The sequence below is a fragment of the Pseudomonas syringae pv. tomato str. DC3000 genome, assembly GCF_000007805.1.
Lineage (GTDB): Bacteria > Pseudomonadota > Gammaproteobacteria > Pseudomonadales > Pseudomonadaceae > Aquipseudomonas > Aquipseudomonas avellanae.
The window spans coordinates 1-55,346 of the sequence record NC_004632.1; the positions used below are offsets into that span (position 1 = coordinate 1).

The following is a 55,346-nucleotide window of genomic DNA, read 5'->3' on the forward strand; positions in this document are numbered from 1 at the left end:
TACTATCCGGCACAGTTTTATTTGCAGGAAAGCGACGATGTAGATTCACGAATTGCAGAAACCAAAAAGCCCCGCTTGCCGGCGGGGCTTTTTGGAAAATCTTGAACAGGCCGTTTGATACGCGGGTTACCTGTTCAACACACATAACGTGAGCTGATTATGGCGTTCACTGCGGCTTTGTGCAAGCCGTCAAAAGTGAAGCCTTCAGTTCACCGCTGAACGGTGGACTTATGGAAAAGATTCTTCAGCGGCTGTGCGTCCTCGATGACAGCACCCTGCCCCCCCACTTGACGCCTTGCGTCACACCCTCTCACGCCGTTGGCCAACCAGTTGGCCAAGGCGGTGAGGCATGAGCCACGACCACGCGATCAGTCTTGCCCGCGCGACCTCACCCACGGCCAACGCCGATCCGCTGGCCAGCAGCACCCACCTGCCGCCTGCCCGTTTCTTCGAAGACGGCACTGCGCTCAACCGGTTATTGCTGGAAGCGCCGTACATGGCGCGGTGCAGTGACGACAAAACCGCGACTCGCGTCCGTCCTCGTGAATACGCGCTGCGTTATCCCTATATGCAGGTCAATCGCCCCGGCATGGTGTCTTGGCTGGTGTTCGACCTGGACCATGCCAACGCATTAGCCTGGGACGATGCTGGGTTGCCCGCGCCTAACCTGATGGTGCGCAACCGCAAGAGCGGTCACTCCCAGCTGTTCTATGCGGTGCCGTCCGTATGCACCACTGAGAATGCACGGACCAAGCCCATTCAGTACATGAAAGCGATCTATGCCGCGTTTGCCGCTCGCCTCGACGCGGACGTGGACTACCACGGTGGCCCTGTGGCCAAAACACCTGGCCACCCTTGGTGGGAGACGACCGAATTTCATAGCCACGTGTACGAACTGGGCGAACTGGCGAGCGCGGTGGAGTTGACCGTCAAACCCTGGGCCACAGGTCCCAAGCTTGACCAGGTCAGCCATTCGCGGCACTGCATCCTGTTCGAGCAGCTGCGTTATTTTGCGTACAGCATCGTCAATCGCGAGCGCGAGCTGGGTTCGTTTGAGTCCTTCATGCGCTCGCTCGATGCATATGCCTACAACCACAACAGCTTTCTAAAGCAGGGGTTTTCGGAAAACCTGCCGCTGTCATCGATACGTGCCACGGTCAAATCCGTAGGTCGCTGGACGTGGGATCGGTACACCGGTGATCGTCGCTGCCATCGAGGCGCAATGCAGCTCGATGGCAGCTTGTCGCTCACCGAACGGCAGAGCCTGGCGGCCAAGCGCACCAATGAGCTGCGGCACAAAGCCACAGAATCGAAGATCCGAGCAGCGTGCAGGCAGCTTCAAGACCAGGGCAAGGCACTGGTACGTTCTGCCATTGCGAAACTCGCCGGCGTTTCGGTGAGAACGGTGGCCAGCTACACGCACATTCTCACTGAAGTCTCTCAACCATCCACTGTGAGTGTTCTCAGGGCTACCCGTCAGCCTGCCAAGGTTGCGACTGGGGCAGATGGCCCAGTCGATTCAACTACCCCACAACCCGCTTCGGGCCAGGCTGCAAATCGTCGCGCTCCAGGTGTGCAATCCGGTGTACATCAGATATCTGCGGTGCCGAAGGGGCCGCAAGCTGGAGAGCCGTTAAAAAAGGAACATGACGATTGTTCATGTATAGGAATTTCAATAATTCCTATACAGGGTAATCCTCCTAAAAAGGCACCCTCTGCGTGATGCCAACGTGGCGTCGATGTCGGCAAAAAGCTTTTTTCACCCATCACCCACGCCGAAAAATGGATTGAAAGCGACTTTTCTGTGCCTTTTCCAGATTTTGGACGCACCTCTCCCGTATCAGGCCGGCACGTACCTCAATTGCGCGATGCTTTGAGCGTTGTTGATCAAGCCCTGCACTGTCAGACCGGCGATGGCTGCGGTGTACACCATCCGCGCTCCGCACAGCACGCAGCTGAACGGATCCCGATGCAAGAACGCTTTGCTCATCTGCGCAAAATACAGTTTTGGCGCTTTGCCACGCCTTTCCATTCGTATCGCCTCATACACCCGGGGTAGCTGTCGGCCACAGACGCGGTTGGCCAGAAATCCAAAATACCGGATCATCCGAAAGTGCTTCTCCGGGATGTGCTGCACCACCCGGCGCAGCATGTCGGTCTGGCTCAGTGTTTCCTGTTGATAGGTCTTGGTGCGGTGATCCAGGTAGGTGAAGCTCAACGTGGCACCGGAGGTGTAGTGCGCCAGACGACTGCCCGAGATGGGCGGTTTTTTCAGGTAGCGGCCCAGGTAATTGACGGTCTTTTTGCCGTTTTTCGTCTTCTTCGACAAGTGGATGTGCCAGTGCTGACCACCGGCGTTGAGCACGAGGTGACGCCAGTCATTTTCGCTCTGCAGATGAGCGTTTTCAGGTGGGACGGTGGTGTGCTCCCACTGACTGAGCAGGTACTGGCGTACATTCCACATCCAGCGTCGACGCAAGGCTGATGGATGAAACGAAAGATCTTTCCAGACACCTGCGTCATCGATCCCACCCAAGGTGACCGAGACATGGATGTGTGGGTGCCAGTTAAGTCGCCGCCCGTAGGTGTGGATGGCGCAGAAAACACCCACCTCCACGCCCCGGCGTCGGCCCGCATAGAGCAGGTTGTCGACGGCCAGGCGACACAAGGCATCGAGCCAGTGACGGTTATGAAAGAACAGCGGCCACAGGGTGTCAGGCAATGTGAACACCAGGTGTTGCCAGGTACACTCGGGTAAGCGGTGCTGTTGATTGGCTATCCACTGATCGGTAGCCTTTTTGCCGCAGGATGGACAGGCGCGGCAACTGCAGGTGTTGCACAGGTATTTGACGTGCGGGCAGCTGTGGTTGCCGCAGGTGTAGTGTTTGACGCCCAGGATCGAGGTGCCGCAGGCCAGCATTTTGGTGACGGACTCGACTTCGATGTCGCGTAAGCCGCCCTCCTCGATGAGGTGTGCCCAGCACTGGTTAGCGGTGAAGAGGTTTTTGAGCGGTCGAGGCGTGTAGGCAGGACTCATCTGAAGCAGCAGCGGTGGGTAAGCAGGCTTCATGATGATCAATAATGGGCCTCATGGCAAAGCTCAAATCGATGTTCATTGCTCCCCGGCCCTCATATTTCCCCGCAGGCTGGGAACTGCCGGCTGGTGCGGCTCCACTAACACTTCCGTGCTCTCTACAAGCAATCGTATTTTTTGGTTTACGTATAGAGCCTAGTCATTCATTCTATTTATAAGAACCAGACAAGAGGACAAGTGCTATGAACAGGCTTCACAAGACCAGTCTGCTGGCGGCTATATTGACCGCATCCCCCTGCATTATGGCAGCTAACGCTCATGCTATGAGTTGTCCTGTCCCGCAAAGCGTGAAGTACGTTAATGGTATCTATATCGCGCCGGAAACGTTTGCTGGTTGGGAGGGGAACTGGGTTTCTCAACCACACAAGAAACACTCCATTAAAGAGTTTTCCACTGCTTTATATCTTTCAGTGGATAAAAGTCAGAAGGGAGGAACATTGACTAACTGTAGTTATTCACTAAGCGGAGATAATGGCGTAATAGATCTTGAGTATCGAAAATCAGGAAATGAGAATAGACTAAAGACACTTATCGTTTCCATTGAAGGTCAGCACAATTGGATTAAAGAGCGTGGCGCGGTTGGAATTCAAGGATATGAATGTACAAAGTCAGCATCTGAGTGTCAGTTCGTTCCGCTGCGGCTAAACGAGGACTGATGAGTTTATGCATGGGGATTTTAAGATGCCTATGCATCAAGTTGACGTTATGAAGAAGGCGTCATGTCTTCATAGCCCCCTTCGAGGAGATGTGCCCAATACTGGTTAGCGGTGAAGAGGTTTTTGAGCGGTCGAGGTGCGTAGGCTGGACTCATCTGAAGCAGCAGCGGTGGGTAAGCAGGCTTCATGATGATCAATAACGGGCATCATGACAAAGCTCAAATCAATGTTTCTGCTGCTACGCGATCGTAAGAACGGGCGATTTGCAGCCGCAGGCTGCCCTGTTCCACGTAGCCGATCAACAACCCCTACGTGTAACAACCTGCAATCGAAATGGCCTCGACCTGCAATCATTGCGTTTTTCGACCGGGATTGATTGCGTCTATCTGGCACCGCGAACCAGCATTGACTGCAAACGAACCTGCATCCAGCCACTTCGACCTGCAATCGAGCGCAACCAACCAAGGTTAAATGCGACTGAAAAACCGATGATTTTGGCGTCTATCAAACAGTGGTCTTCAGGCTAGCGCTTTCGTCTCTTTAGGCTCTAGATTTTTTGTCTGTACTATATCAAAAATGAAAATCAACCCTATTGAAACATTAAAAACGTCTCAGATACGCGTCCTGCAAGGGTGCACTCAAATGAGACATAGGCGGTGAGCGATCAGTGTTATCAGGCTGGAAAGTGCAGCGCGTTGGTCAGGTCGCCCATGGGCGTCTGGCCGCGTCCGATCATTGCGTCGTCGCGGCGTTTCAGACCGTCGAGTTTTTCTAGGCCATGGACGCGGGTGATCAGGCGCAAGATCGAGGCGGTGTCATAAACCGTGTGGTCCACCTTGCTCTTGCGGGCGAACGGTGAGATGACCAGCGCCGGAACACGCGTGCCGGGGCCGAAGCGGTCGCCTTTCGGCGGTGCGACGTGGTCCCACCAGCCGCCGTTTTCGTCCGCGGTCACGACAATCACCATGTTGTCCCACTGCGGGCTGTTGCGCAGTACCTTGATGACCCGGTCGATGTGCCGGTCACCCGAGGCCACGTCGGCATAACCGGCGTGCATGTTCAGGTTGCCTTGGGGTTTGTAGAAGGTCACTGCAGGCAGCTTGCCCGCTTCGGCATCGGCGAGGAAGCGGTTGGTGCTGGACTCGTCACCCAGGCCGCCGTCGCGCAGGCGTTTTTTACGCTCGGTCGGGTTCTGCGGACCTTGCTGCTTGAAGTAGTTGAACGGCTGGTGATGGTACTGAAAGTTGGGGATTTTCGGGATGCCGGACGAGTCCTTGAACTCGTCGAGCGTCACCTGCCAGGCGCCGGCGTACCAGGCCCAGTCGACATTCCTTTTCGACAGCTTGTCACCGATGTGCTCGTGGCTCTGTGGCACCAGCACGTTGGCCAGGTCAGGTTTCGAGTAATCAGGGTTTTGCGGATCGCGCAGCCAGGTTGGCCAGTATGGCGGGGCCATGGTGTTGACCGCGTAACCATCCGGCGTGATCGCGCTGGGGCCGAATTGCGGCGGACCTTCCATGGCGCTGGCGGGAGACTTGTCCAGCGGTTTGAGACGCGGGTCCAGCGGGTTCATGCTCTGCAACGAGGCAATCTGGGATTTTGCAGGCGAATCGGCGGCGTTCGGATAGACCGGTGCAGTGGCCGAGATCAGGTATTGATGGTTGAGGAACGAGCCGCCGAATGCGCCCTGAAAGAAGTTGTCACACAGCACGAACTCTCTGGCGACGTCCCACAGGCGCAATGAATACTGGCTTTGTGCGTAGTTGCCCATGGTCAGCCCGCCCGCATCGGCCCATGCAACGAAACAGTCGTTCAGGCCGTCGTTGATCTGCATCTGGTTCTGGTAGAACACGTGCCAGAGGTCGCGGGTGACCAGGCTCATCGGCAGGTCTTCGGCATTCGGGCCTTTGAGCGGGAAGGGCGCGTTGGGCAGGTTTTCCTGAAACTGCACGCCGACGGGATAGGTCACGCCGTCAACCGTCTGAGGCCCGACCTGCAACACGCCGCCCCAGGCCGGCGGCAGCTTGTCCAGCATCGAGCCATCGCGATCGCGCTGCTGATACTCGGCAGGCCTGAGTGAAGACAGCGGTTTCTGCACGCCAGGGAAGTCACCGAACAGATTGTTGAAACTGCGGTTCTCGGCGTAGATCACGATCACCGTTTTCACGTTCTCACGCAGGGCCCGATCAAGTGCCGGTCCTGTGAGGTGATGCCGGTCCGGTTCGGCGGGTGGCCGTTCGTGAGAAGAAACATAGCCACTGAGGGTGACGCCCGCGCCCAGCGCTGCCATCCCGCCGAGAAAGCGACGACGACTGGGGTTTTCGTTTCTGTCTTCGTCTTCCGGTCTGTCGCTCATCGCCTGATACCTGTCTGAGTTCTTGATATGCGGTACGGGTTGCCAAGTGCCTTGTCTTTAAGGCGTGCAGTTTTAAGTAAGTCTGTCCGCAGCTTTTTAGCATTGCTGCACCTGTGTAGATCCACCTCAAATTAGGGGATCTCCGAACAAGTCCCAAATGTGATGAAATACGCCTGACCACCTGATCCGAGCCGCCCATGAGCCAGATGAGCTTTTCCGATTTCGAAATATGCCGGCAAGCGCAAGCAGGCACGCCGCGAACGTTTCCAACAAGGAAAACCGGGCGAAAATGCCCTCAACGCAGGCTGCATCAGGCCATTTTCAGCGAATAGCGCTGTTTGCCGAGTGCATTTTCGACTTGCCGCTGACGCGCGGCAAGTTGATCGGAGCATCCTAGAGGTCTATACGGTATCAATGACGGGCAACTCGGCCATTACAGTGATCAATATGCAATACATTTCGTGGTTCCCACGATGGGAGTGCATGGAATGTCATCATCCCGTCGTTGACGAGTATTTCCTGCATTTCCTGCGCTCGGACTAGCGGAGCCACTGCCTGAGCTTCCCTGATTGCCTTTTCCTTCCCGCGGTGCTGGGCGTTCGATGCTGGTTTGACCTCCACCTAGCATCGCACTATCCCCGGCAGCATTAACCAAAGGTATTTGGAGAGACAAGGCGGTGAGGCTCGCCAATGCTAATAGTTTAGCTTTAGAAACGGTGCTACTAAATTTCATATTATTCACCTCGTTTGACTAGTGACGCTGAAAAGTTATGCAGAGCACTCATAGGTGTAGGTGGTCAGATAGCGGAATCGGTTCCAGTTCTGTTGATTCTGTCGATCGGCGGCACGCAAAAACTGAGTGCAATACCCCTACCTCAGGTGAGGTGCTCGCAGAAGTGGTTTCACAAAACGGCGGTTTTATCGTACCGGCTAGGCTGCACGCGGTGTAGTGGTCTAATGAAACCGGACACCCATTTAGGCGAGAATGCTCGTCAGACTGAGGGGAGAAAAATGGGGGGGTGGTTGGTACATGAGTGACTCTGACTGGGTTCGGGTCTACGGCGACAAAAACCTCTACACAGCGGGAAACATACGCGGTGGAACAGTGACCTCGGAAGGACGCGCAACCGTCGGTGAATACCTTCAGCTCAATGGCGTTGCCACCGCCGGCACAGCCTGTGCCGCAAACGGCATGATTGGTCGCACCAGCACGGGCCGGTCTCTCTCCTGTGAGAACCAGATCTGGAAGGTAAACGGTTCCAGTGCCCCCAACTGTACGGCAATGACTATCCCAGGTTATGACGCAAACGACGTGACTACCTACGCCTGTCCAGTCGGTTACACGAAAATTGGGTGGGACACCACCGGTTCAGCCATGAGATTCAGTAGTACCCCGGGCCTCGTCGTCGGCCAGAACGATTACGCCACCATATTCTGTTGCCAGCTCTGATCCAGTTCATAGCAGTCATCGAGGACGTAGAGTGAACATTTACTGGCTTGCAATGGTGGTCATAACGGCAGTGCTTGGGATGGTTTATGAGAAGACCCATCAGGCAGAACAGAACTCTCAGACCGTGGAAATATCGCTGATTGCTCGTAACGTCCTGGTCTACAGAAATGCCTTGGCCGAGTATGCATACACTCACAAAGCTGCGTCAGGAACGGTGGCCGATAACCAGTTGGATCTGCCCACCTGGTACGCGCGTTACCCTGGAGTGGATGGAGTGATCGATGCAGGACGAAGTTACGCGTTCTACGGCTCCCCGCAGCCTAGTCTTGTTTCGGAGATGATCAATTTGACTGGGGGGTCGCTGGCCATCTGCACCGCATCATCCGGTCGCTTACTTACACTAAGCTCAGGCTACGTTGGTGTCACGCTGCCTGCGGCAGTTCCAACTGGAGCAGCTGTCGCCTACCAATGATGAAAGGGTGACATATCGCCTTGGCTGTCACCTTCCTCCAAGCTGCAGGCGCGGTAGCACCTTCCCCACATCAGTCCCGCACGTACCTCAATTGCGCGATGCTTTGGGCATTGTTGACCAGGCCCTGCACTGTCAGGCAGGCCACCGCCCTCGTATAAACCATCCGCGGTCCACACAGCACGCAGCTGGACTCGACTTCGATGTCGCGCCAGCCGCCCTCCTCGAGGAGGTGTGCCCAGCACTGGTTAGCGGTGAAGAGGTTTTTGAGCGGTCGAGGTTTGTAGGCTGGACTCATCTGAAGCAACAGCGGTGGGTAAGCAGGCTTCATGATGATCAATAATGGGCCTCATGACAAAGCTCAAACCCATGTTCCTGCTGCTACGCGATCGTAAGAACGGGCGATTTGCAGCTGCAGGCTGCCCTATTCCTGAAGCGAAACGCGTGCCTGATCCAGCTGGCTAAGCAGGGCGTTGACCCGTTGCAGGTCATGCTCCTTGCCCTGCAGCTTCTTGTCGGCCATTGCCGCACTGATGCTGCCTGCGATGATCAGCAGGGTAATGGCCGCAATGGTGAGCCCCAGTTGCTGGCTGTTTTCGGTGCCGGGGATGTGCAGCTCGGCGTTCTCGGGTATGACCAGGCGCAGCGCTCTCATGCCCATCAGGTGCATGGTCAGCAGGCCTGCGCCCAGCAGAAGGCTGACGCAATAGCGAAACATCTGATGAAAGATGCCGCTGTACTGACGCAGGTGGCGTGACAGGGTCAGCAGCGCGATGCTGGAGAGCACCGCGACCACGATCGACAACGCGAACATTCGCGGCTCGTAGTATTGCGTGGCTGCGGAGCGCATGGCCGACATGCCCAGATAGTGCATGGTGCTGATGCCTATGCCCATGACCACCGAGCTGATCAGGCAGCGCTTCAGGGTCAACGCCGGAATAGTGAGGGCTTTCATCGCACCCAGTGCCGTGATCAGCACGATCAGCAGCGACACCAAGGTAATAGTCAGGTCGTAGGAGATTTTCAGTGGTGCCTGAAACGCCAGCATGCTGATGAAGTGCATGGCCCACATGCCACCTGCCAGGCAGAGTGCGTCCAGCGCTTTCCATACGCGTCGGCTTCTGGTGGCATCCACATGGATGACTCGGTCGGCGATGTCCAGCGTGGCAAAGCACGCCGCACACGCCACGCCATAGGCCAGCGCCACCAGAAACAGATTATGACTGCAGTCGACCAGCAATTGACCATCCGCTGGCAGGCCAGCGAACATGTTCAAATCCAGCCACTCCATAGCGTGCCCTACTTTGACTACCAGGGCGCCAAGGCTTAAGGCCTGGCGATTTGAGCTGAGTATAGAAGCTGTTTACAACTTGCCACTCAAATGAGGGGGCATTTTGACATCAGCTCAATAACGAATAGTTATAAAATGCCATCATGCACGTATCATATTCACGAATATTTACAGGCAGATAGCCCTCTTGCTAGATTTGAGTGACTGAATCTGGATATGGAAGGACGAATGACGCCATGAATAAGCTCCCGCTGGAAAACGCGACTCAAGCGGCCAATGCCTGGCGCGTGCTGTTCCTGTTGTTTTTGGCCAACCTGTTCAACTTTTTCGATCGTACCATTCCGGCAATCATCGTTGAGCCCATTCGTCTGGAATGGCACTTGAGCGACTTCCAGCTGGGCATGCTCGGCACTGCGTTCACGCTGGTCTACGCCATTGCCGGCCTGCCGCTGGGGCGCATGGCGGATAACGGTTCGCGTAAAAAGCTGATGGGCTGCGGGCTGGCGGTCTGGAGCGGCTTGACGGCGGTCAACGGCATGGTCGGCAGTTTCTGGACGTTCCTGCTGGTGCGCATGGGCGTCGGGATAGGCGAGGCCAGTTATGCGCCTGCGGCCAACTCGCTGATTGGCGATTTGTTCCCTGCCCACCGGCGCGCACGGGCCATGGGCCTGTTCATGCTGGGTCTGCCGTTGGGCTTGCTGCTGGCGTTCTTTACCATCGGTGCGATGGTAAAGGCGTTCGACAGCTGGCGTGCGCCATTCTTCATTGCGGCGGTGCCCGGTCTGTTGCTGGCCGTGTTGTTTTTTTTCATCAGGGAGCCCAAGCGCGGCGCTGCCGAAAGCGTGCGCATGTCGGAAGCTAAGATCGACAAGCCGATCCACCGGGTGATGTCGATCCCGACCTTTCGGTGGCTGGTGCTGGCCGGTCTGACCTTCAACTTTGCGACCTACGCCTGCAATTCATTCATGGTGCCGATGCTGCAGCGTTACTTCCTTTTGCCGTTGCAGGAAGCTGCGGTTGCGACGGGGGTCATCGTGGGCGTGACCGGATTGATCGGCCTGACGCTGGGCGGCTGGATTGCCGACAAGCTGCACCAGCGTTCCGCCAATTGGCGGCTACTGTTTGCGACCTTCAGCATGCTGGTCGCCGCGCTGGCGACAGGCTATGCGCTGCATGCAGGACGAATCGAGATCGGCGTATTTGTAGGCGTTTTCAGCCTTGGCTGGCTGTTTGCCTACAACTTTTACACCTGCGCCTATACCGCGATACAGGACGTGGTCGAGCCTCGCCTGCGGGCAACCGCCATGGCATTGTTCTTTGCCGGGCTCTATCTGCTGGGCGGCGGGCTTGGGCCGGTGGTGGTCGGCCTGCTCTCTGATCACTTCGCCTACTCGGCGATGGCGGTGGCGGGTGTCGATGTCATGAACGAAAGCTTCAAAGCCATCGGCCTGCACGACGCCATGTACCTGATCCCGGTCGCGCTGTTTCTGACCTTGCTGTTTTTGTATCAGGCATCGCGCTGCTTCAGCCGGGATGCAGAGCGGATGACGGCGCGCATGGTGGCTGAAGAGCCAGTGGCAGGGTTGGCGGAACGGGTTGTGGTGACCAAGCAGTAATTGCACTTATGCTAGATCGGACGCAGAGCGTCGAGAACGGCATGCCGACGCAGAGCGTCGCACGATAGTCAAACCTGCTGCCTTTATCGCGGTGGCACTGACGACGCAGAGTGCATCGACGAAGCATTTTTAGACCTCACCGGCATGCCAGGCAATCTGACCGAGTTGGGAATATCGATTCGAGCCAAAGTCCATCGCTGCACAGGTATTCCCGTGGGTGTGGGGATTGCACCGAGCAAGACACTGGCCAAGCTGGCCAACTACACGGCAAAGCGTATCCAGGCGCACACAGGTGAGGTCGTGGACATCTGCGACCCTGTAAAACGCGATTGGGTGCTGCGCAATACCTCTGTCGGAGAAGTCTGGGGTATTGGTCGAAATATGAAAGCACATCTGGAGGGCATGCGGATCCTGTCGGCCAAGGACCTCGCCAAGGCGGATCCCTGGATGCTGCGCAAAACGTTTAGCGTTGTGATCGAGAAAACTGCACGGGAGCTTGCTGGCACCGCTTGCCTGGAGCTGGACGAAGTCGAACCGCCACGGCAGGAGATTTGTTGCAGCAGAATGTTTGGCAAGCGACTGACCGAACTGGGACCGATCAAAGAGGCGGTGGCCACCTACATGATGCGTGCCTCTGAGAAGCTGCGAGCTCAGGGTTCCGTGTGTAAAAAGATTAGGGTGAGCATCCGCACCGGCCAGTTCAATCCTGACGAGGCCAAGTATGCAAACGGCGCACTGGTCCAGCTGCCCTACCCCACCAACGATGTGAGGCTTATGGCGCAATACGCGACGGAGGCGGTCTCGCGGATTTTTCGGCCAAGCTTCAGGTACAGCAAAGCAGAGGTGCTGCTGATGGATATCTGCCAGCCAGGCGAATTTACCGATGACCTGTTCGAGGCTATAAACATCCGCACCGCGATCGATCTTGCCCGTGCCGATGCCCGGACCTTGAGAGATCGGTTCAGCGTTGTCATCGAGAAAACTGCACGCGAGCTCGCCGGCATTCCGTGCCTGGAGCTGGGAGAGGCTGCACCGCCCAAGCAGGATATCAACTGTAGCAGAATGTTCGGCAGGCGACTGACCGAGCTGGGTCCGATCAAAGAGGCAGATTAATGGATCGATGCACCGAAGCTGTATTTTGCGCAGATGGCAAACGCATTCCTGAATCAGGATCCGTCTGTCTGCATCCTATGCGGGGCAAAATGGTCGACGCAGCGGCGGTCAATGGGTTGACGGTGCGCGGGCTTTTAATCCATGCCCAAATGACCGTGCAGACGTATAGCACTGACAGGGGAAAAGTGCGCCTCCAAGTAAATTTATCAGTTAAATAACCTGCGAAAATGCGGTTCTGTAAAGATTTTCACTAAATAAGTAACCCCTAGCCTCTTCCTACGCATTTTTATGAAGACATGACGTCTCCTTTATAGCTTCAGCTTCATGCATAGGCGCTTTGAAACTCCTGTGTATGAACGCAGCGCTCGATGGCGTGGGCCAGGCCTATGTGCCGAACTTTTTCGCCAAGCCGCACCTGGCCAGCGGACGCCTCAAGGAAGCGCTCGTCGACCGGAGCCCTTACTTCAAAGGCTTCCACCTACCCTAATCGCCGCCAAGCATCACCCACTTTCACGGCGTTTTTGGAAGCGATCAGGTGTTGGGGTTGATGGCTACTGGGCGCTTGCCTTGATCGCTTCAGCGACCTTTTCGAGTGAGCCTTGGGCAGGTTCGGCAAGCAGCTTCAGATCGGTTGCCTTGCCGCGCGCCACCACGTGCATGCTTTTGGGCGCACCCTTCGCATCACCCTGAATGCGATACGTCGTGTCGCCGCGCACAAAGCTCAGTGCGTTACTCGCAGCGTCGTATTCGAACCGCTCGGCATCCGCCTGCGGATAAAGCAGTCCGACCTGATCCTTGGTGTTAACTGCCGCGTAAAAGACCGGACTGCCTGCCCCTGAGCGGAACAGAATGACCCGCTTGCCGGCCGGTGCCAGCTTGAACGACAGCAGAGTTTCGCGCTGATCATTTTTTTTCCACAGCATGCTGGTCGTGCGTACCATCTTGCCATTCTTGTTCATGCCGACCGTTTGCGTAGGCACACCCGATGCACCGGTTTGTTCGGTGATCGTCTCGGTTTCCATGACCGGTTCGCCACCGCGGATGCTGTACGTGGCAGTCTGATGCCAGCAGCAACCGTCTTTGGTCATGGTGCTGATCTGGTGCTTCTTCTCATCCACTGCGAACATGCCGCAGTTGTTCTGCGCAAGCTTGGTAAACGAATCGCTGTGCTTGAAACCGTTCGCCGTACCGAGAAACACTTGAAACGACGGCCCGCGATAACAGCTATTCTGGCCGTCCATCAAGGCCAGATCCTTTATGCCGTCAAAGTTGAAATCATTGTAGATCAGTACACTCTGCTCGCCATACGGCAGCTCTTGCACGTTGGCCTTGATCTTGCCGCTTTTCGCATCAGGGTCCAGCACAAGCTCATTGGATTGCACGCGGATCAGCAACTTGTCGCTCGCTTTGCCATACACGGTGATGACACCGGGACGAAACGTCTCGTCCGCAGCCGCAACTTCCACCGTGGCGCGATAATGGTCGGAGAAGTCCTGCAGCGCGTAAGTCTTGCGGGCAGCTTTATCAAAGGCTGCACCGTCCATCTCGCCGTAGGTCTTCTGCGCATCGGCAGCGCTGGCCAGTGTTGACAGTATCAACCCGAACAGCATCGCCGCTGCCTGTAAGGCACGCGACGAACCCGCGTGTTGAATGTTTGATATCAGCATGATGTGCATCCTATTTTATGAGCGGCGAGTCTACTGCAGATTTTTTTGATGGTTAGCGTCATATAGTAGGCTGGTGTCAAGGTGCCCGCTTTACCAGTGTCCGCAACCCTTGCTCGCGAAGACTGCGTTACAAATGCTAAATCTTAAACGGACTGGCTACGCTGGCAATCCGCCTCCCACGATAGGGCATGACGCCTCCTTCATAGCCTCAGCTTGATGCGTAGGAATTTTTAAATTCATACGCATCAACTTATCAGTCCTCGTTTAGCCGCAGCGGAATGAATTGACACTCGGATGCTGACTTTGTACATTCATATCCCTGAATGCCAACCGCGCCATGCTCCTTATTCCAATTGTGCTGACCTTCAATGGAAACGATAAGCGTTTTTAATCTATTCTCATCTCCTGCTTTGCGATACTCAAGATCTATGATGCCGTTATCTCCGCCCAATGAATAACTGCAGTTAGTCAATGTTCCACCCTGCCGACTTTTTTCGACGGAAAGATATAAAGCGGTGGAAAACTCTTTGATGGAGTGCTTCTTATGTGGTTGAGAAACCCAATTTCCCTCCCACCCGGCAAATGTTTCCGGTGCGATATATACACCATTAACCTACTTCACGCTTTGCGGGACAGGACAACTCATCGCATGCGCGTTAGCCGCCACAATGCAGGGTGATACGGTCAATACAGCCGCTAGCAGACTGGTCTTGTGAAGACTGTTCATACCATTTATCTTTTTGCTTGGTTTTTACAAATAGTAAAATAGAATGAATGACTAGGCTCTATACGTAAACTAAAAAATACGATTGTTTTAAAAAAAGACCGCCATCGAAGCCAGGAGGCCGACGCAAAAGATCCGGGCGAAAGCCAAGCTAAATCAAATCAGCTGAATACGCGCTGGCATCATTGCGATCCAGCGCGCCAGCAATAGCGCTCTCTGGCAGTTTATTAACGCTTCACACACACAAACAACGCATTCCCGGTCACGCCCTCCCAAGGCGTGATCCGCTCATAGTCATGCTCAAAAACCTGCACCTCAAAGTACGGCTGTAACAGCCCCTGCAATTCAGTGAAACTCAGCGCCACCATGGCATGCTCATCCTGCCAGGCCTCAGTCACCCCCGCTGTGGCCTTCTCGATACTCAGGCGCAGCGCCTGCTGCTCGCCCTCTCCGCGGTAATACCAGCCTGAGCCGAAGGTGAAGTGGCTGCCTTCAAACTCCACGCTATGGCGTACGAGCAAGCGGTTGTCGATATGCAGTTTGTCTACCGCGTTGAAGCAGAACACACCGTTTTCTGCGAGGGCGCCGTGCACGCTGGCAATGCAGGCGCGCAGTTGTGCCAGGTCGGGGTTGTAATGGGTCGAGTACAGGAAGCAGGTGATCAGGTCTTGCGGTTCGTCCACATGGAAACCGGCCATGTCCTGGCGGCTGAACTGTGCTTCGGGACAGCGCAGTTGGGCGAGGTCCAGCATCGGTTGGCTGATGTCCAGGCCGGCGCTGCAGTAGCCGAAGTCGAGGAAGTGGCGCACATGGGGCCCGGTGCCGCAGGCAAGGTCGAGGTGGCGGCGCCCGCGGTTACCGAAAAGTTGGTGCAGGCGGCGCACGCTGTGGCTCTGTGCCCGGTAGTCAATGTCGGCGCACATCAGGTCGTAGTAGATGGAAAGGTCGGTATACAGCGCGTTGGAGGACATAGGCGGCCAGAGGGTTCGGCGGAAATTTCGCGGCGCCATGGTAACCCAGGCCTGGGCGTAAACCGCTACACTGGCTCCTCAACCATCCATGGACGAGAATCTGGTTCGGCTGTCGCCGCTGATTTACTGCATATCAATATGCTGGGACAGTACTCCTTCGCGGTACCGGATGAGATCGCCCGAGGTGAGCTGCGGTCACTGCGTAATCCAGGCGACGATCTATGAACAGAGCTAGATTAGGTTCTGTACGAAAAGTCGGTGGGGGTAGAATTGCCGCATTGATTGGCTGGATTCCCACATGGCAAAGCGTTGCGAACTCTCCGACGCATCGTGGGAATTGATCAAGTATCTGGTTTCTCCCGAGCAGAAAATGGGTCGCCCACGTAGTTATGATCGTCTGGTACTCCACGGAGTCCTTTGGATTTTGTGCTCGGGCGCTGCCTGGCGTGATCTGCCAGAACGTTTTGGGCCATGGTCTACGGTGTATTAACGTTTTTGTGACTGGCGCGATGACGGTACGTTCGACCGGATACTGGAACGCTTGCACATTCGACTCAACCAGGAAGAACTGATCGATCTGGGCACCTGGATGATCTACTCCACGGCGGTACGTGCAACCCGAGCCTCTTCAGGCGCCGGGAAAAAGAGGGCCTGAAGAATCGCTAGACCATGCTCTGGGGCGCAGTCGAGTCGGCCTGACAACCAAGATTCATATGGTTTGTGCCCAGGTACAAGCTAAGCCCTGCCGTCAAACGTGGGGCCAAGTACTTAGAAGGATGCCAATTTTTGTGTCCGCAAGAAATATGGAGCTTCATTATTCAGGTCGAAGTCTCACCAACACTGTTGACCACGTTGGAGCAGGTGAACGAACTCAGCAAAAAACGTGTTCTGGAAGATGACAAGAACGAGGCAGATTGTTTGGGCAGAGAGTACAGCCGCGAGCGTATGGATTTGCTGATGCTTCTGCATGCTGCAGTAGAGGCGACCGAGACAGCAAACACAGTTGCTAAACGCTAGGAAAAGAGGGAGGTAAATAAGATGCCCAACAAAGCACCTAAACAGTCGCTCGCTCTCGGCAGACGCCGCAGGGCACTAGATCACGATTCACAAGCGCGCCGGGTTTCCGCGCTGCTTGCCCTTTACGGCAAAAACAGCCCACCCCCGATTCTGCAAGTGATCGCTGCTGACGGAATAAACGCCATCACCAGCGCTGCTTCTCAGGATGCAGCCTGCAAGGCATACAGTAGAACGATGATCGGAGTGAGAGTGCAGATCGCCGCCGACTGCCTCGATCCTCGTGAGGAAGCGCTGTTGGAGGCATCGCTTAGCTGTAACGACCTGCAATCGAAATGGCACCGACCTGCAATCATCGCGTTTTTCGACCGGGATTGATTGCGTCTATCCGGCACTGCGAACCAGCATTGACTGCAAACGAACCTGCATCCAGCCACTTCGACCTGCAATCGAGCGCAACCGACCAGGATTAAATGCGACTGAAAAACCGATGATTTAGCGTCCATCAAACAGTGGTCTTCAGGAGCTGGGCTAAGTGCACATTCTGTTTCGTTACTCCCAAACCCTGTGTTCCAGAGCACCATAGTGGCGGTCACAAGATTCAGTCCTCTACCCCAATAGCGCTTTTGTCTCTTTAGGCTCTAGATTTTGTGAAAGTACTATATCAAAAATGAAAATCAACCCTATTGAGACATAAAAAACGCCTCAGACACGCGTCCCGCAAGGGTGTACTCGAATGAGACAGAAACAGCGTGCGCTCACTCGCAGTCAATTCCGGTTCATGACGGTCGATTGCAGGTCGGATCAGATGAATGCAGGTTCATTCGCAAATAATCTCGGTCTGCTGGCTCGGATAGACGCAATTAATCCCGGTCGAAAAATGCGATGATTGCAGGTCGAGACCATTTCGATTGCAGGCCGCTACACGTAAGCATACCCGCCGCGAGCGCTTTCTCATCGAGATGGATCAGGTTGTGCCCTGGAAAGGCTTGATTGCCCTTATCGAACCACATTATCCAAAGGGCGAAGGTGGCCGTCCGGCTTATCCGCTGATGGCGATGCTGCGTATTCACCTGATGCAGAACTGGTTTGGTTACAGCGATCCGGCGATGGAGGAAGCACTTTACGAGACAACGATCCTGCGCCAGTTCGCAGGGTTGAGTCTGGATCGAATCGCCGATGAAACCACGATTCTCAACTTCCGGCGTCTGTTGGAAAAGCATGAGTTGGCAGGCGGGATTTTGCAGGTCATCAATGGCTATCTGGGTGATCGAGGTTTGATGCTGCGCCAAGGTACGGTGGTCGATGCGACGATCATTCATGCGCCGAGCTCGACCAAGAACAAGGACGGCAAACGCGATCCCGAAATGCATCAGACGAAGAAAGGAAACCAGTATTTCTTCGGCATGAAAGCGCATATCGGCGTCGATGCCGAGTCGGGTTTAGTCCATAGCCTGGTGGGTACTGCGGCGAATGTGGCGGACGTGACTCAGGTTGATCAATTGCTACATGGTGAGGAAACCTATGTCAGCGGTGATGCGGGCTACACCGGCGTGGACAAGCGTGCGGAGCATCAGGATCGTCAGATGATCTGGTCAATTGCGGCCCGCCCAAGCCGTTATAAAAAGCATGGCGAGAAAAGTTTGATCGCACGGGTCTATCGCAAAATCGAGTTCACGAAAGCCCAGTTACGGGCGAAGGTTGAACATCCGTTTCGCGTGATCAAGCGCCAGTTTGGTTATACGAAAGTCCGGTTTCGCGGGCTGGCTAAAAACACCGCGCAACAGGCTACTCTGTTTGCCTTGTCGAACCTTTGGATGGTGCGAAAACGGCTGCTGGCGATGGGAGAGGTGCGCCTGTAATGCGGAAAAACGCCTTGGAAAGGTGCTGTTTGAAGGAAAATCGATGAGTTAAGAGCGGAAAACGTCTAATTATCTGATCGGGCGAGCTTTTTTTGAACCTCAGGCCATGAGAGCGTCAAAAATCGATGCCTACTTCAGACCTTCCTTAGATACGTTCCTGATTCAACACTACGTTTACGCTTCCCAGGGGTTAATGACGTTCAACCCGGCAGCCTCAAAAGGGCCAGTGTCACGGGTGGCGACGGTGAAGCCGTTGGCGAGGGCGATGGCTGCAATGAAGGCATCTGCCGTTTCGACCGCCAACCCGGCTGCGCGGGACTTGGCCAGCAGCTCGGCATAAGCCTTCGTACAAGTCATATCGAACGACAGCACCCTATTGGCGAACATCGGCAGCAGGTGCTTTTCCAGGTTTTCACGCAAGCTATCCTGGCGTTTTCCGACAGGCATCAGCGCGATACCAGCACGCAACTCGGCTACCGTGATGGTGGACAGATAAAGCGTTTCCAGCGCTTGTGCGTCGATCCAGTCAAGGACGTGGGCATTGGGCTCTCGGCGCTGCGGTTCTGAAATTACGTTCGTATCGAGCAGGATCATTCAAAGCTCACCGCACGGGCCGGAGACGTGATGCGCGTGTTCTCAAACAAGGTGTGTTCTTTATCGGTCAGACCACCAACCTCGCGGGCAATAGACGCCAAGAACGAGCCAAGTTTCACACGTCCCTCGGGTCTCGCCGCCCGCTCCAAGATGTCGCGTATTTCGGCCTCGGTGCTGCGCCCGTGCAGGGCAGCTTGGATGCGGATGGCCCGATGCACTTCATCGGGTAGATTTCTTACGTTCACGTTTGCCACTTGGTAGTTACCAGTTTTTGCCATTAGTGGTATCACTATATGCTTTTGATACCATAAATCAAGAATGCCAGGCTGGTCTATTTAGGTATACCCATAGAGCCATAGCTGATAAGCCATGGCTCTATGGGTATAACAGCAAGCCTATAGAGCCATCTTGGAAAGAACCACCCTTTTGAACCATACCGAGCGCGAGTGGCGGGGTTTAGGTTGTTTTTCTGTTCCGTTACTCCCCAAACCCCGTGGTGGAAGATTCCGGCCATTACGACGACTGAAATCAGCTTAACGTACTGTAAAATCCGTTTTCTGAGGCGACCCCTAAAGGGACGGTTTTTTTATAACCATCGTATTCTGTGGTTTAGGCGGGGTGGGGGTCTAGCGTTGGTTGGGTTCGGCAAATACCAGAGATAGATGATCGATACTTGATAGCTCGGCTCGGTATACCTCAAATTGGCTGCCGTCTCTATTCTCCACGGTGCTTCTGAGCGGGTAGGCGCCGACAAAGAACGCATGTACCTGTTCTCCGGCCTTGATCGCTTTCTCCAACTCATCAATTTCTGTCAGAAAAGCCTTTCGGCGTCGGGACTCGTCGATACGCTTCTGTGGGACATGCGCCCATATACGGTATCGCTTCTTGTTCACCCACACCAATTCGGTAAAGCGTAGGCCCACGCCTTTGCCTGCGTATAGTCGTAGATCATCGATCAGGCCGTGATAGATCAGTCCGGTTTCGTCTTGGAAATACTGGATCTTCTTGAAAAAGCGGGTAAAGGTTTTGGTCTTGTCTGCAATGGTCAAGAGCTGGTTCTTGCTGGCGTTATCTTCGGACAGGTAGCAATCCACCACCAAATCCAAATAGCGCGTGCGGGTACTCGTCTTTCGCCTGCTGCCACCGCTTGTCGAGGTGGCCACGCTGCTGCCTGTCTCGTCATCAGTCCCGCTGGTCGTGGTTTCGCCTCCCCCTGCAGCGCCTTTACGGGGACAAGGAGATAAATCTAGCTCAGTTGGGAAGTCGCTGGGTTTGAAGTCGTCCTCTTGCCCCGCTGGCGAGCGGCTCGGGCCACTGGATGCGCCAGGCTGTAGAAAATCACAATCCGATGCATGTGTATCTTTAGTGCGAAAGTGCAGCGCCCGTTTTGATTTGCGCGCCATGTATATGCCGACGGGTGTGAGTAGTGCGCGGCAGCGCTGATCCTCGCAGAGAAAGGTCAACTCTTGTGCATAGTGCTCGCCGTCTTCGTTGGTATAAAGATCGCGTGCTTGGTAGGGCGACAACAATTTTTTGAGTTCTTCGCAGTGGGCGCGGCCAAACTTCATCGCCATGGTGCGGGTCTCCATTCGCCATAGGCGGTAAAAATACATTCTCAGAGCCTGTTCAGTAGGGCTTGAGCAGCTTCTTGATCGAGGGGGCTTTCATGATTCTGGCAGTCTGTTAACCGTAGGAATATTTTATCACGTCTTAGTTAGGGGTCGGTTCCGGCTGGGGGGCGAGATAACACCCTAAGCGTTTTCGCCGTTGGGCCGGAGATATTCGCCAGTCAGCAATATGGGATACGTGAATGCGGTTTTCAGCCTTATGGGCAAGCGAATCGAGCAGCTTGCAGGGTGATAATCAGGTCGTCCTACGGAAATTTAGGCGGTTTGTGATTAAAACCCCATATAGGCCCATTGGGCCTATATGCACCTATTTTTTACCATCCCGCTTCTTAAGGATCTTTTTTATCTGCCAATTAATCCAGGCAGTGCGACTTAGCCCGTCGTCAGCGGCGGCGGCATCGATCTCATCCAACATCGCTTCCGGCAAGGTGTGACTGACCTGTACGCGCTTGCCACGGCGCAGTCGTTTGGGACGCCCTTCTAGGTCAGGCGCGCCTTGGATGTAGAGGTCAGCAGCTACGGAGTCAGTTTTCGAGGCTGGCTTATGAATAGCGTTATCAACCGCTTTAGGGGGTCGTGCAAGTGCCATTACGCTGCATCCTCATTCGGTTTTGATCCGCAATGCATATGTATTAGATATTTAATTAAAGCATCGATTTCGGCGATTGCTTTACCATCTTTGGGGCTGTACTCCCATACCCCCATGCCTTGGCCTGTGGCATTGCTAACAGCCTTACGTGTACGGAGCGGGGTATCCACGTAAGTAAGTTGTGGGTACTCCGAAACCCATTTAGCCGCTTCAATATTGTCGAGTGCCAGAACGCCAGGGTCTGCCTGGCAGAGGACCGCATAGGCGGGGAAGTCGTCGCGAGTGCTACGCGCGTCTTCCAGCAGAGGCAACATCTCGTCAAAGGCCCACATGTCAAACGAGCGAGGACGGAACGGTATGATCACTGCATCGCATAAAACCAATGCCGCACGCATAGCAGAAGAATCGAAGCCACCCACGTCGATCACGATATCGTCATAGTCGCCCTTGCGCAGCATCAGCTGGCTGCGCAGCGTTGGACCATCAATATAAGCGTCGCATGCCAAGGCAGGCTCGATCCCTTTGGTATACCGGTGTGTGATGGCTTTCTGCGCAGTCTTCTGACGGTCGCCATCAATTACCCACACCTTGCGCCCTTTGAGCGTCAAACCGATTCCCAAGCTGACTGCAGTAGTGGTCTTACCTACGCCACCTTTCGTATTTGCCACAGCATAAATTGTCATGTCCACCTGCCTTGATGTTTATATAATATGCTTTTGATATGTATTTTATTGCTCATGACTAGCGGTAAAAAGCGTATTCATGAGCTCAATACATAGTATATGCATATGCATTACAGCGTAAACCCTAATATAGCTCTGGTCATAGATCGTGGTCTGGATTACCCAGTTGCCGCAGCTCACCTCGGGAGATCTCATCCGGTATGGTGAAGGAGTACCTCGGTTGTAGGGGATTTAGGAGCAACGGAACCAAAAATCAACGTAAGGTGTGATTAGCGTTCGCTGATTCCATGAACATTGGCGGTTACCATCTTGTTCCAGGCTGTCGGGTTATCATCCCCACCCGGACGAAGCAGACTTCGCTTCCGATGAGTAAAACAGAGCGGTGGCAGCAAGCATGATAGAAAGTGGCAGACAAGCGTTGAGCCATGTGCTTAAGGTCCTGGAAATTCTCGCTCTGGGCGACTACGGTTTTTGTCAGGAGACTGGCGAGGCCATAGGCCTAAAACGCCTGCTACTGGTCCCCGAGTCGTTGTACTCGGTCGAATCGATGCGTGTGCTGGAGGCCAAGGGGATGCACCAACGCCAAGTGGCCTAGTAAAGTCTCCGCGGCGAAGTGATCCAGGAGAATTGCGATGACTGCAAAAAGTGCCGAGCGCGATGTGGCTATTTCAGAGCTTGCCAACCATTTGGAGCGTGATCTAATGCCTTGTCCAGCAGGGCGTACCGCACTGCTGACGTGGATAGAAAAAAAGCTGGCTAACATAGCGCTCAATCCTGTACCCACAGCCGCTGATGCTACGTGGTTGATCGAAAGCGCTTATATCCAATGGGCCGCTGCACAGCCAAAGCACTAAGGGACATTCTATGAACGCGATTGCTACCCCTGTCATGGGGTTCATAACCTGTACTGAGCCGCTTCAGGCCAAAGGCAATGGGTATGACTATCCCATCCTGGTTCGGATCGAATTCGAGCGACAGTCAGATGATTCAGTCCAATTGATTTCCCGGGGAGGGCACACAGGAACACTGATCAAAAATGCTAGAAGGGTGAACATCTCAAGCCACGACTGGGACAACCGCCCGTATGACCCCCTTGATAGCCTCGTCCTGACCCGGTGGGCTTTTTCAAAAGCGGGCTGGGTGCTTCGTGACGATGAGTAGGTCAGTGCCTATTGGCCTTAACCGACTAACGTTGCGCCAGCTCGTCGCGGACCTTCATGACGGTCGTAGTTGAACACGCAGCATGCCTCGCTACGGCGCGGATTCCGAGACCCGCAGCCAGCAGCTCACGCACTCGGTTACGCAGTTCTGCGTCTACGGGTCTGCCTTTGTAGACGCCTGAAGCTCTTGCCTTCTCAATCCCTTGTGCCTGGCGCAGTCTTCTTTGCTGATAGTCCTTCCTGGCAATCGCGGCCATCATATCGATCATCATGTAGTTGATGGCCGCCAGCATGCGGTCGGTGAACTCGTCCCCCGACTGGGCCGTCATGCCTTGATGACTGGTAGGCAGATCCACAGAGACGATCCGTATGCCTCGGTTATCGATTGCTGTTTTGAGGGATCGCCAAGCCTGGTCATCCATCCGCGACAGCCGATCGATGCTTTCCACCAGCAGCACGTCACCTCGGCGAGCATCTTTGAGTAGTCGGATTAATTCCGGGCGGTCGGCATGGCTGCCACTGGCATTTTCCATGTAGCACGATGCGATGGCCTTGCCGTAGCCGGAGACAAACGTTTCCAAATAATCGCGCGCTCGACTTGCGTCCTGGTCATCGGTCGATGCTCGAAGGTATGCACGAATGAACATCAGTAGATCCGTCTCATTTTGGGTGTAGTCAAATGATTGTATCAAATTGGGTGTGCGTTAAGTGCGCAAAGCTGAAATCGGGTCGTGCTGATTTTCGTGTCACTTGGGGTAGACCCTATGTTGACGATCATAAGTAGCACCATGTGGTGACAAAAATGCAGGTAAAATAAAAGAGACTAGATATACGTAATCACGTATAATTAGTCCATGAACAAAGTCCTCAAACAAATCATCTTTATGGGCTCAGCTCTAAACGACCTGAGAGCGTTCCCAATCTCTGCCCGCCGTGAGGCCGGCTTTCAGCTGGATAGGGTGCAGGTGGGCAATGAGCCTGACGATTGGAAGCCCATGACGACCGTTGGTCCAGGGGTACAGGAGATACGGATCAGGGACGCCCACGGCGCCTTCCGTGTGATCTACATTGCGAAATTCTCGACGGCGGTTTATGTCCTGCACTGCTTCCAAAAGAAGACGCAAAAAACGAGCAAGCATGACCTTGACCTCGCCGCCAAGCGGATGAAAGAACTGACTAAGGAGTTGAACTAATGACTGAATCAAATCAAGCCTTCAGCAGCGTCTGGGACGCCCTGGAGGACTCACCAGCCGAAGCAGAGAACATGCGTATTCGCAGCAGCCTAATGTCGGCTATCCGAGACTTTATCGAGGTGCGTCAGCTCTCGCAGGCTGACGCTGCGCAGCTGTTCAACGTAACGCAACCCCGCATTTCAGAACTCCAGCGCGGAAAGATCGACCTGTTCAGCGTGGATCGATTGATCAACATGCTAGCCCAGGGCGGCATGCACGTTGAGGTCAGTGTCAAAACTGCAGCTTGATACAGGTTACATGTGGTTGCGATTCCTGTAGTTTTGACTTCTTTCAGTCTGGTCTGCCCCTATGATTGTCGATCCTGACCTGCCTGGTCTTGCAACGAAGATCACTCAGAACTACAGCAACGCCCAGATTGCCCAGTTGATCAGAATGATCAGTCCTGTTTCACCCTGCGCCCTGATGGCTGCGGACGAATTTGAGCGGGTCATGGCCGTGCTTGCGGGCCAGAATCGACGTCGGGCGTTCTCCGATCGCTCGATAAGTGCTGCCAGGCTCGTCCTGGTCATGGGTGCCAGTGTGTCCGAAGCCGCCTTGGAGACTGGATTGACCCGGCAGGTGGTTCACAGGCTTATGGCACGCATTCGGGCGCGCCTGGAGGATTTGCCGGCTGATTGGGTCAAGGTTGAGGCCTGGCTTCCGCCAGCAGCTGCAGGTGATGTTCTGGCATTAGCTCAATCACTCAGATCTGCTCAATCGCAATAGGAGAGGCGTGCCCTGGCTGTTTAAGCCTCGGTGCAGCTCGATCGCTGGCAACCGCTGATGCGCGTTCCCCTCGCTGCGCTCAGGGCCGGGCTTTCGTGCTGCGCATCGAGCCAGGCCATGAAGCCGGCCCGTCTCGACCCTTCGGGCTTCAATCCTCGCCGGCAAGCCGGCTCTAACGCCTCCGGCCTCTCGGCCTGCGCGCTCCGCTTGCCGTCGCTGCCTGTACTTCCCGTATCACCTGCAGGCTTTGCTGCGCACCTTTCGCCGTGCGCTTGACGGTAGATCGAGCGCGGCACCTGACAAGGGTTCGGCTGCGCCCGCGACACTCCCCCGTTCAGACTCGCTTCGCTCCCTTAGCTGCGGCCTCGCATCGCGCCCTTGTCACGCACCTATGCGCCCGATCGACCTAAGCGCATCGGCGAAAGGCACTCAGCTAAGCCAGCACAGAGGTGAGACGAAATGAACAGACAAGCAAAGCAACAGCTGATGAAGCGCTTCACAAGCGGTCAGGTCGAGATCTGCAAAAAGCTGCTGAAACTGAGTCGCCAGGTACACAAGTTCAATGCCCGCGTCGAGTTCCTGGTGCTGACGTTCAAGCATGACCTGGCAGACGCCGTAGTCCGGTATGAACTTTGGGACAACGGTTTCGAAGGCCTGGGCGAACGCCAGTTCGACAACTGCTTTGAAATGGGTGACTCGGCCGAGGTGATCGCCGAGCTAATCACCACAGCGCGTCGTGAAGGCTTCGTGGAAAAAATTCAGACCTGGTGCGGCAACGAATCGTTTGCCCGCTGGTGCAGCTACGCCGACCGCCAGGGCGACCTTTTCGCCGCTTAACCCCGCTTGCGCCCGTCAGGCCGGGCGCTACACCAGGAGAAAAAATATGCGTATGTCCAGCAACTTCCGTAACCCATGCATGATCCGCAGTGACGTCCCACTGAGCAACGATCAGATCGCCCACTATGTGCCTTCCATCTTCGCCGAAGAAGCGCACGACAGCAGGTCGGCACGTTATCTGTATATCCCGACCGTGCAGGTACTTGATGCGCTGCGCGCCGAAGGATTTGAACCATTCATGGCCTGTCAGACACGCGTGCGTGACCAGGGCAAACGTGAGCACACCAAGCACATGCTGCGCCTGCGCCATGCGAGCCAGATCCTGGACCAGGAAGCCAACGAAGTCATCCTGCTCAACAGCCACGATGGCAGCAGCAGCTATCAGATGATTGGAGGCAAATTCCGTTTCGTGTGTGCAAACGGACTGGTACTGGGGGACGTTGCTGCTGACCAGAAAGTGCGCCATAGCGGCCGTGGTGATGTGGTGCATGACGTGATCGAAGGCGCCTTCGAAGTGTTGAAGCATTTCGAACAGATCGACCACATCACCGCTGACATGAAGCATCAACAATTAGACCAGGACGAGCAAGAGGCCTTTGCATTGGCTGCCTTGGCGTATCGCTACGATCCGGCAGAAGGACCTGCGCCTGTTACCCCGTCCCAGTTGCTCATGCCACGCCGTCGGGAGGACCGTAGCAGCGACCTTTGGACCACCTTCAATCGAGTCCAGGAAAACACCATCAAAGGCGGTTTGACCGGGCGTAACAAGCAAGGCCGACGCACGACCACGCGAGCGGTCAATGGGATTGATCAGGACGTGAAACTGAACCGGGCCTTGTGGGTGCTTGCGCAGGCTATGGGTGAGCACAGAAAAGCCGCTTAACTCAACCTAACTGGGCGTTGTCGGCGCCCAACTCTGATAAATCCACATCAACGTAAGGATGAAGATAATGAACGGCTATGTAGTCACCTGGACCATCTACACAGAATCGGTAGGCGCACATAAAGAAGCCGCCCTTGATGTAGCACAGCGTTTCTTCCAGGCACGTATCGCTGACGGCGAACCAGACAGCGCGTGTACCTTTGTTGTCACCGGTATGGATGGTCAATCGGAAAAAATCGATCTTGCTGATTATCTTTACACGGATTGAAGACGGTTGCCTTGGAACAAAAAAGCCCCTCGATGTGGGGCTTTTTTGTTGGCTGGTTTTGAGCGCTCAGGCAACCTGAGGCTTCGCCCGAGGTGCAGCGCGTTTGCGCTTAGTGGTCAGGTCGGTAATTTCCCGAACACTCACGTTCAGACCAACATCAGCGAGAGCCTGTTTAACCTCCGAGACGGAGTAACCCTTGGCCGAACACAGCTCAACGATTTGTTCTTTGAGCGACTGTAGCACTTCGGCCTGGCTCATTTTGTCCTTGCTCAGGTCTGGCAGATCGGCCAGTTTTTGACGGGCGGCTTCTAGGTCTTGTTGGGTGAATGTTTTCTGCTTGGCCATAGGCTGGGTATCCTGATGTACTGATGGGTTACTCTACATTAAGTTAGTGCTTTGAGCTGTGTTCTCGTTTTTTTGACCGTCTGGCGTATTCAGTTACCAGCAACGCAATACGTGCAGGGGATGTTCTCACACCAATTGTTCTGAGGGCTTCTTGTATGGCCAGCAGTGAGTATCCCTTTTCTTGAGACAACGTGTGAAATCTATCCGCAAGCGCGCTCAGAAATTGACCTTTCGACATTCTGTCCTGACTGAGGTCCGGCAAAGCCGCAAGAGCTTGCCTGGCGACCTCTACCTGATCTAGCGTGATTTTTTTCTTTTTATCCACGTATGCACCCGCATTCTGCTGATATCAATACACCGTGATGGGTCACGGGATTCCGGCTGATCAATGTCAAGCGTGAACATCACTCTACGCATCGTGCGCAGTTTGTCTACCGTCGAGCTGAATCCATGCTTTTCCAGGAAGTGCAAAATATCCGTGAGGGTAAAGTCTTCATCGTGCAGGGCCGCGTACAGTTTTTCGCTGACTGACGCTTCAGGCCCAAAGCGCTGGAACTTGTCCACCTTCAGCGAGGGGAGGCCGTCCAGAAACTCACGGGCCGCAGCCAGATCATGCTGGGTGTACAGCCTTGTCTTTGCCATGAAAATCAGCCCCTTACGTGTCCTGCGCTTTTCAAAGGTCTGGAGAGCCTGCTCGAATTTCGGGCCCCAACCACCCCCGCAGCGCTCTTGCCCGCTTTAGGGTAATATGGTATTTAAAAGGTGTAAAGATGGTCTAAGATATTGACCGGAAATGTTTTGTACGGACGGCCCGCACGCGGTCCATCCGACAAAACCCGGATCAGGGCTCCGCCCCGACACCCCGACAGCGTCATTCAGTTAGTTAAGGTTGAGTTAGAGCATGTCGAAAAGCACAGCGCGTCAAGCAACGGTGAGGATCGAAATTCGTTGCACTGAAGAGGATGCGGCCTTGATTCGCGAAAAAGCGCTGGCTGCCGAGATATCTGTTTCAGATCTGATGCGTCGTGCTGCGCTGAATCGCAAAATCAAGACACCGACTGACAAGAAGCTAATGGCCGCGTTGCTACAGCTGGGTGGCTTGCAAAAGCATTTGTTCAACCAGATGCAGGACAGCATGACAACTGATCTTAGCAAGCAATTTTCTGACGTGTTGGTCGCCATCCGAAATGCCGTCAATGCCATCGATCTGTCCCAGACTCGCATCAAGTAGCCAATCAGCCATGAACGTCATCATCCCCCCGAAACGCGGCGATAAGGGCTCCAGCTTTAACCGGCTGGTGAGCTATATCAGCGACCGTGGTGACAAGCCCAAAGATGATGATCTAGTCAGCGCTGCGCCTCGCCAGAATGCTTCGCGCACCAAGAAGGCGATGTTTGATCGGCTTGTCGATTATGCGGATCGAAATGATGGAGACGACCGTGCCGTCGTGATCACCGACGTGTTCCCCGATGGCCGTCAGCGCTTGATCAGTGGGGGCATTTCTTGCGAGACAAACTGCTTCTCCTGGGAGACATCGGCCGCGGAAATGAACATGGTTGCCGCCCAAAGTCGTCGCTGCCAGGACCCGGTCTATCACTTCATCTTGTCGTGGCGCGAAAACGAACTGCCTACTGATGCGCAGATATTCGAATGCGCCGAACACTGCATTCGTCAGCTGGGCATGGAAGGGCATCAGTACGTCACCGCTATTCACCAAGACACAGACAATACGCACTGTCATGTGGCGGTGAACCGAGTCAATCCCATTACCTACAAAGCCGCCGCCTTGTGGAATGATGCTGACACTTTGCAGAAAAGCTGCCGCGTTCTCGAACGCAAATACGGATTCATTCAGGATAATGGAAGCTGGCAGTGGGGCGTCAACGACCAATTGGTCCGCGCACCTTTCCGATATGGCAGCGCTCCGCAAGGTACTGTGCCATTGCAGGTCTATTCAAACACCGAGAGTCTCTATCATTACGCCGTGCGTGAGGTGCGCGAAAAGATATCTGAGCTTATCGAATCGCGAGAGATTGCCTGGCGTCAAATCCATCTGGCCCTACATGAACGTGGCTTGGGATTGAGGGAGCAAGGCGAAGGTTTGGTGATCTATGATTTCCTGCGCCCCGAGGGTCCTGTGGTCAAGGCTTCTTCGGTTCATCCGACGCTGACCAAGTTTCGACTGGAAGCCCACATAGGTGCGTTTGAAGGGCCCCCCACCTTCGAACATGAAGAGTGGAGCTATGGTATTTTTTCCTCTTACCAGCCTGAATTTGAACTCCGAGATAAAGACGTGCGTTTCGATCGCCGGCAGGCGAGAGCTGAGGCTCGGCTGGACTTAAAAATGCGCTACAAACGCTATCGTGAAGGATGGGAAAAACCTGATCTTCATGTCAAGGATCGATACCAGCAAGTGGCTGCTCGGTACCAGGCAATGAAGGCGGACGTCAAACGCTCTCAGCACGATCCTTTGCTTCGCAAGTTGCTGTATCGAGTTGCCGAGTTCGACCGGATGAAAGCCATGGCTGAGTTGCGCATCGAGCTTCGTGACGAGCGGCAAGCGCTTGCCGAAAAGGGCTTGCTTCGTCCGCTTGCATACCGTCCCTGGGTCGAGCAGCAAGCTCTTAGAGGAGACGTTGCGGCTGTCAGTCAACTGCGTGGTTTTGTATATCGAGAAAAGCGTAAGGGGCGCACTCCGGATGGTGGTCTTGATCGTCTGATCCAGTGCGGCCAGGCAGATGACTCTGCTGTCTATCACCTGCGCTCTTACACGTCACATTTGCATCGTGACGGCACTGTCGAATATTTGCGCGATGGCAGGGCGGGTGTGATCGACCGTGGCGATTTCGTCCACGTAAAACCGGGGTTCAATGACGACGATGAGCTGGACAACTATCGGCTGGCCGCCAACCTGGTATCTACGAAAAGCGGTGACGCTGTGAGGATCATTGGTGATGACCAGTTCGTTGACCAAGTGCTTGATGCGGGATGTGGCGTCAACCATCGCGGAAGTCAGTATGTGTTCCAGGTGACCGATCCAGAGCAGATGGCGCGCTATGACGTGATCGAGAAGGATCACCGTCAGTATTACGGCTACGACGAGCCGGAGGTGAGTACCCATTCCCCAGCTCGGCATGACCCGATGGATGACGTCCCCGATGATGATTACCAGCCTCCAAAGCCGTTCGTTGGTTGAGGCGAGCCGCCAGAAATGGCCAGGACCTACATTCAAAATGTACGACCGTGTCTTGAGAAGGTGGAATTTCAGCTGAATTGAGAGTCACCGCTTATGGGGGTACGCCAGCTACCTCCTGCCTATTTGGATCTCACTGACAAGGATTTGCCAATCCTTTCCTCGGATGCCGGCTACCTGATTGGCGAGAAAACCGTATCGTCGGAGCTAGTGGAATCCGTTCTGTCACGGCAGTTCGATACCAAGCATGCTAACTACAGCAGCCATTCGTCGGCAAAAATCGCAACTGGATCCAAAGTTTATTAGCCTGATTGTCTGACAATAGGACATAAACTTTATGCTTAGCTTTCCACGTCCTCACTCCCTCGTCGAAGGTGTCGTCTCTGCGATCCGCAGAGAGATTGTGAGCGGACGGCTCCCAGCAGAGTCGAAGATGCCGACAGAGCATGAGTTAGCTGATCAATTCAGTGTGAGCCGGTCCGTGGTACGTGAGGCCATTTCGCAGCTGAAAGCTGATGGCGTGCTAGTGATTTGTCAACGCCAACTAAAAAGTGACCCCCTTCCGTGCTAAATCGCCAACTTAGTTTTGACCCCCCTCGGGTTCATATTTTCGAGCCGGTTCGGCCCGAGAAGATTTGGTTCCTGCTTTGCGCTTGTCCTTGAGTCGATAGCTTTCACCTGTCATCTGCACGATATGGGCATGATGTAACAGCCTGTCCAGCATGGCCGCTGTCAGTGTTTGATCATCCGCAAAGGTTCCGGCCCACTGGGTAAACGGCAAGTTACTCGTGAGGATCAGGCTGCCTTGCTCGTAGCGCTTGGCGACAACATTGAAGAACAGGTTGGCTTCATCACGACCAAACGGCAGGTAGCCGATTTCATCGATGACCAACAACCCAGGGGCCATCACCACACGACTGAAGTATTCCTTGAGCCGTTCCTGGCGGTGCGCAGCGGTCAGTTGCAGCATCAAGTCAGCCGCCGTGACGAAGCGGGTTTTGATACCGGCCATCACTGCCCGGTAGGCCAGGGCGATAGCCAGGTGGCTCTTGCCTACACCACTAGGCCCCAGGAACACGATGTTCTCGGCACGTCCAACAAAACTCAGTGCTGCCAGCTCCTGGAGCTGTGCCCGGGGGACGCCGGTGGCAAACGCGAAGTCGTATTGCTCCAGCGTTTTCACAGCGGGCAGCGCGGCAGTTTTCAGCAGGGCCTGTCGAGAGCGTTCACTTCGGGCATCGGTCTCGGCAGCCAGCAGCTTTTCGAGGAAGTCGGCAAAGCTGTCTTCGCCGCTTGCTGCTTGTTGGGCCAGGTGCGGCCAGTCCACCCCGACGCGCTCAAGCTTTAGCCCCTTGCATAGTTCTGTCAGGCGAGCATGTTGAAGGTTCATGCTCTCACCTCCAGCAGTTGCTCATAAACCGACAGCGGATGCTGCAAGCTCTCGTACGGCAGGACCCGTCCCAGGCGTAGGCCTTGGGCGGGTTGTGGGCGCAGGCTCTGTGTTGGCAGTGGTAATAGTACCTGCTGCTCTTGGGCCAGACGTACCGCCGGTTGAACACCCGTCGTGCCGTGAATCCGCTGATGAGCGACTTCGTCGAGCCATTGGCCGATATGTGCGTTGGCCGTCACCACATCCAGCGTCAGACCCGCACTCTTGAGCGTAGCGGCCAACGGGGTAATGAAACTGCCCTTCAGATACCCGTTGAAGCGCTCAACCTTGCCCTTGGTCTGGGCACGGTAAGGGCGGCAGACCTTGGGAATAAAACCAAACTCATCGGCCAGCGCAGCCAATCGGGGATGCCAACGGTGCTGGCCCTCCCCAAAAGCATCTCGCTCGGTGATGATGGTTCCGGCGTTATCAAACAATGCCTGCTCGGGCACGCCGCCAAAGTAAGCGAACGCCTCCCGAAGCCCTGTCAGCCAGGCTTCGCTGTCCTCTCGCTCGGAGAAACGGACAAAGCTTGCTCGACTAAAACCAAGTGTCGCCACGAACGCCTTAAGCGGCTGACGGCCTCGTCGAATGGTGGTGAAGTCCACCTGTATCTGCTTGCCGGGCAGTGTCTCGAAACGTACCACCGGCTCTTCTGCCTTACGTTTGAAGGGGCGAATATAAGCCTTCAGACGACTGACGCCGCCGCTGTACCCCAATGCCGTGATCTCACGCAGCAGGACGGTCGCCGGAATCCAGTGTGGGCGCGCCGCCTCAATACGCTCGTGCAGGTAGTCCTTGAAGGGGTCGATTTTGCACGGACGTGCGGGTCTCACCTTGTCACTGGGTAGCGACCGGGCCTTTCGCAGGTACTTGCGCACGGTGTTACGCGAAATACCCAGCTCACGGGCGATGAATTTGATGCCATGGCCCTGACGGGCCAACACTTTAATTTCCACAGACTGCTCCTGGGTCAACATATTGGCAGCTCAAAGCCGCCAGTTTTACCCAGGGGGGTCAATTCTAGGTTGGCGTTAGGGGGTCATTTTTACAGTGGCGGTGACAGTGATTCGTCGCGGCAGTGGCTCCTTTGTTTCTCAGACTCCCGGTGGAACGGTTTTTCGGCTGCCAAGCAACGAGAGCCATTCAGCGGATTTGGCAAAATTGTTTGAGTTGCGGTCATGGATTGAAATCCAGGCAGCGTCTGTTGCTGCGCAGCGGCATACAGATGCCGATTTGGAACGACTGTCTGAAGCCATGTCGTTGATGGAGAGTAATACGAGCAATTTCGAGGTTTCCTCCAAGGCGGATGTTGAATTTCATAGTGCCATCGTAGCCGCATGCAAGAACGAATATCTGACTGCATTCCACGAGTTTTTAGGCAGCCAGTTAGTCCAGGCCCGTTTCATGGCTTGGGAAAACTCTTCAAAACTTGCAATAGGCCCAAGCGGTGCCATCCGAGAGCATCGTGAAATTTACGACGCAATGACAAAACGAAATTCGTCAGAAGCCGCTCGTTGTGCCCGCATGCATCTCAAGGCTGCCGCGCTACGGCTCAATATCGATCTGGCGGATTAGTGGGCATCCATGAGTACAAATATCGCTCATCATGTTGTCAGACAACCTGACATTTAAAAGGATTTCTATGATCTACGATTTCTGTGTGATTGGGGGTGGGATAGTGGGGCTGGCCACAGCCATGCAACTGCTTAGGGCGCATCCAGGCGCTTCGTTGGTACTCGTGGAAAAAGAGGCAGCGATAGCAAAGCACCAAACTGGCCATAACAGCGGGGTCATCCATGCTGGGGTCTACTACGATCCTGGCAGTTTGAAGGCCGTACTGTGCAAGCGTGGGGCAGAGCTGACAAAAGCCTTCTGTACAGAACACAAGATCCCGTATGAGGTTTGCGGGAAAATGCTTGTGGCATCTAATCCTCGACAGCTTGCCTCGCTCAGCAACCTTGAAGCGCGAGCCAGACAGAATGGGCTCAACGTTGAACGACTTGAAGCTAGGGCGCTAATGCAACGCGAACCCAATATCACAGGTCTGGGCGCACTGTTTGTAGACAGCAGCGGTATTGTGGATTATCGCCTCGTATCAGATGTGATGGCTGGTGTGATAGCCAAAGCCGGTGGGGAAATAGCATTAGGTCAAACTATAGTCGCAATTCAGGAGCATGAGAGCCATGTATCGGTGTCATCAGAAGCGCTATCCTGGAAGGCTAAAAAATTAGTGGTTTGCGCGGGTTTACAGTCTGATCGTTTAGCTGGAATGGCCGGACTGGATGTCGATTTTCAGATTATACCTTTTCGTGGTGAATATTTTCGCTTACCGTCAGAAAAAAACAACAGTATAAATCACCTGATCTACCCAGTGCCAGAAGCAGGGCTTCCATTTCTCGGCATTCATCTAACTCGTATGATTGACGGAGGGGTTACGGTTGGACCCAATGCTGTGCTTGGTTTTTCTCGCGAGGGTTACAAAAAACATGCGTTCAATGCTCGCGATGTTTTGGAATACAGCATGTATCCTGGCTTTTGGAAGCTTCTTGGTAAAAATTTACGCTCCGGAGTTAGCGAGATTAAAAATTCGGCCTGTAAGAAAAGCTACTTAGAACAATGCCGTCAATATTACCCCTCTCTCAGACTTGAAGACTTACAGCCATCGGACGCAGGAATACGCGCGCAGGCGGTCACAAAAAACGGAGGGTTTGTACATGACTTTCTGTTTGTCCAAACCTCTAGAATGCTGCACGTGTGTAATGCACCATCACCGGCAGCTACGTCGGCGATTCCCATAGCAGAAATGATAGTGGCAAAACTAGAAGGCTCTGTAGTTTAAGCAGTGCCGTTAATATAAATTATAATAGTATGGATACAACCATGAGTGAAAAAAGTAAACTGATGCCAGATGAAACTACAGCCGAGCGTAAAATTCGTTTGCGGAAGGTTGCCGCCGCAACAATCGTCGGCTCAATGCTGGAGTGGTATGATTTTTATCTGTATGCATTGATGGCTGCCACTGTTTTTTCTAAAGTTTTCTTTAATCCTGCTGATCCGCAAAATGCGACACTACTGTCGTTCTCTACATTCGCAATCGGCTTTATAGCTCGACCGTTTGGAGGTATTCTTTTTGGACACCTCGGAGATAAGTTTGGCCGTAAACGAATGTTGATGGTTACCTTTTGCCTAATGGGAGTTTGCACAACAATCATTGGGCTCATTCCTGGTTATGCCACGCTCGGCATTTGGGCACCCATAACGTTAGTGTTGATTCGAATCTTGCAAGGTTTAGGCGCTGGTGCGGAACTCGCTGCAGCCGCTGTCACAGCGTATGAGCATGCTGACGAGAACAAGCGCGGCAGCCAGGGCGCATGGCCCGCTCTAGGGTTGAACCTGGGTCTGCTTCTATCGTCGCTGACGGTCTATCTTCTGACGCTGCAGGGTGAAGCATTCTTGCTTTCTGGAGGGTGGAGAATTCCATTTATAGCCAGTATCGTTCTTGTCATGGTTGGATTGTGGGTGCGCAGAAGCATTCCAGAAACGATTGCGTTCCAGAAGATCAGTGAAGACAACAAATCACAGGTCACGTCGAACACAGGGATAGAAAAAGCACCTTTGCTGACTTTGCTTAAGAAAGACTTTAAAGGTCTTGTTGTCGTGCTTCTTGTTGCAATTGGGTATAATGCATTAAGCTATATATTCAAAACCTTTTCACTCGCATACCTCACATTGTATAAGGGAGTCTCCGCAAATACCACGTCGCTATCTGTAACCATTGCCAGTCTAATAGCAATTTTCACGGTTCCTTGTTTTGGCGCTTTGTGTGATCGCTGGAGCAGCAAAAAAGTATTGATGGCTGGAGGGACGCTGTCTGCAATATTTGCGTACACCTTCATGCAGCTCTTGGAGACAGGGCAGAGCTTGTGGATCTGTGTCGCTATTGGTTTTGCAACTGGTGTACTTGCACCTATGATGTTCGCTCCACAAGGCTCTTTCTTGAGTCGTCAGTTTCCTGCTAATACAAGGTCATCGGGCGTTGGTACTGGTCGTGAGATTGGAACTGCTATAGCGGGTGGCCTAGCTCCACTTGGAGCGTTATCCTTGGTTTCAAGTTCTCCAACGCACTCAACAAATGGCGTTGTACTGATCTTGGTTTTATCAGCAGTTTTGCTAGTCGTGGCCAGCGCGTTTGATCAAGGTGGTAAGAGTTCTAGTTTCAAAAACTGATAAATAGATTTTCTGACCTTTAATTGATGCCGCGTGCACCGTGTTGGAGAAAATAATGATAATTGATGAAGATGAAGTGAGAGTCGAAATAAAAGAATTGATGGACTTGATACGCTTAGACGAAAAGTACGCCTCTTTGTTGTCGAATGGTATTTTTCCAATAGATCACGAAGCAATTGAATTCAATTACCAGCGACGTTTTCGAATATTGGAAATTTCACGTAAATACGGCCTGGGCTGATGTTTGATATGGCTTGTTATTTTTCATCAGACTTGTTGTAAGTCGTGAATTTATTCATGAATGCCAGAATCTCTTCTAGAGATTCTGGCGAATCAACTTCTATTGCTTTGTCAGCGATTGCCTGTCTAAGCGATATCAGGCGCGTCCTCAGTACGTCTTGGCCGCCTGGTAGCAGTTCGCCAGGAGCTACATCAAAAGCCATCGAGATTTTTATCAACTGCTCAACGCCGGGGAGGTGAATTCCTCTTTCGTAACAACCTACAAGCGGCGCATCACAGCCTATTTTTTCAGCAAGGGCTGCTTGGCTCATGCCTGACAATTTACGAAGAGCCTTGATTTTTGCTCCTACGAAGCTTCGAAGCGTGTCCATTTTTTACCCATAAAATCGCATGGTTTCATGCGGTTGGCTCACGGAAAAGAAAACAAACCATCTAATAGATGGATTTACATTTACTTTTTCTTTTGTTTGCTCTATTTTGTTATCTACAAATCCATCACCTGCTGGCCATCCCTGGCCCAGTCACAGATGGAGCTGGTTTCCATCAGCACACCACTCGCCCCTGCGCTCAGCGGTTTGGGAATTCGAAAGAGCGCCTGATCAAAAGGATCCGATTATGAAAAATTGGCGTGTTTTGATGCACAATTCCTCCGTTTACCAGTCACTTATCACGTCGATCGAGCGATTGGGTGTGGAGGTGTATTCCCCCGAAAGCATTACCTACCGCAAACGTCCTGATCGCCCTTCATCGACAGAGAAGGTGGTGCGTTTGTTTCCTGGCTATCTGCTGCTGCGCTTCGATCCCCAAGTGACGCACACCACCACCATCACAGCGTTGAACGGCGCCCGTGGGTTTGTTCAGTTCGGCGGTCAAACGTGTGAGTTCGGCGGTCAAGCGTGTGTCATGCAGGACAGCACAGTAGAGGGCTTGAAGGCAGCGGCTTTGGTTCGTTCCAACCGTGCGCTTGATTGCATCGAGTTTCGTAATTTGCCGACAGAGCTGGAAAAAACGCTGCGTCTGATCATCGACATGAAATCTGAAGCTGCCCGTAGAGCGGCTTTCCTTGCGCTCCTGGCCCAGGACGCAGCGCTGGAGCGCCTTGTCAGGCGCCACGGAACCCTTTGCTATTCGAGGGTACGTGCCGCCTAGGCTTTACCACTTCCCACGATTTCCCATTTCACCGCCTGGTTTAGCCAGGCGGTGTTTTTTTGCGTCTTCACAGCCCTTAGGAGTTCCCATGGCGTCATCTGAAGATGAAGCAACCACCAAGACATCAAGCGTTTATATCCGCCCGATCAGGGTTGAGGCGCTCAACAAAGCCGCGATACGGGTGAGTTATGAAACCAACAGCAGCAGGCAGATTTCACCCTCGGAACTTGCTCGCTACCTGATCGATAACTTCCTGGAAGCGGCTATCCAAAAAATGGTTGATGACTCCAAAAGGTAGTCATTGAGGAGGTCGCAATGCAAAAGAGACTCCTTTTTTCCGTGCTGCTCATCTCTCTGTCAGGGTGCAGCCAGCCGACGGCCCAGTTCGCACAGGAACCGGCGGGGGAACGGGTGGATGAGCTGATCCGACAGAGCGCTTCTTCGGTGAGCCAGGCGCAGAGCCGGTTGCACCAGACCAGCGCTGTTCCTTCCTTTGCTCCCGTGTCAGCACAGGTCAAACCGACCGCTAAAGCACAGGCTCCCGCAGTCAAAGCTCCCGTCAGGCCTGTGCCTGTTGCTGGGGGTTAGCCATGCGCTGCCTATGGCTGGTTTTGGCATTGTCGGCGCCGATGCAGGCCTCTGCTTTCTGCTTCCAGGAGGCTGGCCAGCGCTATGGAGTTGATCCGGTGCTACTGCAAGCGATCGGCATACAGGAAAGTAAACTGCAGCCTGGTGCAGTGAACCTTAACCGCGATTCGTCTGGAAAAGTGCTCAGCACCGACTACGGCGTCATGCAGATCAGCACGCGCAACGCTAACCGGCTGGTCAGGATGGGACTGATCACGCGAGCGGAGGACCTGCTCACCAACGCCTGCTTTAACGTTCAGGCGGGGGCTTGGGTACTGGCTCAACATCTTCGTGTGTGCGGCAATACCTGGCGTTGCCTGGGTTCGTATAACGCAGGCTTTGACCCTTCGCAACGCCAGGAGCAACGGCGCCTGCATTACGCGCAGCAAGTGCGCAACGTCTACGACCGCCTCAAAGCATTGGGCGCTGCACCGGCCCACCTCGCTATCCGTTAATGACTGCGCCCGGTTTGGGGTGTCAGGAGACTATCGATGAAATACTCCCTTTGGGCTGCGCCGGCGGCGGCATTGCTGCTGTCTGGCTGCCAGAGTTTTTGTGAGAAGCCGCCGGCGGCTCCTACGCCTTCTGCGACAGCTGCGCCGGTACTTGATCGGGTTGCGTTACAGCAAGAAACGCTGTGGATGGAAGGTGCGATAAATACCCGGTCAACCCTGCCGACCGATGCTATCCGTGCTCGGAGCGACCTGGTCGCGGTTGACTGGAGCGGTGACGCGATTGAGCTGCTGTCCCATCTGGCCCGCCAGCGCGGTCAGACGTTTGCCTGGACCGGCGTGCGCCTGCCCTTGCCGGTGAACCTCAAGGTCAATGGAATCTCCTATGCGAATCTGTTGCGTCTGATCGAGATGCAAACAGCCTGGCGTGCGACCCTGACCCAGCTTCCAGGGCAACTGACCCTGGCCTTTGCGCAGGCGGAGCCTACCAAGAAGGCGGGAGGGCGTCAGTGAAAAAATCAATTCTGACGCTTGTCCTGTTGCAGGGCCTGCAAGGGTGTGGACATACGCCACCTTCCACACCCGCCGACACGCCGGCGCCACTGGAAAGCTATCTTGTCCCCGCTGACCCGCCGTCAGCAGACGTGACCGAATCGCGGCGACAACTGCTGGAGGAATCGGGACGCAATACAGGGTTTCGTGGCGGTAAGGCTGAGCGCGTGTGGGAATTACGCCAGGCATTGGAGGGGCAGATCGGACGGCTCAACACCTTGTATGACTTTCGGACCCTGATCAGCCGTGAGGGCTGGCTACCGCCAGTCATCGACGAGGCGGTGGACGTGGCCCATATCACGCCACGGCAGATACGCACTGCAAGCCATGTTTACGAAATCATTGTGCCCGAACGGTTCGTCAGTAACCCACCGTCGTGGCGTACCTGGTTGATGGCGGGCCTGTCATCGTCGGGCCCTGATGAAACCGTGGCAGTCACACCTGAAAACCGTTTGCAGAAGGCGCTTTGGCAAGCGGCGGTCCGCCAGGGCTGGGGTGAAGGGCGGCAAAGTGCCGATCAGACCCTTGAAGCCAATTTCAACCGCCTGACCCGAGATTACCGGGGCATGCTGATGTACTCGCAGTTACTGCGCCAGGGGTTCATCACGGCGCCGGTAGTCACGGATCAACAGCAGACCGTGACGGGGGATCGGCAGAAGCTGACCACCGGCGATCGCGTACGAAGCCTCAAGGAGAACGCCGGCTTTGTTCCCGACAAAACTCAGTGGCATCCGGTGATACGCAAGGTGCAGCCATGACCCAGACGGCCCAGACAATGGAGTTTGCCCCCTACGCTTTTGAAGACGGGCTGAATGCAGACACCTTGCGCGATTTTTTCGTCTGGTGTGAACGGCAGTCAGCCAGCGACATTCACATCCAGGGCGGTAACCACCTGGTGGTAGGGCATCAAGGTCGCTTGCGCCAGGCCAGCCGGTTTGTGCTGGCTGACGATACGTGGTCCAAGCTCCTCGATGATCTGTTCAGCCCTGAAATCCGGCCGACGGTACGCGGTGGTCGGCCTGTAGACCGGGCCATACAGCTGGATGGCGACATCAACCAGCGCTACGGCCTGGAGCGTGGCGAGCGATTACGCTTTCGCTGCAACTTTGTGCAGGCCACTGCTGGGCGACTGGACACCACCATCGCACTGACGATGCGGATCATTCCATCTGATATCCCGGATCTAACAAAGATGGGGCTGGAAGAGGATCTGTTCGAAGCGTTGTTGCCGTCCAATGGTCTAGGACTCATTGGTGGAATCACGGGGTCGGGTAAAAGTACCCAGGCGGCCGCTATCTACCGCTTTTGCCTGGACACCGATCCTGACCGCAAGGTGACCACGATCGAAGACCCGATCGAATTCATTCTCGCGCGTCCAGGGGATGTATTGGCCTCGACGCAACTGCAGATAGGTCGAGACGTTGCCAACTATGCCGAAGGCATTCGGGCAGATCTTCGCCGGGCACCGTCGATCATCGGGGTGGGTGAAATGCGGGATTTGGAAACCTTCCAGGCGGCCGTTTTGGCCGGACAGGTGGGCCATTTCAATCTCAGCACCTTGCACATCCATTCGCCTGGAGAGGCCATTCCACGGTGCCTGACCATGGTGCCCTCGGAAATGCGCGAGGCTACGGCCCACGATCTACTGAGCGTTCTGCAATACATCATCGTGCAAAAGCTGCTGCGCACCACCGATGGCAAGCGCCAGGCCGTGCGCGAATACATCATCTTCGATGATGGGCTGCGCGCCAAGCTGGCCAGCATGCCTTATCCCGAATGGGGTCGGCATATCGACTCCATTATTCGCCTGGAGCAACGACGCTTCGCTGATCAGGCCTGGCGTCTTCATCTGGAAGGGCGCATTGACCGGCGTGAACTGGCGGTGGCCATGACCGCCTCTCAATTGCGAGAACTCGAACAGCGGGCCACGCCATGATTGAGCTTTTGGTGCAGTTCAGTCCCGCCAGTCTGGCAAACAAAAGGCCTGCTCGACGCAGCGTCAGACCCTCTATGCGCAAAGCGCGAAGGAATTGAAATGAGCAACGAATTCGAAGAGATAGACGAAGAGATAGAGACACTTCGCTGCCTCCTGGCAGGCAGTCGGGACCGGATCAAATTCCTGCAAGGCGAAATCGCCAGATTCGAATCCATCTTTGAGCCGACGCATCTCATGTGCCTGCGCGGCGGAGAGAAGTTACTGGAGCTGTGCGCTCCTGATGGAAAGTTCATAGGTGTTTCGTGGAACGACATGGCGCAGGTACTGGCAGCAATGGTGCAGGCTTCGCCAATTGGTTCTGGCAAGGCTCCGAAAATCGTCGACTCGCTCCAGGCCGAGATCGAGCAACTGAAGGCCGAACTGGCTGGGTCGGAGAAGGATAGTCGGGAGCAGATCGATCAGGTCAAGAAAGCCTATGAGTTTCTCATGTTGTGCCGCCAGGACAAGACCGACACAGCCATAGACGCCGGTGCCATGCGTGATGCAAACGAATGGCTCAAGGTTGCCGCTGAAAATCTCGGTGCAGCCCTGTGCAAGCCTGCCAAGAGGGGCCCCGCCATGACTGAGCCTTTGGTGCAACAAGCACAAGCGCATCGAGAAGTATCCAGCGCTCTTGAACAGAGCGCCGTGTCATGACTGCCTTATCGGCGTTAACCAGACCGCTCAGTCGTTGGATGGTGGCCTCGGTGCTGCTGTGCAATCTGACCTTTACCGTTCAGGCGGCTGAAATACAGGTGGGTTTTTCACCCGAGGGCAGCGCGGAGCAGTTGGTACTCAATGTGATCCAGCGAGCCCGGCAGCAGATACGGATGATGGCTTACAGCTTCACCTCTCCGAGCGTGGTCAAGGCGTTGGTGCAAGCCAAACGGCGCGGCGTCGATGTACAGGTGGTGGTCGATGCCCATGGCAACGACAACAGGGCCAGTCGCGCTGCGATGAACCTGCTGGCCAACGCGCAAATCCCTGTGCGCACCAACGCTGCGTACAAGATTCAGCACGACAAGGTGATCATCACCGATGGCCAGAACGTCGAGACCGGCTCGTTCAACTACTCGGCCTCGGCTGCCAAGGCCAACAGCGAAAATGCGGTAGTGATGTGGGACGTTCCTGCGGTGGCCAGCGTGTACCTGGAGCATTGGCAATCACGCTGGGTGCAGGGCCAGCCTTATCAGCCGACTTACTGAAGAGGATGTGGTGAAACGACTAGGGAAGGGAACGTCATGTGCCAAAACGCTCAGCAGTGCTGCTCAACCCCAGACGAATGCAAGGCCTTCCGAGACATTGAGGAACAGATCGGCCATTGCACGCCCGATCAGGCCTGGGGCATGTACTTCGTATCGACAGGGAGCGTGCGTGAAAACATCAGACTGGCGGTGATGAAACACATCGCCCAGGGCAACAAGGCATTGCTGGTTGAGTTCCCGGAACTCGCGCCGGCGAAAAAAGGAGATCACGAATCGGGCTAGCGTCCCAACCGCAGCATAGGAGTTATCCATGTCTGACCAGCAACTGCAACCGGGCTATTGGCGCAATGCCTCACGCCTTCTCAATCTCTACGGCATACCAGCCCCCTTGTTCTTGTTGTACCTGGCGTGGTTTCGCTTCCCCTCCATGGTCACGATCTACGTCATCACCGCCATTATTGGCGGCTTTCGGCTGCTCTCGTTCTTTGGGTGGACGTTCAAGGTCCTGGTGATGCGACTGGCTTACCTGTTGCGCGGCAAGCGCTTGTCCGGTCGGCCCTGGTGGTATCGACGCTTTACCGAAAGGGGGGAGCGATGAACTTGCTATTGCAAATGGCGCCCATAATGGAGGCGAGAGACAATGACGTTAACCATTGATCATGCGAAAAAGTTAGTGATTGAATTCTGTGCGACCTACCCGGTAGCGTCCACCATCAGCTACAAGATCAGAGAAACCCAGGAGGAGCTTTATGGACCGCAAGCCACCCGAGAAGCCGCTGGAATCATCCTCGGTTCATTTCGTCCAGGAAGAGGACGAGCCGAATTTGCCATTTCCAACTTTCGTGACGAGGACCACTTTAGAAGAACTCTTAGGCACGAAATACTCGGACATTATGGGATCAACACCTTCAACCCCGCCGAAAAACGAGCGGTCCTAGAAGGCGTCATCCAGTCACGCAATGATCCGGGCATGGCTGCTCTCTGGGCTGAGGTTGCCAGGATTTATCCTCAGTTGACTGACTCAATGAAGGCAGAGGAAGTTTTTGCTTTTGCCTGTGAAAGGATTGTTTCACCAATCCGTGGCAACGTTGCCGAGGGTGCCCGTTCTTTTCGCGAAACCTGCATAGAGCGTACGCGTGCGATGCAGGTCAGTGACCTCATCAACCTCACGACGATGGTGGCCGAAGGGTTGCACGACCGCAGCCGGTCGCAACAGAACTTCCCAGCGTCGGACAATGCCCAGTTCAAGATCGAAACAGCCCCTCGCACATCCGAATACCCGGTTTGGCTGGCCGTGCCGCCTGATGATCGTGATAAGGCTCGACTGTCTGCCGGACGACTCAGTGACGGTCGTGCGGCCATTGCCTGGAACAAAGAGGAAAAGCTGTGGTTTGCCAGACCTGGATGTGACCTTGATCGCATCACCGACTGGTTGCCTGATCCAAGCCGCCGCGCTGGGGGAGGGGACGCCGAATCAGAGTTTCTGGATGTACTGACTCAAGCCGGCCTGGTCGTCAAAGGCATGCCGGTGATGAACGGTAGTCGGCAGCGTGTAGCGACGGTCGATGACAAGCACGGCAAGAAAAGCGGTGTCTATTGCGGTTTTCTGGATCGTCGCCCTGCTGGCTGGTTCATCAACTACCATCGTGCCGATTCGGCCAAGGATGTGACCAACTGGGCGGCGACTGGCGGTGAGTCTGATCCGATCACCCGCCTGCACATTAGGGCCGGGGCCAAGCAAGCCCAGGAAGACGCTGCTCGTGATCGCGCCGTCACCTACGCCAAGCAGACGTTGGCTGCCAAGAGGCTTTACGACCGGCTGCCCGCCGCAGACCCTGCGCATCCCTACCTGGTGCGAAAGGGAATACCCCCGACGCCCGACATTCGTCAAACACGAAACGGTGCCCTGGTGGTGCCGTTTTTTAATGCGTCGGGAACGTTCAAGACGCTGCAGTACATCCCACCCGAGGGTGAGAAGTTCCTCTTCAAGGATGCCCCCAAACAAGAGCATTTCCTGGTGGTGGGCGGCCCGCTCGATCCGGTCAACCCCATCCTGTATGCCGAGGGCTATGCCACGGCGCGCAGCCTGAATCTGGCCACCGGCCTGCCGGTGGTGATGACCATTGACGCCGGCAACATGGTGGCGGTGGCCAAGGTGCTGCATCAGCAGTATCCCGACAGTCGGCACCTGTTCATGGCGGATTTCGATCATGCCAAGGACGTGAACAAGGGGTTGATCATGGCCAATGAGGCGGCCATAGCGGTGGGGGGCCAGGTTATGTACCCAACGTTTAACGACGCCGAAATCGCCCGTGGGTTCACGGACTTTAACGACCTTCACCAATCACGAGGATTGGACGCGGTACGCGAACAGACCGCTCCCCTGATTCGACAGTATGAAGAGGTAACTGCCATGCCGACAGATTCGAATACCCAAGCACAGGATGTCGCACCTGCCATGCCGATACCGGATGAAGCGGTGCAGCCGCAGGCCGACCTGGTGCAATCTGGCGACCCAACATCAACGGCTGAGAGTGAGGATAAGCAAGCCAAGACCTTCATCTTAATGGATGCAGACAACGGGATGGTTTGGGACGGTCAGGCGTTCAAGGCCGCAGACCTCGCTGAGGCTGAGCGCTTTACGCCCATTGATGGCTTGAAGGCGGCACTTGAACTTGAGCACTCCCAACGGTATGCGCTGGAGGGAGCCGCAATTGAAATCCACCGCTATATGCCTGTGCTTGATGAGAGTGTTCGCGTCATCACTACTAACGCGGCAAAAACCTGGCCGGAATTAAAAAGTGCTTTCAAAAAGGCGGGCCTGGAGGTTTCGCAAGAAACCTACCAGTCAATTCGTGATGAAGTCGCAGCGAGGCTTGATCAGTCAAGTACCCTGCCTGTAGAGCCTGTGACCGAAGTGCCATTGGTCGTCGGCACTGCGGACGTGCCCGTTCAGCAACCTGCGGCGGTGATTGAGCCTGAGAAAACACCGCCGACCGCATTGCCCGAAGCCTTGCCTGTAGATGGGCCGCAGCCTGCATCAGCGCCTTTGACCGAAATGTCAGATGAAGCTGCCCAACCTGCCTCTGCGTCGGTTGAAGCAGCGCCACCAGTTAAGCAACAGACGTCGGCCGAGGCCGATCCTGACGCTTCCGCGATCGTTGACGATCAGCCCAAGGCAACAATGCCTGCGGCGTCCGACCGCAACACGTCCTCTGACGCGCCAGGACTCAACCGGCCACCTTTGGCGGCGGCCGAGCCAGAGCAGTCAAACGAGACAGCTCAACCAGCTGCGCCTCCTGCTAAACAACAGGCGTCAGTAGAGGCTGATCCTGACACTTCCCCCGTCGCTGAGGATCAACCGATAATCGCACCGGCAGGGCCTGCTCAAAACGAAGACAATGAAAGCCTTTCAGACGTGGAGGTTCCGGTGTCAGGGGCCCTGCCGCGTCGTTTCACCACAGCACGCAAGACCGGCCCGGCGGTCGTACCGGATGCTATCTTCGTAGGGGCTCCGATAGGTGCCGACGAGCCACAACTGCAAGCCAGCAACATCGACAAAGACGCTCTGTTGGCCCGCATCAGCCGTGAGGTTCAAGGTGACAATTCGGTGCTCTACAAGCTCGATGCCGAGCCTGCTTTCGTTGACCGTGGGTCGCGCCTGGAGATGGTCCAAGGCGCAGGTCAGGAAGATGAGAAGGTAATAGCTGCGTTGCTCACGGCAGCACAGTTCTACCGGGGGCGCATCGAACTGACCGGCAGTGACGAATTCAAGGCAAAAGCCATCGAGCTGATTGCTCAGCACCAGATCAATGTGGAGATGAAGAACCCTGCGCAGCAAATGTTGCTGGACGATGCCCGTAACGCGTTGAAGCAGCCACCTGTAACGCTTGATGCCATTCATGGTGATACCCCACCGCCGTATGGTGGTCCACAGCCGTCACAGGCGAAGCCCTCGGCACCGCAACCTCAACAAGCCGCGCCGGCACCGGTGCATTCGTCTGCGCCCGCGCCGGCGAGTACCGCTTACCAGCCTCTGGAGGTTGAGGGTCTGCAACGGCGGCCGGCTCAATCTGCCCCACAGGCACAGGCCCCGCAAGCGGGCGTTGCACCGCAACCTCAACAAGCCGCGCCGGTACATTCGTCTGCGCCCGCTTCGGCAAGTACTGCTTATCAGCCGCTGGACGTTGAGGGTCTGCAGCGGCCACTGGTTCAACCTGCACCACCGGCACAGCCGGACGCACCGGTCATCAATCCGCCCTCGGCAGCTCCAGCATCGGATCAGCCTGCAACGTCAGCGAATCAGCAGGTGTCGCCCGCCATCCATCAGCCTTTCCAGGCGGCCAAGGATGGCGTGACAGGCAAGATCCTCAAATTTGGCCAGAAGCCGTTTCGTTTTGAGCCAGACAAGCCCGAGAGCACCTTCATCACACTGCGTACCGTGAACGGTGTTCAGACTTTTTGGGGCAAGGAGCTGGCGGGGCTGCTGCGCCAAACCCGTGTGCAGCCAGGCAAGATGGTGACGTTGCAGTGGCTGGGCAATCATCCGGTTACCGTCAAGGTGCCCCGCAAAAACGAGCAGGGCGTCACCGTGGGTTACGACGATAAAGACGTTCATCGCAACCAATGGGCCCTTAAGGTAGAGGGTAACCCCGCAGTGCGTTCTGGCCAGGATGAGGGCGTCAAACTCGGCGCCTATGACGCCGGGCGTTTCGCCGTGGTGCAACAAGCCTGGCTTGCGCAACTGGGCGTGGAGGCTCCCTTGCCCACGCCACCCACGGATGGCCTGTATTGGTTGACCCCAAACGGTGAAGGCAGCGCAAAAACGGGTGATGAGCTGTCAGCCCCTCGGCCGCCGATCGACCCCAACAACACAGCGGGACAACCCGTCATCAGCAGTTGGTCACGGGATGGCCATCTGGACATGTACCTGGTGCGCGGCGATGGTCCCTATCTGCAAGGTGTGGTGCGTCAGGGGGATCAGATGCAGCATGTATTGGTGAGTCTTCCAGGCCGTGACGATGGGCCTTCGATGGTGTTTAACGCCATTACCCCCGAGGGACTGCTGCCGATCGGCACGGGCAATGGCATCAACCGCTCTGGTGGCGAGCCGGTGTCGAGAGAGCACATTGCCTTCAAGCTTGAAGGCGACAGCGCTGTGCGCATTGGCAAGCTTGATGCGCCTGGCGAGGTGCCCCCGACCTTGCACAACCTATTGGGCTTCGATCAGCGCTGGAAAGAGGAAAACACCCTCCCAAAGTCAGCTCCCACAGCGGCACCGTCAGTACAGCCGAGCGATCCACGTCCGGTGTAAAACGCAAACAGCAAAGGAACTCATCATGAAGAAAAGCATGTGCGGTGCACTGCTGATGGTTGTGTGCTGCCTGCCCGTTGTGGGAAACGCAGCAGTGTGCCGCTCAGGACAAGCGGCCAGTGTGGGCAGTCAGACTGCGTATGAGCGGGCCAAGAAGGCGTCGGACGTGTGGGCAGAGCGCGAGCGCACCGTCTCAGACGAACTCCAGGATTGCTTGTCGCGCATTCGCACCACCAGCATCAGCCTTCCCTCGTTTCCAAGCCTGGAAGACCTGATGAACCAGGTGGCCGATCAGGTATGCCAGGCGGCGGTGGACAAGATCAACAGCCATATCCCCAGCGGCTCGGACCCTTGGCAGTCGGTAGGAGGTTCATTGTGACTGACTCATCAGAGAAGTTGCTGCCCGTGGAAGAGTCTCTGGAAATACCTCACCTCCCCACGGCGGAAGATCAGCACACGTTCGAGCATGCCATGCAGTTGCAGCGTGACCGTGCGTTAGGTGCGGCATTCGCCCATCGCTGTCTGACCGCAGTGCTCTGGATGGCACCTGCACTGGTGCTATCGGTCAGCGTGAATGGCTACTTGGGCTGGCAGGTCGCTCATCCTCCGGTGAAGTACTTCGCGGCCGAGGGTGGTCGCGTGACCAAGATCATCCCTACGGACAAACCAGGGCATAGCAGGCGTGACGTGTCGGCCTTTGGGGCCGACACCATTCGCCAGAGCTTCACTCTGGACTTCGTGCATTACCGCGATCAGATGACCCAACTGGGCGAACGCTACTCGGAAGTGGGCTTCCAGGACTATTACAAAGCCTTGGTGGCCTCGAACCTGCTCAAAGCGGTCAAGGATCAGCGCATGAACCTCTGGGTAGACGTTGGCCCAGGTGTGATTCGCGGTAGCGGGACGATCGGGGACAAGTTTGCCTGGGAGTACCAGTACCCGGTGACTTTGAAGCTGGATGGTCAGCAATCGGGCAGTCCGCCTCAGCGCTTCATTTTTACTCTGCGCATTCAGCAGACGGACGTACGCGTGAAAAACGCAGGATTGGAAGTCACGCAAGTGATTACCACCAACGCTAACTGATACGCACTGGTGCATTTGGTGCGCGTTTAATCGGCTCCGCTAGACAGGAACCTCCTATGAAAACTTCAATTGCGCTGGCCCTATGGCTAGCGGCAAGCGGCTACGCCTGGGCGGATGAAACTGTCAGCCCAGAGGCCGCTCCGGCTAAATCTGCGGTTCCCCCCTCTGCCCCTGTTACGCCTGCTGCGGGGGCTGCACCTTCGGGCTGGGCTACGGGCGTGGGTGTAAACCCAGCAGCACAGAAAGCCGGATCGCCGGCACAAGGTAATGGCCCTGTGAATGCAGCACCAGCTCAGCAACCGTCTGGAAATGATCCGCTCCCTCCGCCGCCATCCGAGCTTTTTCAAAAGGCTCAGGACAGCGTTTCTCCGCTGACTCCCCAAGAGATTCGGCAACTGCGCGGGCAGGTTGGAGAGGTTGACAAGGCCATGGCCGCACCGCAGGTCGCCATTGTGCCGAGAATCAGCGCACAAACGGTGAATCTGTCGCCGGGGGCCAGTTTGCCGCTGGTGCGCACGGCGGTGAACTACCCCACTTCCTTGACCTTTATCGACAGTACCGGCGCGCCGTGGAACCTGGGCGCCGCGCCCATCAGTGGCAACCCCGATATCACGCCGTATTACGTGCCCAATAGCCCGGTCATGGTCTTGTACGCCGCAAAGCCTTTTGCCAGCGGAAACGTCACGGTTTACCTGAAAGGTTTGGCCGTGCCGATCATGCTCTACGTCAGCAGCGGGGAGTCGGATACCAAGGCCCAGACGTGGGCAGTGGACGCTCGCCTGGACTTGCGTGTGCCCAGGCGTGGGCCAGGTGCTCAGCCAGGCGCCGCTCCCGAGGTCCGTATCGGCTTGCACGATCGGGTGCTGCAGGGGTTTCTCGATGGCGTTCCACCCAAGGAGGCCAAACAGCTCAAAACCACCGGCAACGTGCCAGACACCACGGTGTGGCAAATGGGTGACGATCTGTACATCCGCACGCGGGCTGATATCCGGGACGAGTTCGAATCCACGTTGTCGTCGGCAGACGGTACGCATCTCTGGAAATTACCCGTGACGCCCTATGTGTCGTTCTCAGTCATGGGCCACACAGCGGCCCTCAACGTCGCCTTGGAGTAAGCATCATGGCAAACGAAAACGATGCCAAACGCGACATGAAACTCACCGCAGCGCTGGTTGGAGGCGCATTGGTGGTCGTTTTTGGCGGTGCCTATTACCTTTGGGACTGGCTGGCCAGGCCTGAGCCGGCGCAATCGAAGGTAGACCTGGGTCGAGTAGCACAAGCTTCGCGCAGCCACAGCACTGAAAGCCCTGCCTATCGCGATCTGCTCAAGCAATACAACGAGGAAGGGGCCAGCACGGCTAAAAACGAAAACAGCAGCTTCATTGCCAGTATGCCCATGGAGCAGACGAGCGTGATGCTGCCTGTGACGAAGGCCAAGCCTGCCCCTCAGGCAGAGCCTACCGCCCGGCGTAGCCATACTCGTCAGGACGAGAACTCAAAAGACTCCGAAAAGAAGGAAGACCCGCGTCTGAAGGCATTGCTAGAACGGATCAATCCTGAAAAAAAAGCCGAAGAGCGGCAGTCCGGACTGGTCTTCGCCCATGTTTTAGGGGGAACTAACGCTTTGAATGGCTCAGGCGATACGAACACGGGTTCTGCTGGAGGCTATGACAGCTGGAGTGAAACCCTGCCGGGAGGTGCCAAGCTGAAAACCGCTTCCATGAAAAGCACCGCAGAACCCTATTCACCTGTCGAAGTGGTGCCGCCCTACTGGCGCGGGGCTGGCGTGATCGATATCGGTGTGGACTCGGACAACAGCACCACGCCGGTGCTGGGCAAGCTGTCCGGGCCTTATGCCGGGGCTGTGCTCAAGGCACCCGAGGGCGCCAGGTTGGCCGGTGATGGTGTGGTGATCCACTTCACTGAAATGGCCTTCAATGGCGTCAATTACAAAGTCGATGCCTATGCGCTTCAGGACGACACCCTGTTGGCCAACGTGGCTTCTGAAGTGAACCACCGCTACATGTCACGCATTGTGTTGCCAGCGGTACTGGGCGGCATTGGCAATATCAGCGATATGTATTCGCAGGCCAATACTCAGGTCCTCAGCAATGGCTTTTCCACCCAGACCGCCCGACCGGGCATGCCGGATGGTACCGCCGTCGCCGGCACCATTCTGGGCGGTGCCGCCGGTCAGGCGGCCAAAGTGCTGACTGAAGACGCCGCCCGCACCCCGGCTACCCAAGTCAATGTGTTCAAGGGGCAGGTGGTCGCGATTCAGTTCATGCGAGGCGTATACGCAGGTGATGCCGTTGCCCCAGGGCGAAGCGGTGAAACGGTGCAACCTGCGGCTCCCGCTCAGGCCGTCATGTCGGCACAACCCCAGTCCCCAGCCCAACCGCTGACGCCTGATCAATGGCGTGCGCAGACCCAGACGCGAATCCAGGCGCAGCGCAAGCTGCAGGAGAGTCAACAATGAGCGAGTTCAGTCCAGCAGAGCCCAAGGCATCGACGATTGAAATGCCGGCTCCCACCCAGGCTCCCAGTCGTAGCGTGTGGCAACGCCCGATCGTCATGGGGCTTTCACTTCCCTGGCTGATCGGCATTGCCCTGGTATTGGCACTGGCTGGCTGGTACTTGTTTGGCCCCGAGAAAACCGCGTCAGTCAATCGTCTGGCCTTTGAAAATGACTTCGAACAGCAACCTTTGCCCGCTGAACAGTCGAGTACCCCCCCTGTTGCAGCCGCTGCCGAGTCTGATTTGGGCCAGTTCAAGAACGAGGTTGCGGCCATGATCGGCGGGGTGCGTACCTACGCAGAGGTGAATCGCACCGCGATCCAGCGCTTGTCCGAAACGATCAAGACTCAGGGGGTTGCACAACAGGCGTTGCAACAGCAACTGGCCGAGGCACAAGCGCAAAACAGCGTCTTGTCAGCACGTCTGTCCTTCCTTGAAGGACGACCCGGCGCGACGACCACGACACAGCAGGCCAGCAAGCCAGTCGCTAAAACACGTTCGCCGTTGAATGGTATGCGCGTGCAAGCCATTCAGAACGGCATGGCCTGGGTGTACTGGCAGGACAAGACCTGGGCCGTCAGTCCCGGCGAGAAACTGGGCCAGGTGACTGTCACCGGCATCAATCCCCAGGCCCGCGAAGTGCTGACCAGCGCGGGCACAATCAAATGAGGTAAATCATGGACGGCAGTACTGACGCGATTCAAATGTTGGTCAATCTGTCCCACAACCTGCTGACTTCCTTAGTCAACTTTGCCTTCACGCTGGGCAGCTTGTTTGCGGTCACTGGCGCTGTGAGCTACCTCGCCACTCACGCCAGTGCCGCGCGCAAAGCACCTGGCCATGCGGAAGGTGGCGGCAAGGTCATCGCTGTGTTGTTGCTCTGTGGAGGCCTGGCCGGCCTCGATCAAATGATCGGTGCTGCCGCTCGCCAGTTGGGTTGGCAGGGCGCGACCTTCGATGCCATCAGCTACGTGGACGTGGGCACCTTTGGTGTCGCAGCCGATGCGGCCAATGCCGTGTTAAGTCTGGTGCGCATGCTGGGCGTCTGGTTCGCGCTGCAAGGCATGTTGTCCTGGAAACGCTCGTTCAAGGACGGTCATACGGGCCTATCGGCCAGTCAGGACGTTTCAAGCGGTACCCTCAAGTTTGTCCTGGGCGTTTTCTGCGTATGCAATCCGTACCTGCTTAGCGCCCTGCAAAAAACCCTCGGCCTGCTGTAAGCAGATCGGGATTCCAAAGCGCCTCGGCGCACCTTCGATTGTTACACCCTGCTTATTAATCCATAGGAGTTGGCTATGTCCAAAGACGTAATGCTGTGCGCTGCTGTTCGCCTGTCGATTTTCAAAGATGGTCTGCGTCAACACATATTGAAAGGCCTGGCGGCAGCGATAGCTGCCAACCCAGTGCTGGCTTTTGCCGGTGCCGGCGGTGCCGACATTGCCGGGATGGGTAATTCGGCGGCAGTGGGCGCCAAGTCGTTGCAAAAGAATGCGCTGACCATTGCTCAGTTTGTGGGGGTAGTGTTTGTGATCACTGGGTTGGTTGCTGCCAAGAACAAAAAGGACAACCCTCAGATCAAAACTGGCCATATCGTGGGGTCCATCCTGTTTGGCGTGTGCCTGGCAGTGATCCCGGAAATCATCAAGCGCTCGCAAGCTCAAGTTGGCCTGGCACCCGTGGATGTGGGCTAAGCCAACCCTCCTGCGGTGACTTCGGTCATCGCAGGGCCTCCCCTCCGAAACCCAATTCTGAAGCTTGCAGAAGGCGAAGCTATGGATGTTGATCTATCGCATATCCCCCTGATGCTCGATGTCAGCGGTGATCCTGAAACGCCGGTACCGACGGCTATGCCTGGCGAGCAGTGCGCTTGCTGTGGACTGTGGACCCAAAAGCTGTGGCAGGGGGCTCGATCAGGGTTTACCGCCTCCCATGCGGTTTGCACCCTGTGCTACCTGGCCGGGCACCTGGACAGCCCTACTGCGGCTCACGGCGTGCTGGCCTACCTGCCCGGTATGGCCATGACGGATGTGCATCACCTGCAGCGCCGTGCGCTGATTGCCATTCTCGGTGGTACCCGCACACAGCGTGCCCAAGGAAAAAGGGTTCTGCTCTGGCTGGCTCGACATGGCCGTGAGGTGGAACAAGCCTGGGGCACGACACGTGCCGGCGAATTCGCCATGGCCTTTCAGCGTCTTCCTCCTCACAAGCGCTCGACCCTTCGAAACCGCCTGGAAGGCTGTGCCCTGATCCTGCCGGCGGACATGTTCGAGGATCTGTCGCTATTACTGCCCACCGGCAAAACGGTCGCGGGGGCACTTTCCTCCCGCAGCTGGGACACCTATAAACGGAGTGACTTTTATGCCGAGCTTGATCCGTTGGGTTGAAGACCTGATCACAGAAACCTCCCGGTTTGCCGTATCACGCGATCTGCCCGACTATTGCGACTTGAACACGGTACTGCGTCTGACGGACGACGATCGCACTCGCCACCCAGCCCTCAATGCCCCGTATGTACTGGTCAACGACGATGGCGATTACTGCTCGGTGTATGCCGTTGCCGGCAGTTTTTGTGACACCGACGAAGCGGCACCCCTGGAGGCCCCTTATTCCTGGGCCGGCCGCTTGGAGCGCATGATGCATGCGCTGACAGCCCACTATCGCCGACATGGACACAAAATCAGCCTGGTGTTCGATGATGACCCTGATCGAGGCCGCGAGGACGTCGAACGCCTGCTGGCCCCTCAGTACGCTTCTGTCAAAAGGACCGGCATCGACTTGACGCCGATCCTGGACGAAAACGTTGAAAAGCTGGCCCCCTGGGTTTCGCGCGAACGCTGCTACCTGGTGTGTTACACCGGGCGCAAGACGCTCTCGGCGCATGAACTGATTGACGAAAATCGCCGTATCAAGCAATTGATCGGGCAAAGCCCGGATGCACGGTATGGACAAAATCCGGTCCTGGCTGAAATGGCCGGCCTGAAAATTCGCCACGACGCCTTCATGAGCGCTGTGGAAGCTGCCTTTAAAGATGACGGCCAGGGTGTGCTGCTGGAACTGCTCGATGCCCATGCAGTGGGCCAGGCGCTGCGCTCTCAAGTGGACCGGCTCGGTACCAGTGAGCATTGGTACCCGCTGCTCCCTGATGATCCGATCACCCCGCACGGTGTACGTAACGGCGACGATCACACACCGTTTCTGGCCCCGCAGCTGAAGTTTCAGCTGATGAACCAGGACATGGAAACCAACGGCAACAAGCTCTGCGTCAATGGGATGTGGCATGGGACCTTGTCTGTAGTCCTGGGGCCGCAGACGCCGCAGACCTTTGCCAAGCTCAAAGCGCTGGTCCCTCGCGGCGTGCCTTGGCGCGTACGCATGGACCTGATGCCTGGAGGCATGAAGTCGCTGGGCATGAAAAAAGGCACGTTGGACTTCATGGCGTTTGTGCCGCCGCTTCGCCCCATCTGGAACTCCATCGAAACGTTGACGAAAGTCGAGCAGCAGGAGCCGGTGTGTGTCATGACGATCATGGCATCGACCTGGGGAGACAGCCAGGCCGCAGTGACGCGCCATCTGACGCTGCTGACCCAGGCCTTTCAGGCCTGGGGGGTGTGCGAGGTGACGCAAACCTTCGGCAACCCGGTACGCGCATGGGCCTCGACGCTGGTGGCTTCCAGCAAAGGCAGTGGCCCGAACCTGTTGTATCCGCCGCTTTCAGAGGCGCTGAACCTGTTGCCGCTGACCCGCCCTGCCTCGGCTTGGGAGGAGGACGGCAACGCCTTGTTCGCTACGCTCGATGGCAAGCTCTATCCGGTCGGTCTGGCCACCCCCAAGCAGAACAAGCTCACCAGTGTGGTCACCGGCTCTTCCGGCCAGGGCAAGTCGGTGCTGCTGAACAAGCTGGGCAATGTCACGGTGTCCAGCGCCCAGCAGCGATTACCGTTCATGGCGGGGGTGGACAAAGGTTTCTCGATGCAAGGTCAAGTCGCCTTGCTGCGCGACAGTCTGCCGCCGGAGCGTAAGGACGAGGTGGTGGGCATTGTGCTGCAGAACAGCCCCAAGCATTGCCGGAACCTGTTCGATATCCAGCTGGGCGCGCGGTTTCCGATCGCCCCCGAGCGTAACTGGATCATCAGCATGCTCACGGCCATGTG

Annotated in this window: 58 protein-coding genes and 9 pseudogenes (1 of these 67 running past the window's edge); 49 read left to right on the plus strand and 18 right to left on the minus strand. The window is 55.7% G+C overall.

The genetic code is table 11. From position 1 onward, the window contains the following. Window positions 1-349 precede the first annotated feature (349 nt). Window positions 350-1,723, plus strand: a complete 1,374-nt coding sequence (locus PSPTO_RS29075; protein ID WP_011106956.1) for a replication initiation protein — start codon at window positions 350-352, stop codon at window positions 1,721-1,723. Window positions 1,724-1,840: 117 nt separating this feature from the next. On the opposite strand, the gene PSPTO_RS29080 is transcribed toward PSPTO_RS29075, so the two are convergent. Next, on the minus strand, window positions 1,841-3,070 hold the full coding sequence (locus tag PSPTO_RS29080) for an IS91 family transposase (RefSeq protein WP_004667395.1): 1,230 nt from the start codon (window positions 3,068-3,070) through the stop codon (window positions 1,841-1,843). Between the two features lie 206 nt (window positions 3,071-3,276). Between PSPTO_RS29080 and PSPTO_RS29085 the strand changes: the two genes are divergently transcribed. Then, a complete protein-coding gene (locus PSPTO_RS29085; protein ID WP_011102937.1) occupies window positions 3,277-3,750 on the plus strand; it encodes a DUF3757 domain-containing protein in 474 nt (157 codons plus the stop codon). Between the two features lie 673 nt (window positions 3,751-4,423). Here PSPTO_RS29085 and acpA read toward each other — a convergent pair. After that, entirely contained in the window at window positions 4,424-6,106 is a 1,683-nt protein-coding gene (gene acpA, locus PSPTO_RS29095) for an acid phosphatase (protein WP_011106957.1), read from the minus strand. 1,006 nt (window positions 6,107-7,112) lie between these two features. Between acpA and pilV the strand changes: the two are divergent. Both pilV and pilM read left to right on the plus strand, forming a co-directional pair. Then, a pseudogene (gene pilV / locus PSPTO_RS29100) lies at window positions 7,113-7,556 on the plus strand (shufflon system plasmid conjugative transfer pilus tip adhesin PilV); the annotation flags it as partial. A 31-nt stretch (window positions 7,557-7,587) separates the two neighbouring features. Then, complete coding sequence (pilM, locus tag PSPTO_RS29105; RefSeq protein ID WP_011106959.1) at window positions 7,588-8,028, plus strand: type IV pilus biogenesis protein PilM; 441 nt, start codon at window positions 7,588-7,590, stop codon at window positions 8,026-8,028. A 70-nt stretch (window positions 8,029-8,098) separates the two neighbouring features. Here pilM and PSPTO_RS30085 read toward each other — a convergent pair whose 3' ends face one another. Both PSPTO_RS30085 and PSPTO_RS29115 read right to left on the minus strand, forming a co-directional pair. After that, window positions 8,099-8,365: a hypothetical protein gene (locus tag PSPTO_RS30085; protein WP_080392168.1), complete on the minus strand. Its 267-nt coding sequence runs from the start codon at window positions 8,363-8,365 to the stop codon at window positions 8,099-8,101. Between the two features lie 87 nt (window positions 8,366-8,452). Further along, window positions 8,453-9,316 (minus strand): annotated as a pseudogene (locus PSPTO_RS29115) (MHYT domain-containing protein); the annotation flags it as partial. 236 nt (window positions 9,317-9,552) lie between these two features. Here PSPTO_RS29115 and PSPTO_RS29120 point away from each other — a divergent pair. The 5 genes and pseudogenes from PSPTO_RS29120 to PSPTO_RS29130 all read left to right on the plus strand — a co-directional run. Continuing rightward, complete coding sequence (locus tag PSPTO_RS29120; RefSeq protein ID WP_044393502.1) at window positions 9,553-10,932, plus strand: spinster family MFS transporter; 1,380 nt, start codon at window positions 9,553-9,555, stop codon at window positions 10,930-10,932. Between the two features lie 114 nt (window positions 10,933-11,046). Continuing rightward, a pseudogene (locus tag PSPTO_RS29125) lies at window positions 11,047-11,826 on the plus strand (DNA polymerase V subunit UmuC); the annotation flags it as partial. Next, a pseudogene (locus PSPTO_RS30460) lies at window positions 11,827-12,039 on the plus strand (DNA-directed DNA polymerase); the annotation flags it as partial. A 15-nt stretch (window positions 12,040-12,054) separates the two neighbouring features. Continuing rightward, window positions 12,055-12,263: pseudogene (locus PSPTO_RS30465) on the plus strand (hypothetical protein); the annotation flags it as partial. Window positions 12,264-12,397: 134 nt separating this feature from the next. Continuing rightward, window positions 12,398-12,593, plus strand: a pseudogene (locus PSPTO_RS29130) (LysR substrate-binding domain-containing protein); the annotation flags it as partial. Window positions 12,594-12,596: 3 nt separating this feature from the next. On the opposite strand, the gene PSPTO_RS29135 reads toward PSPTO_RS29130, so the two are convergent. The 3 genes from PSPTO_RS29135 to PSPTO_RS29145 all read right to left on the minus strand — a co-directional run bounded on the left by PSPTO_RS29135 (window position 12,597) and on the right by PSPTO_RS29145 (window position 15,407). After that, window positions 12,597-13,712, minus strand: a complete 1,116-nt coding sequence (locus PSPTO_RS29135) for an XAC2610-related protein (protein ID WP_044393500.1) — start codon at window positions 13,710-13,712, stop codon at window positions 12,597-12,599. Between the two features lie 253 nt (window positions 13,713-13,965). Further along, on the minus strand, window positions 13,966-14,310 hold the full coding sequence (locus PSPTO_RS29140; RefSeq protein ID WP_226992717.1) for a DUF3757 domain-containing protein: 345 nt from the start codon (window positions 14,308-14,310) through the stop codon (window positions 13,966-13,968). 353 nt (window positions 14,311-14,663) lie between these two features. Beyond that, entirely contained in the window at window positions 14,664-15,407 is a 744-nt protein-coding gene (locus tag PSPTO_RS29145; RefSeq protein ID WP_044393498.1) for a class I SAM-dependent DNA methyltransferase, read from the minus strand. Between the two features lie 298 nt (window positions 15,408-15,705). Between PSPTO_RS29145 and PSPTO_RS29150 the strand changes: the two are divergent. The 4 genes and pseudogenes from PSPTO_RS29150 to PSPTO_RS29165 all read left to right on the plus strand — a co-directional run. Beyond that, window positions 15,706-16,129 (plus strand): annotated as a pseudogene (locus PSPTO_RS29150) (IS5 family transposase); the annotation flags it as partial. Between the two features lie 64 nt (window positions 16,130-16,193). Continuing rightward, a complete protein-coding gene (locus PSPTO_RS29155) occupies window positions 16,194-16,424 on the plus strand; it encodes a hypothetical protein (RefSeq protein ID WP_044393496.1) in 231 nt (76 codons plus the stop codon). Window positions 16,425-16,445: 21 nt separating this feature from the next. Further along, a complete protein-coding gene (locus tag PSPTO_RS29160; protein WP_011106966.1) occupies window positions 16,446-16,799 on the plus strand; it encodes a hypothetical protein in 354 nt (117 codons plus the stop codon). A 533-nt stretch (window positions 16,800-17,332) separates the two neighbouring features. Further along, window positions 17,333-18,283 carry an IS5-like element ISPssy family transposase gene (locus PSPTO_RS29165; protein WP_164923181.1) on the plus strand — a complete coding sequence of 317 codons (951 nt, stop codon included), beginning with the start codon at window positions 17,333-17,335 and terminating at the stop codon, window positions 18,281-18,283. A 174-nt stretch (window positions 18,284-18,457) separates the two neighbouring features. On the opposite strand, the gene PSPTO_RS29170 is transcribed toward PSPTO_RS29165, so the two are convergent. The 5 genes from PSPTO_RS29170 to PSPTO_RS29190 form a co-directional block, all read right to left on the minus strand. Further along, window positions 18,458-18,877 carry a type II toxin-antitoxin system VapC family toxin gene (locus tag PSPTO_RS29170; protein ID WP_005769733.1) on the minus strand — a complete coding sequence of 140 codons (420 nt, stop codon included), beginning with the start codon at window positions 18,875-18,877 and terminating at the stop codon, window positions 18,458-18,460. Then, window positions 18,874-19,131 (minus strand): FitA-like ribbon-helix-helix domain-containing protein, encoded by a 258-nt coding sequence (locus PSPTO_RS29175; RefSeq protein ID WP_003381346.1) that lies wholly within the window; start codon window positions 19,129-19,131, stop codon window positions 18,874-18,876. Before PSPTO_RS29175 ends, PSPTO_RS29170 begins: the two co-directional genes overlap by 4 nt. 372 nt (window positions 19,132-19,503) lie before the next feature. After that, complete coding sequence (locus PSPTO_RS29180) at window positions 19,504-20,451, minus strand: hypothetical protein (protein WP_005769731.1); 948 nt, start codon at window positions 20,449-20,451, stop codon at window positions 19,504-19,506. A gap of 361 nt (window positions 20,452-20,812) precedes the next feature. Beyond that, window positions 20,813-21,094, minus strand: coding sequence for a hypothetical protein (locus PSPTO_RS29185; protein ID WP_004666803.1), 282 nt, complete (start codon window positions 21,092-21,094; stop codon window positions 20,813-20,815). Continuing rightward, a complete protein-coding gene (locus PSPTO_RS29190; protein ID WP_002556051.1) occupies window positions 21,094-21,777 on the minus strand; it encodes an AAA family ATPase in 684 nt (227 codons plus the stop codon). The genes PSPTO_RS29185 and PSPTO_RS29190 overlap by 1 nt, the downstream gene beginning before the upstream one ends. A gap of 337 nt (window positions 21,778-22,114) precedes the next feature. On the opposite strand from PSPTO_RS29190, the pseudogene PSPTO_RS29195 reads away from it, so the two are divergent. The 3 genes and pseudogenes from PSPTO_RS29195 to PSPTO_RS30755 all read left to right on the plus strand — a co-directional run. Then, window positions 22,115-22,372: pseudogene (locus tag PSPTO_RS29195) on the plus strand (TraR/DksA family transcriptional regulator); the annotation flags it as partial. A 37-nt stretch (window positions 22,373-22,409) separates the two neighbouring features. Beyond that, entirely contained in the window at window positions 22,410-22,631 is a 222-nt protein-coding gene (locus tag PSPTO_RS29200; protein ID WP_005769728.1) for a hypothetical protein, read from the plus strand. Between the two features lie 10 nt (window positions 22,632-22,641). Beyond that, window positions 22,642-22,938, plus strand: coding sequence for a hypothetical protein (locus PSPTO_RS30755; protein WP_005769726.1), 297 nt, complete (start codon window positions 22,642-22,644; stop codon window positions 22,936-22,938). A 25-nt stretch (window positions 22,939-22,963) separates the two neighbouring features. Here the strand turns inward: PSPTO_RS30755 and PSPTO_RS29205 are convergent, their stop codons facing one another. Next, window positions 22,964-23,584 carry a recombinase family protein gene (locus tag PSPTO_RS29205; RefSeq protein ID WP_005769724.1) on the minus strand — a complete coding sequence of 207 codons (621 nt, stop codon included), beginning with the start codon at window positions 23,582-23,584 and terminating at the stop codon, window positions 22,964-22,966. Between the two features lie 207 nt (window positions 23,585-23,791). Between PSPTO_RS29205 and PSPTO_RS29210 the strand changes: the two genes are divergently transcribed. From PSPTO_RS29210 to PSPTO_RS29235, 6 genes are all read left to right on the plus strand, one after another. Next, window positions 23,792-24,130, plus strand: coding sequence for a type II toxin-antitoxin system RelE/ParE family toxin (locus PSPTO_RS29210; protein ID WP_011106968.1), 339 nt, complete (start codon window positions 23,792-23,794; stop codon window positions 24,128-24,130). Beyond that, a complete protein-coding gene (locus PSPTO_RS29215) occupies window positions 24,130-24,417 on the plus strand; it encodes a helix-turn-helix domain-containing protein (RefSeq protein ID WP_002556002.1) in 288 nt (95 codons plus the stop codon). The genes PSPTO_RS29210 and PSPTO_RS29215 overlap by 1 nt, the downstream gene beginning before the upstream one ends. Window positions 24,418-24,478: 61 nt before the next feature. Beyond that, a complete protein-coding gene (locus PSPTO_RS29220; protein ID WP_002556003.1) occupies window positions 24,479-24,895 on the plus strand; it encodes a TrfB-related DNA-binding protein in 417 nt (138 codons plus the stop codon). A gap of 459 nt (window positions 24,896-25,354) precedes the next feature. After that, window positions 25,355-25,732, plus strand: coding sequence for a hypothetical protein (locus tag PSPTO_RS29225; protein WP_003344294.1), 378 nt, complete (start codon window positions 25,355-25,357; stop codon window positions 25,730-25,732). Window positions 25,733-25,778: 46 nt separating this feature from the next. Further along, the gene (locus PSPTO_RS29230; RefSeq protein WP_011106971.1) at window positions 25,779-26,615 is read left to right on the plus strand and encodes a DUF932 domain-containing protein; all 837 of its coding nucleotides are present in this window, start codon (window positions 25,779-25,781) and stop codon (window positions 26,613-26,615) included. A 67-nt stretch (window positions 26,616-26,682) separates the two neighbouring features. Continuing rightward, entirely contained in the window at window positions 26,683-26,883 is a 201-nt protein-coding gene (locus tag PSPTO_RS29235) for a hypothetical protein (RefSeq protein WP_004666908.1), read from the plus strand. 66 nt (window positions 26,884-26,949) lie between these two features. Here the strand turns inward: PSPTO_RS29235 and PSPTO_RS29240 are convergent, their stop codons facing one another. Both PSPTO_RS29240 and PSPTO_RS29245 read right to left on the minus strand, forming a co-directional pair. Continuing rightward, the gene (locus PSPTO_RS29240; RefSeq protein WP_004661031.1) at window positions 26,950-27,228 is read right to left on the minus strand and encodes a mobilization protein; all 279 of its coding nucleotides are present in this window, start codon (window positions 27,226-27,228) and stop codon (window positions 26,950-26,952) included. 297 nt (window positions 27,229-27,525) lie between these two features. Continuing rightward, on the minus strand, window positions 27,526-27,870 hold the full coding sequence (locus PSPTO_RS29245) for a hypothetical protein (RefSeq protein ID WP_005622131.1): 345 nt from the start codon (window positions 27,868-27,870) through the stop codon (window positions 27,526-27,528). 259 nt (window positions 27,871-28,129) lie between these two features. Between PSPTO_RS29245 and mobA the strand changes: the two genes are divergently transcribed. The 3 genes and pseudogenes from mobA to PSPTO_RS29260 form a co-directional block, all read left to right on the plus strand. Then, window positions 28,130-28,459 carry a plasmid mobilization protein MobA gene (gene mobA / locus PSPTO_RS29250; RefSeq protein WP_003344297.1) on the plus strand — a complete coding sequence of 110 codons (330 nt, stop codon included), beginning with the start codon at window positions 28,130-28,132 and terminating at the stop codon, window positions 28,457-28,459. 10 nt (window positions 28,460-28,469) lie between these two features. Further along, window positions 28,470-30,425: a TraI/MobA(P) family conjugative relaxase gene (traI, locus tag PSPTO_RS29255; protein WP_011106973.1), complete on the plus strand. Its 1,956-nt coding sequence runs from the start codon at window positions 28,470-28,472 to the stop codon at window positions 30,423-30,425. Window positions 30,426-30,759: 334 nt separating this feature from the next. Next, window positions 30,760-30,954, plus strand: a pseudogene (locus tag PSPTO_RS29260) (FadR/GntR family transcriptional regulator); the annotation flags it as partial. Between the two features lie 48 nt (window positions 30,955-31,002). On the opposite strand, the gene istB reads toward PSPTO_RS29260, so the two are convergent. Together istB and istA are read right to left on the minus strand one after the other, a co-directional pair. After that, window positions 31,003-31,812 (minus strand): IS21-like element ISPsy4 family helper ATPase IstB, encoded by an 810-nt coding sequence (istB, locus tag PSPTO_RS29265; RefSeq protein ID WP_005741073.1) that lies wholly within the window; start codon window positions 31,810-31,812, stop codon window positions 31,003-31,005. After that, window positions 31,809-32,831, minus strand: a complete 1,023-nt coding sequence (gene istA, locus PSPTO_RS29270; RefSeq protein ID WP_002551322.1) for an IS21-like element ISPsy4 family transposase — start codon at window positions 32,829-32,831, stop codon at window positions 31,809-31,811. The genes istB and istA overlap by 4 nt, the downstream gene beginning before the upstream one ends. An 85-nt stretch (window positions 32,832-32,916) precedes the next feature. Between istA and PSPTO_RS29275 the strand changes: the two genes are divergently transcribed. The 4 genes from PSPTO_RS29275 (at window position 32,917) to PSPTO_RS29290 (ending at window position 36,322) form a co-directional block, all read left to right on the plus strand. Then, window positions 32,917-33,429 (plus strand): FadR/GntR family transcriptional regulator, encoded by a 513-nt coding sequence (locus PSPTO_RS29275; RefSeq protein ID WP_226992716.1) that lies wholly within the window; start codon window positions 32,917-32,919, stop codon window positions 33,427-33,429. Window positions 33,430-33,496: 67 nt separating this feature from the next. Continuing rightward, the gene (lhgO, locus tag PSPTO_RS29280; protein ID WP_011106975.1) at window positions 33,497-34,693 is read left to right on the plus strand and encodes an L-2-hydroxyglutarate oxidase; all 1,197 of its coding nucleotides are present in this window, start codon (window positions 33,497-33,499) and stop codon (window positions 34,691-34,693) included. 41 nt (window positions 34,694-34,734) lie between these two features. After that, complete coding sequence (locus tag PSPTO_RS29285) at window positions 34,735-36,081, plus strand: MFS transporter (RefSeq protein WP_011106976.1); 1,347 nt, start codon at window positions 34,735-34,737, stop codon at window positions 36,079-36,081. Window positions 36,082-36,136: 55 nt separating this feature from the next. Further along, entirely contained in the window at window positions 36,137-36,322 is a 186-nt protein-coding gene (locus PSPTO_RS29290; protein ID WP_011106977.1) for a hypothetical protein, read from the plus strand. Window positions 36,323-36,338: 16 nt separating this feature from the next. Here PSPTO_RS29290 and PSPTO_RS29295 read toward each other — a convergent pair whose 3' ends face one another. Continuing rightward, a complete protein-coding gene (locus PSPTO_RS29295) occupies window positions 36,339-36,692 on the minus strand; it encodes a helix-turn-helix domain-containing protein (protein WP_003319387.1) in 354 nt (117 codons plus the stop codon). Between the two features lie 244 nt (window positions 36,693-36,936). Between PSPTO_RS29295 and PSPTO_RS29300 the strand changes: the two genes are divergently transcribed. The 20 genes from PSPTO_RS29300 to PSPTO_RS29395 form a co-directional block, all read left to right on the plus strand. Further along, a complete protein-coding gene (locus tag PSPTO_RS29300; RefSeq protein ID WP_011106978.1) occupies window positions 36,937-37,470 on the plus strand; it encodes a transcription termination/antitermination NusG family protein in 534 nt (177 codons plus the stop codon). Window positions 37,471-37,558: 88 nt separating this feature from the next. After that, window positions 37,559-37,768 (plus strand): hypothetical protein, encoded by a 210-nt coding sequence (locus PSPTO_RS29305; protein ID WP_003344343.1) that lies wholly within the window; start codon window positions 37,559-37,561, stop codon window positions 37,766-37,768. 292 nt (window positions 37,769-38,060) lie between these two features. After that, window positions 38,061-38,552: a lytic transglycosylase domain-containing protein gene (locus PSPTO_RS29310; protein ID WP_010209157.1), complete on the plus strand. Its 492-nt coding sequence runs from the start codon at window positions 38,061-38,063 to the stop codon at window positions 38,550-38,552. 36 nt (window positions 38,553-38,588) lie between these two features. Continuing rightward, the gene (locus tag PSPTO_RS29315) at window positions 38,589-39,062 is read left to right on the plus strand and encodes a DotD/TraH family lipoprotein (RefSeq protein ID WP_011106980.1); all 474 of its coding nucleotides are present in this window, start codon (window positions 38,589-38,591) and stop codon (window positions 39,060-39,062) included. Beyond that, on the plus strand, window positions 39,059-39,859 hold the full coding sequence (locus tag PSPTO_RS29320) for a type IV secretion system DotC family protein (RefSeq protein ID WP_011106981.1): 801 nt from the start codon (window positions 39,059-39,061) through the stop codon (window positions 39,857-39,859). The genes PSPTO_RS29315 and PSPTO_RS29320 overlap by 4 nt, the downstream gene beginning before the upstream one ends. Continuing rightward, entirely contained in the window at window positions 39,856-41,037 is a 1,182-nt protein-coding gene (gene traJ / locus PSPTO_RS29325) for a plasmid transfer ATPase TraJ (protein ID WP_011106982.1), read from the plus strand. The genes PSPTO_RS29320 and traJ overlap by 4 nt, the downstream gene beginning before the upstream one ends. 99 nt (window positions 41,038-41,136) lie before the next feature. After that, on the plus strand, window positions 41,137-41,733 hold the full coding sequence (locus PSPTO_RS29330) for a hypothetical protein (RefSeq protein ID WP_054070003.1): 597 nt from the start codon (window positions 41,137-41,139) through the stop codon (window positions 41,731-41,733). After that, window positions 41,730-42,281, plus strand: a complete 552-nt coding sequence (locus PSPTO_RS29335; RefSeq protein ID WP_046463759.1) for a phospholipase D family protein — start codon at window positions 41,730-41,732, stop codon at window positions 42,279-42,281. The genes PSPTO_RS29330 and PSPTO_RS29335 overlap by 4 nt, the downstream gene beginning before the upstream one ends. Before the next feature lie 36 nt (window positions 42,282-42,317). After that, window positions 42,318-42,563 carry a hypothetical protein gene (locus tag PSPTO_RS29340; protein ID WP_004666892.1) on the plus strand — a complete coding sequence of 82 codons (246 nt, stop codon included), beginning with the start codon at window positions 42,318-42,320 and terminating at the stop codon, window positions 42,561-42,563. Between the two features lie 28 nt (window positions 42,564-42,591). Further along, the gene (gene icmT, locus PSPTO_RS29345; RefSeq protein WP_004668192.1) at window positions 42,592-42,879 is read left to right on the plus strand and encodes an IcmT/TraK family protein; all 288 of its coding nucleotides are present in this window, start codon (window positions 42,592-42,594) and stop codon (window positions 42,877-42,879) included. A gap of 42 nt (window positions 42,880-42,921) precedes the next feature. Continuing rightward, window positions 42,922-47,595, plus strand: a complete 4,674-nt coding sequence (locus PSPTO_RS29350) for an LPD7 domain-containing protein (RefSeq protein WP_011106985.1) — start codon at window positions 42,922-42,924, stop codon at window positions 47,593-47,595. 25 nt (window positions 47,596-47,620) lie between these two features. After that, the gene (locus PSPTO_RS29355; RefSeq protein ID WP_005622158.1) at window positions 47,621-47,974 is read left to right on the plus strand and encodes a conjugal transfer protein; all 354 of its coding nucleotides are present in this window, start codon (window positions 47,621-47,623) and stop codon (window positions 47,972-47,974) included. Then, the gene (locus PSPTO_RS29360; RefSeq protein WP_011107031.1) at window positions 47,971-48,678 is read left to right on the plus strand and encodes a DotI/IcmL family type IV secretion protein; all 708 of its coding nucleotides are present in this window, start codon (window positions 47,971-47,973) and stop codon (window positions 48,676-48,678) included. Before PSPTO_RS29355 ends, PSPTO_RS29360 begins: the two co-directional genes overlap by 4 nt. A 56-nt stretch (window positions 48,679-48,734) precedes the next feature. Next, the gene (locus PSPTO_RS29365) at window positions 48,735-49,793 is read left to right on the plus strand and encodes a DotH/IcmK family type IV secretion protein (RefSeq protein ID WP_011106987.1); all 1,059 of its coding nucleotides are present in this window, start codon (window positions 48,735-48,737) and stop codon (window positions 49,791-49,793) included. Between the two features lie 5 nt (window positions 49,794-49,798). Next, window positions 49,799-51,157: a conjugal transfer protein TraO gene (traO, locus tag PSPTO_RS29370; protein ID WP_011106988.1), complete on the plus strand. Its 1,359-nt coding sequence runs from the start codon at window positions 49,799-49,801 to the stop codon at window positions 51,155-51,157. Further along, a complete protein-coding gene (traP, locus tag PSPTO_RS29375) occupies window positions 51,154-51,864 on the plus strand; it encodes a conjugal transfer protein TraP (protein ID WP_011106989.1) in 711 nt (236 codons plus the stop codon). Before traO ends, traP begins: the two co-directional genes overlap by 4 nt. 8 nt (window positions 51,865-51,872) lie before the next feature. Continuing rightward, window positions 51,873-52,415 carry a conjugal transfer protein TraQ gene (gene traQ, locus PSPTO_RS29380; protein ID WP_003344373.1) on the plus strand — a complete coding sequence of 181 codons (543 nt, stop codon included), beginning with the start codon at window positions 51,873-51,875 and terminating at the stop codon, window positions 52,413-52,415. 75 nt (window positions 52,416-52,490) lie between these two features. Then, entirely contained in the window at window positions 52,491-52,886 is a 396-nt protein-coding gene (locus tag PSPTO_RS29385; protein ID WP_005769766.1) for a DUF6750 family protein, read from the plus strand. 81 nt (window positions 52,887-52,967) lie between these two features. Then, window positions 52,968-53,579: a hypothetical protein gene (locus PSPTO_RS29390; protein ID WP_003344377.1), complete on the plus strand. Its 612-nt coding sequence runs from the start codon at window positions 52,968-52,970 to the stop codon at window positions 53,577-53,579. Beyond that, window positions 53,554-55,346, plus strand: partial view of a conjugal transfer protein gene (locus tag PSPTO_RS29395; RefSeq protein WP_011106991.1) — the 5' portion only. 1,264 nt of this gene lie beyond the right edge of the window; 1,793 of the gene's 3,057 nt are visible here — the first part of the coding sequence; the start codon lies at window positions 53,554-53,556; its stop codon lies off the right edge, out of view. The genes PSPTO_RS29390 and PSPTO_RS29395 overlap by 26 nt, the downstream gene beginning before the upstream one ends.

Bases quoted from the DNA above. Each gene is read 5' to 3' on its own strand.
- mobA (WP_003344297.1), top strand. From the start codon at position 28,130: ATGTCGAAAAGCACAGCGCGTCAAGCAACGGTGAGGATCGAAATTCGT.
- PSPTO_RS29230 (WP_011106971.1), top strand. From the start codon at position 25,779: ATGCGTATGTCCAGCAACTTCCGTAACCCATGCATGATCCGCAGTGAC.
- PSPTO_RS29305 (WP_003344343.1), top strand. From the start codon at position 37,559: ATGGCGTCATCTGAAGATGAAGCAACCACCAAGACATCAAGCGTTTAT.
- PSPTO_RS29205 (WP_005769724.1), bottom strand. From the start codon at position 23,584: ATGTTCATTCGTGCATACCTTCGAGCATCGACCGATGACCAGGACGCA.
- PSPTO_RS29145 (WP_044393498.1), bottom strand. From the start codon at position 15,407: ATGTCCTCCAACGCGCTGTATACCGACCTTTCCATCTACTACGACCTG.
- PSPTO_RS29245 (WP_005622131.1), bottom strand. From the start codon at position 27,870: ATGGCAAAGACAAGGCTGTACACCCAGCATGATCTGGCTGCGGCCCGT.
- traP (WP_011106989.1), top strand. From the start codon at position 51,154: ATGAGCGAGTTCAGTCCAGCAGAGCCCAAGGCATCGACGATTGAAATG.
- PSPTO_RS29350 (WP_011106985.1), top strand. From the start codon at position 42,922: ATGACGTTAACCATTGATCATGCGAAAAAGTTAGTGATTGAATTCTGT.
- PSPTO_RS29330 (WP_054070003.1), top strand. From the start codon at position 41,137: ATGAGCAACGAATTCGAAGAGATAGACGAAGAGATAGAGACACTTCGC.
- PSPTO_RS29215 (WP_002556002.1), top strand. From the start codon at position 24,130: ATGACTGAATCAAATCAAGCCTTCAGCAGCGTCTGGGACGCCCTGGAG.
- PSPTO_RS29335 (WP_046463759.1), top strand. From the start codon at position 41,730: ATGACTGCCTTATCGGCGTTAACCAGACCGCTCAGTCGTTGGATGGTG.
- PSPTO_RS29315 (WP_011106980.1), top strand. From the start codon at position 38,589: ATGAAATACTCCCTTTGGGCTGCGCCGGCGGCGGCATTGCTGCTGTCT.
- acpA (WP_011106957.1), bottom strand. From the start codon at position 6,106: ATGAGCGACAGACCGGAAGACGAAGACAGAAACGAAAACCCCAGTCGT.
- PSPTO_RS29225 (WP_003344294.1), top strand. From the start codon at position 25,355: ATGAACAGACAAGCAAAGCAACAGCTGATGAAGCGCTTCACAAGCGGT.
- PSPTO_RS29075 (WP_011106956.1), top strand. From the start codon at position 350: ATGAGCCACGACCACGCGATCAGTCTTGCCCGCGCGACCTCACCCACG.
- icmT (WP_004668192.1), top strand. From the start codon at position 42,592: ATGTCTGACCAGCAACTGCAACCGGGCTATTGGCGCAATGCCTCACGC.
- PSPTO_RS29365 (WP_011106987.1), top strand. From the start codon at position 48,735: ATGAAAACTTCAATTGCGCTGGCCCTATGGCTAGCGGCAAGCGGCTAC.
- traQ (WP_003344373.1), top strand. From the start codon at position 51,873: ATGGACGGCAGTACTGACGCGATTCAAATGTTGGTCAATCTGTCCCAC.
- PSPTO_RS29310 (WP_010209157.1), top strand. From the start codon at position 38,061: ATGCGCTGCCTATGGCTGGTTTTGGCATTGTCGGCGCCGATGCAGGCC.
- PSPTO_RS29290 (WP_011106977.1), top strand. From the start codon at position 36,137: ATGATAATTGATGAAGATGAAGTGAGAGTCGAAATAAAAGAATTGATG.
- PSPTO_RS29120 (WP_044393502.1), top strand. From the start codon at position 9,553: ATGAATAAGCTCCCGCTGGAAAACGCGACTCAAGCGGCCAATGCCTGG.
- PSPTO_RS29340 (WP_004666892.1), top strand. From the start codon at position 42,318: ATGTGCCAAAACGCTCAGCAGTGCTGCTCAACCCCAGACGAATGCAAG.
- PSPTO_RS29385 (WP_005769766.1), top strand. From the start codon at position 52,491: ATGTCCAAAGACGTAATGCTGTGCGCTGCTGTTCGCCTGTCGATTTTC.
- PSPTO_RS29085 (WP_011102937.1), top strand. From the start codon at position 3,277: ATGAACAGGCTTCACAAGACCAGTCTGCTGGCGGCTATATTGACCGCA.
- PSPTO_RS29200 (WP_005769728.1), top strand. From the start codon at position 22,410: ATGACTGCAAAAAGTGCCGAGCGCGATGTGGCTATTTCAGAGCTTGCC.
- PSPTO_RS29355 (WP_005622158.1), top strand. From the start codon at position 47,621: ATGAAGAAAAGCATGTGCGGTGCACTGCTGATGGTTGTGTGCTGCCTG.
- PSPTO_RS29135 (WP_044393500.1), bottom strand. From the start codon at position 13,712: ATGCTGATATCAAACATTCAACACGCGGGTTCGTCGCGTGCCTTACAG.
- istA (WP_002551322.1), bottom strand. From the start codon at position 32,831: ATGTTGACCCAGGAGCAGTCTGTGGAAATTAAAGTGTTGGCCCGTCAG.
- PSPTO_RS29160 (WP_011106966.1), top strand. From the start codon at position 16,446: ATGCCCAACAAAGCACCTAAACAGTCGCTCGCTCTCGGCAGACGCCGC.
- PSPTO_RS29080 (WP_004667395.1), bottom strand. From the start codon at position 3,070: ATGAAGCCTGCTTACCCACCGCTGCTGCTTCAGATGAGTCCTGCCTAC.
- istB (WP_005741073.1), bottom strand. From the start codon at position 31,812: ATGAACCTTCAACATGCTCGCCTGACAGAACTATGCAAGGGGCTAAAG.
- PSPTO_RS29190 (WP_002556051.1), bottom strand. From the start codon at position 21,777: ATGACAATTTATGCTGTGGCAAATACGAAAGGTGGCGTAGGTAAGACC.
- PSPTO_RS29235 (WP_004666908.1), top strand. From the start codon at position 26,683: ATGAACGGCTATGTAGTCACCTGGACCATCTACACAGAATCGGTAGGC.
- lhgO (WP_011106975.1), top strand. From the start codon at position 33,497: ATGATCTACGATTTCTGTGTGATTGGGGGTGGGATAGTGGGGCTGGCC.
- PSPTO_RS29240 (WP_004661031.1), bottom strand. From the start codon at position 27,228: ATGGCCAAGCAGAAAACATTCACCCAACAAGACCTAGAAGCCGCCCGT.
- PSPTO_RS29300 (WP_011106978.1), top strand. From the start codon at position 36,937: ATGAAAAATTGGCGTGTTTTGATGCACAATTCCTCCGTTTACCAGTCA.
- PSPTO_RS29390 (WP_003344377.1), top strand. From the start codon at position 52,968: ATGGATGTTGATCTATCGCATATCCCCCTGATGCTCGATGTCAGCGGT.
- traI (WP_011106973.1), top strand. From the start codon at position 28,470: ATGAACGTCATCATCCCCCCGAAACGCGGCGATAAGGGCTCCAGCTTT.
- traO (WP_011106988.1), top strand. From the start codon at position 49,799: ATGGCAAACGAAAACGATGCCAAACGCGACATGAAACTCACCGCAGCG.
- PSPTO_RS29285 (WP_011106976.1), top strand. From the start codon at position 34,735: ATGAGTGAAAAAAGTAAACTGATGCCAGATGAAACTACAGCCGAGCGT.
- PSPTO_RS29210 (WP_011106968.1), top strand. From the start codon at position 23,792: ATGAACAAAGTCCTCAAACAAATCATCTTTATGGGCTCAGCTCTAAAC.
- PSPTO_RS29180 (WP_005769731.1), bottom strand. From the start codon at position 20,451: ATGGCGATGAAGTTTGGCCGCGCCCACTGCGAAGAACTCAAAAAATTG.
- PSPTO_RS29170 (WP_005769733.1), bottom strand. From the start codon at position 18,877: ATGATCCTGCTCGATACGAACGTAATTTCAGAACCGCAGCGCCGAGAG.
- traJ (WP_011106982.1), top strand. From the start codon at position 39,856: ATGACCCAGACGGCCCAGACAATGGAGTTTGCCCCCTACGCTTTTGAA.
- PSPTO_RS29185 (WP_004666803.1), bottom strand. From the start codon at position 21,094: ATGGCACTTGCACGACCCCCTAAAGCGGTTGATAACGCTATTCATAAG.
- PSPTO_RS29220 (WP_002556003.1), top strand. From the start codon at position 24,479: ATGATTGTCGATCCTGACCTGCCTGGTCTTGCAACGAAGATCACTCAG.
- PSPTO_RS30755 (WP_005769726.1), top strand. From the start codon at position 22,642: ATGAACGCGATTGCTACCCCTGTCATGGGGTTCATAACCTGTACTGAG.
- PSPTO_RS29295 (WP_003319387.1), bottom strand. From the start codon at position 36,692: ATGGACACGCTTCGAAGCTTCGTAGGAGCAAAAATCAAGGCTCTTCGT.